At 61.2% G+C, this 55859-nt stretch carries 56 protein-coding genes (2 of these 56 running past the window's edge); 37 read left to right on the top strand and 19 right to left on the bottom strand.

Annotated features, from left to right (window positions below):
• Together K290_RS0120520 and K290_RS0120525 are read left to right on the top strand one after the other, a co-directional pair.
• On the top strand, window positions 1–206 hold the 3' portion of the coding sequence (locus tag K290_RS0120520) for a LysR family transcriptional regulator (RefSeq protein ID WP_028753612.1). 697 nt of this gene lie to the left of the window's left edge; the window shows 206 of its 903 coding nt (coding positions 698–903); its start codon lies beyond the left edge, outside the window; the stop codon is at window positions 204–206.
• Window positions 207–320: 114 nt separating this feature from the next.
• Window positions 321–1304, top strand: coding sequence for a substrate-binding domain-containing protein (locus K290_RS0120525; RefSeq protein WP_028753613.1), 984 nt, complete (start codon window positions 321–323; stop codon window positions 1302–1304).
• Window positions 1305–1374: 70 nt separating this feature from the next.
• Here K290_RS0120525 and K290_RS0120530 read toward each other — a convergent pair whose 3' ends face one another.
• The 5 genes from K290_RS0120530 to K290_RS0120550 are packed head-to-tail and all read right to left on the bottom strand — an operon-like array spanning window position 1375 to window position 6418.
• Complete coding sequence (locus K290_RS0120530) at window positions 1375–2640, bottom strand: ABC transporter substrate-binding protein (RefSeq protein ID WP_028753614.1); 1266 nt, start codon at window positions 2638–2640, stop codon at window positions 1375–1377.
• Window positions 2641–2672: 32 nt separating this feature from the next.
• Window positions 2673–3509 carry a carbohydrate ABC transporter permease gene (locus K290_RS0120535; RefSeq protein ID WP_028753615.1) on the bottom strand — a complete coding sequence of 279 codons (837 nt, stop codon included), beginning with the start codon at window positions 3507–3509 and terminating at the stop codon, window positions 2673–2675.
• Window positions 3506–4429 (bottom strand): carbohydrate ABC transporter permease, encoded by a 924-nt coding sequence (locus K290_RS0120540; RefSeq protein WP_028753616.1) that lies wholly within the window; start codon window positions 4427–4429, stop codon window positions 3506–3508. The genes K290_RS0120535 and K290_RS0120540 overlap by 4 nt, the downstream gene beginning before the upstream one ends.
• Window positions 4422–5585: an ABC transporter ATP-binding protein gene (locus K290_RS0120545; RefSeq protein ID WP_028753617.1), complete on the bottom strand. Its 1164-nt coding sequence runs from the start codon at window positions 5583–5585 to the stop codon at window positions 4422–4424. Before K290_RS0120545 ends, K290_RS0120540 begins: the two co-directional genes overlap by 8 nt.
• On the bottom strand, window positions 5582–6418 hold the full coding sequence (locus K290_RS0120550; RefSeq protein WP_028753618.1) for a metallophosphoesterase family protein: 837 nt from the start codon (window positions 6416–6418) through the stop codon (window positions 5582–5584). Before K290_RS0120550 ends, K290_RS0120545 begins: the two co-directional genes overlap by 4 nt.
• Before the next feature lie 236 nt (window positions 6419–6654).
• Between K290_RS0120550 and K290_RS0120555 the strand changes: the two genes are divergently transcribed.
• Window positions 6655–6864 carry a SlyX family protein gene (locus K290_RS0120555; RefSeq protein WP_028753619.1) on the top strand — a complete coding sequence of 70 codons (210 nt, stop codon included), beginning with the start codon at window positions 6655–6657 and terminating at the stop codon, window positions 6862–6864.
• 16 nt (window positions 6865–6880) lie between these two features.
• Here K290_RS0120555 and K290_RS0120560 read toward each other — a convergent pair whose 3' ends face one another.
• Complete coding sequence (locus tag K290_RS0120560; RefSeq protein ID WP_028753620.1) at window positions 6881–7663, bottom strand: SDR family oxidoreductase; 783 nt, start codon at window positions 7661–7663, stop codon at window positions 6881–6883.
• A 201-nt stretch (window positions 7664–7864) separates the two neighbouring features.
• Here K290_RS0120560 and msrA point away from each other — a divergent pair, with 201 nt between their 5' ends.
• Window positions 7865–8617: a peptide-methionine (S)-S-oxide reductase MsrA gene (msrA, locus tag K290_RS0120565; protein WP_028753621.1), complete on the top strand. Its 753-nt coding sequence runs from the start codon at window positions 7865–7867 to the stop codon at window positions 8615–8617.
• Here the strand turns inward: msrA and K290_RS34645 are convergent.
• Window positions 8569–9036, bottom strand: coding sequence for an NUDIX domain-containing protein (locus tag K290_RS34645; protein WP_065091583.1), 468 nt, complete (start codon window positions 9034–9036; stop codon window positions 8569–8571). The two genes, msrA and K290_RS34645, sit on opposite strands and share 49 nt — an antisense overlap.
• 153 nt (window positions 9037–9189) lie before the next feature.
• On the opposite strand from K290_RS34645, the gene K290_RS0120575 reads away from it, so the two are divergent.
• From K290_RS0120575 to K290_RS0120590, 4 genes are all read left to right on the top strand, one after another.
• Window positions 9190–10113 (top strand): bestrophin family protein, encoded by a 924-nt coding sequence (locus tag K290_RS0120575; protein WP_028753622.1) that lies wholly within the window; start codon window positions 9190–9192, stop codon window positions 10111–10113.
• Window positions 10114–10176: 63 nt separating this feature from the next.
• A complete protein-coding gene (locus K290_RS0120580) occupies window positions 10177–10716 on the top strand; it encodes a sigma-70 family RNA polymerase sigma factor (protein WP_028753623.1) in 540 nt (179 codons plus the stop codon).
• The gene (locus tag K290_RS0120585; RefSeq protein ID WP_028753624.1) at window positions 10703–11470 is read left to right on the top strand and encodes an anti-sigma factor family protein; all 768 of its coding nucleotides are present in this window, start codon (window positions 10703–10705) and stop codon (window positions 11468–11470) included. Before K290_RS0120580 ends, K290_RS0120585 begins: the two co-directional genes overlap by 14 nt.
• 23 nt (window positions 11471–11493) lie before the next feature.
• Window positions 11494–12210, top strand: a complete 717-nt coding sequence (locus K290_RS0120590) for a Bax inhibitor-1/YccA family protein (protein ID WP_028753625.1) — start codon at window positions 11494–11496, stop codon at window positions 12208–12210.
• Between the two features lie 93 nt (window positions 12211–12303).
• On the opposite strand, the gene K290_RS34650 is transcribed toward K290_RS0120590, so the two are convergent.
• The 5 genes from K290_RS34650 to K290_RS0120615 form a co-directional block, all read right to left on the bottom strand.
• Window positions 12304–13635: an NAD(P)/FAD-dependent oxidoreductase gene (locus tag K290_RS34650; RefSeq protein ID WP_051264155.1), complete on the bottom strand. Its 1332-nt coding sequence runs from the start codon at window positions 13633–13635 to the stop codon at window positions 12304–12306.
• Between the two features lie 173 nt (window positions 13636–13808).
• Window positions 13809–14795 (bottom strand): branched-chain amino acid ABC transporter permease, encoded by a 987-nt coding sequence (locus K290_RS0120600; protein WP_028753626.1) that lies wholly within the window; start codon window positions 14793–14795, stop codon window positions 13809–13811.
• Window positions 14792–15700 carry a branched-chain amino acid ABC transporter permease gene (locus K290_RS0120605; RefSeq protein ID WP_028753627.1) on the bottom strand — a complete coding sequence of 303 codons (909 nt, stop codon included), beginning with the start codon at window positions 15698–15700 and terminating at the stop codon, window positions 14792–14794. The genes K290_RS0120600 and K290_RS0120605 overlap by 4 nt, the downstream gene beginning before the upstream one ends.
• Window positions 15697–16446, bottom strand: coding sequence for an ABC transporter ATP-binding protein (locus K290_RS0120610; protein WP_028753628.1), 750 nt, complete (start codon window positions 16444–16446; stop codon window positions 15697–15699). Before K290_RS0120610 ends, K290_RS0120605 begins: the two co-directional genes overlap by 4 nt.
• Entirely contained in the window at window positions 16443–17243 is an 801-nt protein-coding gene (locus tag K290_RS0120615) for an ABC transporter ATP-binding protein (protein ID WP_028753629.1), read from the bottom strand. The genes K290_RS0120610 and K290_RS0120615 overlap by 4 nt, the downstream gene beginning before the upstream one ends.
• A 118-nt stretch (window positions 17244–17361) precedes the next feature.
• Here K290_RS0120615 and K290_RS0120620 point away from each other — a divergent pair, with 118 nt between their 5' ends.
• From K290_RS0120620 to K290_RS0120705, 18 genes are all read left to right on the top strand, one after another.
• A complete protein-coding gene (locus K290_RS0120620; protein WP_028753630.1) occupies window positions 17362–18099 on the top strand; it encodes a GntR family transcriptional regulator in 738 nt (245 codons plus the stop codon).
• Window positions 18096–18587, top strand: a complete 492-nt coding sequence (locus K290_RS0120625; RefSeq protein ID WP_028753631.1) for a DUF3830 family protein — start codon at window positions 18096–18098, stop codon at window positions 18585–18587. Before K290_RS0120620 ends, K290_RS0120625 begins: the two co-directional genes overlap by 4 nt.
• Before the next feature lies 1 nt (window position 18588).
• Window positions 18589–18942: a TIGR04076 family protein gene (locus tag K290_RS0120630; protein ID WP_028753632.1), complete on the top strand. Its 354-nt coding sequence runs from the start codon at window positions 18589–18591 to the stop codon at window positions 18940–18942.
• Window positions 18943–19998, top strand: a complete 1056-nt coding sequence (locus K290_RS0120635) for an aldo/keto reductase (RefSeq protein WP_028753633.1) — start codon at window positions 18943–18945, stop codon at window positions 19996–19998. It abuts the gene before it with no gap.
• On the top strand, window positions 19995–20441 hold the full coding sequence (locus K290_RS0120640) for a hypothetical protein (RefSeq protein ID WP_028753634.1): 447 nt from the start codon (window positions 19995–19997) through the stop codon (window positions 20439–20441). Before K290_RS0120635 ends, K290_RS0120640 begins: the two co-directional genes overlap by 4 nt.
• Before the next feature lie 34 nt (window positions 20442–20475).
• Complete coding sequence (locus K290_RS0120645) at window positions 20476–21738, top strand: ABC transporter substrate-binding protein (protein WP_028753635.1); 1263 nt, start codon at window positions 20476–20478, stop codon at window positions 21736–21738.
• Between the two features lie 296 nt (window positions 21739–22034).
• Window positions 22035–23078 (top strand): LacI family DNA-binding transcriptional regulator, encoded by a 1044-nt coding sequence (locus K290_RS0120650; RefSeq protein WP_028753636.1) that lies wholly within the window; start codon window positions 22035–22037, stop codon window positions 23076–23078.
• Window positions 23075–24085, top strand: coding sequence for a Gfo/Idh/MocA family protein (locus K290_RS0120655; protein ID WP_028753637.1), 1011 nt, complete (start codon window positions 23075–23077; stop codon window positions 24083–24085). Before K290_RS0120650 ends, K290_RS0120655 begins: the two co-directional genes overlap by 4 nt.
• Window positions 24086–24093: 8 nt before the next feature.
• A complete protein-coding gene (locus tag K290_RS0120660) occupies window positions 24094–25707 on the top strand; it encodes an acyl CoA:acetate/3-ketoacid CoA transferase (protein WP_028753638.1) in 1614 nt (537 codons plus the stop codon).
• Window positions 25700–26473 carry an enoyl-CoA hydratase/isomerase family protein gene (locus K290_RS0120665; RefSeq protein ID WP_028753639.1) on the top strand — a complete coding sequence of 258 codons (774 nt, stop codon included), beginning with the start codon at window positions 25700–25702 and terminating at the stop codon, window positions 26471–26473. The genes K290_RS0120660 and K290_RS0120665 overlap by 8 nt, the downstream gene beginning before the upstream one ends.
• A complete protein-coding gene (locus tag K290_RS0120670) occupies window positions 26473–27981 on the top strand; it encodes an aldehyde dehydrogenase family protein (RefSeq protein WP_028753640.1) in 1509 nt (502 codons plus the stop codon). Before K290_RS0120665 ends, K290_RS0120670 begins: the two co-directional genes overlap by 1 nt.
• Window positions 27982–28179: 198 nt before the next feature.
• The gene (locus K290_RS0120675) at window positions 28180–29424 is read left to right on the top strand and encodes an ABC transporter substrate-binding protein (protein ID WP_028753641.1); all 1245 of its coding nucleotides are present in this window, start codon (window positions 28180–28182) and stop codon (window positions 29422–29424) included.
• A 254-nt stretch (window positions 29425–29678) separates the two neighbouring features.
• The gene (locus K290_RS0120680) at window positions 29679–30560 is read left to right on the top strand and encodes a carbohydrate ABC transporter permease (RefSeq protein ID WP_028753642.1); all 882 of its coding nucleotides are present in this window, start codon (window positions 29679–29681) and stop codon (window positions 30558–30560) included.
• Window positions 30557–31438: a carbohydrate ABC transporter permease gene (locus K290_RS0120685; RefSeq protein ID WP_028753643.1), complete on the top strand. Its 882-nt coding sequence runs from the start codon at window positions 30557–30559 to the stop codon at window positions 31436–31438. Before K290_RS0120680 ends, K290_RS0120685 begins: the two co-directional genes overlap by 4 nt.
• Before the next feature lie 4 nt (window positions 31439–31442).
• On the top strand, window positions 31443–32561 hold the full coding sequence (locus tag K290_RS0120690) for an ABC transporter ATP-binding protein (RefSeq protein WP_028753644.1): 1119 nt from the start codon (window positions 31443–31445) through the stop codon (window positions 32559–32561).
• 8 nt (window positions 32562–32569) lie between these two features.
• Window positions 32570–34075 (top strand): FAD-dependent oxidoreductase, encoded by a 1506-nt coding sequence (locus tag K290_RS0120695; RefSeq protein ID WP_028753645.1) that lies wholly within the window; start codon window positions 32570–32572, stop codon window positions 34073–34075.
• Window positions 34072–34842, top strand: a complete 771-nt coding sequence (locus K290_RS0120700; protein ID WP_028753646.1) for a 3-ketoacyl-ACP reductase — start codon at window positions 34072–34074, stop codon at window positions 34840–34842. Before K290_RS0120695 ends, K290_RS0120700 begins: the two co-directional genes overlap by 4 nt.
• Before the next feature lie 193 nt (window positions 34843–35035).
• A complete protein-coding gene (locus K290_RS0120705; RefSeq protein ID WP_028753647.1) occupies window positions 35036–36691 on the top strand; it encodes a GMC family oxidoreductase in 1656 nt (551 codons plus the stop codon).
• Between the two features lie 151 nt (window positions 36692–36842).
• Here the strand turns inward: K290_RS0120705 and dgoD are convergent, their stop codons facing one another.
• Both dgoD and K290_RS0120715 read right to left on the bottom strand, forming a co-directional pair.
• On the bottom strand, window positions 36843–38021 hold the full coding sequence (gene dgoD / locus K290_RS0120710) for a galactonate dehydratase (protein ID WP_280750022.1): 1179 nt from the start codon (window positions 38019–38021) through the stop codon (window positions 36843–36845).
• A gap of 32 nt (window positions 38022–38053) precedes the next feature.
• Window positions 38054–38821, bottom strand: coding sequence for a FadR/GntR family transcriptional regulator (locus tag K290_RS0120715; protein ID WP_028753649.1), 768 nt, complete (start codon window positions 38819–38821; stop codon window positions 38054–38056).
• Window positions 38822–39042: 221 nt separating this feature from the next.
• Here K290_RS0120715 and K290_RS0120720 point away from each other — a divergent pair, with 221 nt between their 5' ends.
• From K290_RS0120720 to K290_RS0120735, 4 genes are all read left to right on the top strand, one after another.
• Complete coding sequence (locus tag K290_RS0120720) at window positions 39043–40026, top strand: arabinose ABC transporter substrate-binding protein (RefSeq protein WP_028753650.1); 984 nt, start codon at window positions 39043–39045, stop codon at window positions 40024–40026.
• Window positions 40027–40095: 69 nt separating this feature from the next.
• On the top strand, window positions 40096–41601 hold the full coding sequence (araG, locus tag K290_RS0120725; RefSeq protein WP_028753651.1) for an L-arabinose ABC transporter ATP-binding protein AraG: 1506 nt from the start codon (window positions 40096–40098) through the stop codon (window positions 41599–41601).
• A gap of 130 nt (window positions 41602–41731) precedes the next feature.
• On the top strand, window positions 41732–42697 hold the full coding sequence (gene araH / locus K290_RS0120730) for an L-arabinose ABC transporter permease AraH (protein ID WP_037135879.1): 966 nt from the start codon (window positions 41732–41734) through the stop codon (window positions 42695–42697).
• Between the two features lie 210 nt (window positions 42698–42907).
• Complete coding sequence (locus K290_RS0120735; RefSeq protein WP_028753653.1) at window positions 42908–43339, top strand: OsmC family protein; 432 nt, start codon at window positions 42908–42910, stop codon at window positions 43337–43339.
• 130 nt (window positions 43340–43469) lie between these two features.
• On the opposite strand, the gene K290_RS0120740 is transcribed toward K290_RS0120735, so the two are convergent.
• Both K290_RS0120740 and K290_RS0120745 read right to left on the bottom strand, forming a co-directional pair.
• Entirely contained in the window at window positions 43470–44048 is a 579-nt protein-coding gene (locus K290_RS0120740; RefSeq protein WP_028753654.1) for a flavodoxin family protein, read from the bottom strand.
• Between the two features lie 176 nt (window positions 44049–44224).
• Window positions 44225–44575: a DoxX family protein gene (locus K290_RS0120745; protein WP_037135881.1), complete on the bottom strand. Its 351-nt coding sequence runs from the start codon at window positions 44573–44575 to the stop codon at window positions 44225–44227.
• 152 nt (window positions 44576–44727) lie between these two features.
• Between K290_RS0120745 and K290_RS0120750 the strand changes: the two genes are divergently transcribed.
• The 5 genes from K290_RS0120750 to K290_RS0120770 all read left to right on the top strand — a co-directional run bounded on the left by K290_RS0120750 (window position 44728) and on the right by K290_RS0120770 (window position 51165).
• Window positions 44728–45300 carry a TetR/AcrR family transcriptional regulator gene (locus K290_RS0120750; protein ID WP_028753656.1) on the top strand — a complete coding sequence of 191 codons (573 nt, stop codon included), beginning with the start codon at window positions 44728–44730 and terminating at the stop codon, window positions 45298–45300.
• Window positions 45301–45548: 248 nt separating this feature from the next.
• Complete coding sequence (locus K290_RS0120755; protein ID WP_028753657.1) at window positions 45549–46028, top strand: hypothetical protein; 480 nt, start codon at window positions 45549–45551, stop codon at window positions 46026–46028.
• A gap of 131 nt (window positions 46029–46159) precedes the next feature.
• Window positions 46160–46768: a TetR/AcrR family transcriptional regulator gene (locus tag K290_RS0120760; protein WP_028753658.1), complete on the top strand. Its 609-nt coding sequence runs from the start codon at window positions 46160–46162 to the stop codon at window positions 46766–46768.
• A gap of 75 nt (window positions 46769–46843) precedes the next feature.
• Window positions 46844–47995 carry an efflux RND transporter periplasmic adaptor subunit gene (locus K290_RS0120765; RefSeq protein ID WP_028753659.1) on the top strand — a complete coding sequence of 384 codons (1152 nt, stop codon included), beginning with the start codon at window positions 46844–46846 and terminating at the stop codon, window positions 47993–47995.
• Window positions 47996–48015: 20 nt separating this feature from the next.
• Window positions 48016–51165, top strand: coding sequence for an efflux RND transporter permease subunit (locus K290_RS0120770; RefSeq protein WP_028753660.1), 3150 nt, complete (start codon window positions 48016–48018; stop codon window positions 51163–51165).
• A 56-nt stretch (window positions 51166–51221) separates the two neighbouring features.
• Here the strand turns inward: K290_RS0120770 and K290_RS34655 are convergent, their stop codons facing one another.
• The 3 genes from K290_RS34655 to K290_RS0120785 all read right to left on the bottom strand — a co-directional run bounded on the left by K290_RS34655 (window position 51222) and on the right by K290_RS0120785 (window position 54624).
• On the bottom strand, window positions 51222–52031 hold the full coding sequence (locus K290_RS34655) for a metallophosphoesterase family protein (RefSeq protein ID WP_081670373.1): 810 nt from the start codon (window positions 52029–52031) through the stop codon (window positions 51222–51224).
• A gap of 383 nt (window positions 52032–52414) precedes the next feature.
• Window positions 52415–53431, bottom strand: a complete 1017-nt coding sequence (gene pdxA / locus K290_RS0120780; protein ID WP_028753661.1) for a 4-hydroxythreonine-4-phosphate dehydrogenase PdxA — start codon at window positions 53429–53431, stop codon at window positions 52415–52417.
• Entirely contained in the window at window positions 53428–54624 is a 1197-nt protein-coding gene (locus tag K290_RS0120785; protein ID WP_028753662.1) for a four-carbon acid sugar kinase family protein, read from the bottom strand. Before K290_RS0120785 ends, pdxA begins: the two co-directional genes overlap by 4 nt.
• 245 nt (window positions 54625–54869) lie before the next feature.
• Here K290_RS0120785 and K290_RS0120790 point away from each other — a divergent pair, with 245 nt between their 5' ends.
• Window positions 54870–55217: a CAP-Gly domain-containing protein gene (locus K290_RS0120790; RefSeq protein ID WP_028753663.1), complete on the top strand. Its 348-nt coding sequence runs from the start codon at window positions 54870–54872 to the stop codon at window positions 55215–55217.
• A 258-nt stretch (window positions 55218–55475) separates the two neighbouring features.
• Window positions 55476–55859, top strand: partial view of a DUF2971 domain-containing protein gene (locus K290_RS0120795; RefSeq protein ID WP_028753664.1) — the 5' end (the start) only. Its footprint extends 456 nt past the window's final position; 384 of the gene's 840 nt are visible here — the first part of the coding sequence; it begins with the start codon at window positions 55476–55478; its stop codon lies off the right edge, out of view.

The raw sequence follows: 55859 nt of genomic DNA on the forward strand, positions 1-55859 counted from the left end.
GGCAGGGTGTATTCCTGGCGCCCAGCTTTCTCATCATGGACGATCTGGCTTCCGGCGCGTTGGTGCGGCTGCTGCCGGACTATAAGCCGGCGGAGTTTTCGATCAATGCCATCTATCCCAACCGTACCTATCTGCCGACGAAAACACGGATCTTCATCGATCTCGTTGCAGAGCGCTTCATCGAGCATCGAAAATGGATGAGTTGAGGCGACAAGAATCCTTCAAATAACTGTCATGGACCTCGGATAAATAGCCGGCCACTCCTGTGGCTCAATATATTTTCGCTGCTGCCGGACCTGAAGCCGGAGGTGCGTGAGATCATGTCGACGCTCCAGCAAGTCGCTTTTCGTGCCGGCTGCTCGGTTGCGACGGCCAGCCGGGTGCTGAATCGCAACGGCCCCGTCAGCGACGAGATGGTGCGCCGCGTGCGCCGCGCCGCGGCCGAGATCGGCTATCGGGCAGGCAGCCGCAGCGGTAACGGCCGGCCGGCGATCGGCGTGCTTATTCCCAGCATCACCAATCCCGTCTTTGCGGCATCGCTTTCCAGCATCCAGAACAGGGCGCTGCATGCCGGGCATAGTGTACTGATCGCCCAATCGAATTATGATCCGGCGCAAGAGGCGGATGCGGTTGCCTCGCTCCTCCAGCAGCAGCCCACCGGGCTGATCCTCACGCTTTGCGATCCCGAACGCAGTTTTGCCTTGTCATCCGCGCTGCCGCCGACCGTGCTGCTCGGTAATCCGCCGACGCCCCGCTTCACCGCCGCCGTCGCGACCGATAATTTCGGTGCGGGACGGGATCTGACTGAACATCTCCTGCACAAGGGGCATCGCCGCATTCTGTTCATATCAGGCCATTTTTCGGCATCGGATCGGGCGAAACTGCGTTATCTCGGCTATGTCAGGGCGATGGAAGCGGCGCGGCAGCAGCCTTTCGATGCTCTGGAAATTTCCTTTGTGAACAGCCTGGAACAGCTCGATCTTTCCGATGCGGTGTCGCGGTTTGGCCCGACGGCGATCATCGCCTCCAATGATCTGCTGGCGCTCGGTGTCATGGGGGCTCTTCGGCGTCAGGGTCTTTCGATCCCGCGCGACATGTCGGTCGCCGGCTTCGACGGGATATCTCTCGGCTTTCTAGGGGAGGTTTCCCTGACGACGGTCGAAATTCCGGACGCGACGATGGGAGCGGCTGCCGCCTCGCTGCTGCTCGATATGGCGGAAAACGCCGCACCGCCGCGACATCTGACGGTGCCCTATCGGCTGCGCTCGGGTGGAACAGTGCGCAATCTCACCATTCCGTCTTGATGCATTGCTGGAAATGAAAACGCCGCCTCTCCGAAGAGAAGCGGCGCGGCTTTTGCGATCAGATCAAATATCAGCTACGCGGCAGCATGCCTTCGACGTCGGAGGCGGCGTCATCAAGCGCTTCCTTCGGCTTGGCTGAGCCTTCGACGATGCGCGACAGGTTGTCGACGATGGTCTGCGTGACCTTGACGCCGTTGGCGCCCGGGAAGGCATACCAGGGGATCATGACCGACATCTGGCTGAGGCCGGCCTGGAACAGCGGGTTCTTCTTGTAGAAGTCACCGAGATATTCCGGAGACTTGGCGGCGAGTTCGTTGTTCGGAACGTAGCCGGTGCCGGGAACGACGACCGATGCGCCATAGGGGCCGGCAGCGAACTTGGCGAACTTCCAGGCAGCTTCTTCCTTGACCGGGTCATGGGTCAGGATGACGACGGCGTTGCCGCCGGTCGGCAGGCGGCCGTTGACCGGATCGATCAGCGGGATCTTGGCGGTGCGCAGGTCGAACTTGGCGCCGACATTCTTGATGGTGTTGACGAGCGCGCCGGTCGTCTGGAATTCAAAGCCGACCTTGCCGGCAGCGAAGGCCTGTTCGCCGGCAGGCTTGGTGAAGACCGGCATGCCGCCTTCCTTGACGAAGCGCGCGATCAGATCGACGGCCTTCTGGCCTTCCGGACCGTTGAAGGCGACCTTGGTTTCGTCGTCGCTCAGCATCTTGCCGCCGGCGCCGAAGAGGAGGGCGGAGAACATCCAGTCGTCGCCCTGCCAGCGGAAGTCCATGCCGTCGACGCCGTTGCCGAGCGCCTTGATCTTGCCGGCGAGCGCGATGACTTCGTCCCAGGTCTTCGGCGGGTTGTCCGGATTGCCACCGGCAGCCTTCACCAGGTCGGCGTTGTAATACATGATCGGGTTCGACGTTGCGAAGGCGAGGCCGACCTGCTTGCCCTTGACTTGGGCGAGCTTCAGGATCGTGTCCGAGAAGCCCTGGTCGGCCATGTTGCCCTCTTTCTTGACGAGGGGGCCGAGATCGACGGCGACGTTGCGCTCGTCCATCATGCGCAGGCGGTTGAGGCCGATGAAGGTGACATCGGGCATTTCGCTCGTGCCGGCCTGACGCAGGATGGTCTGGATACCTTCCTCATAGGTGGCCGAAGGCGCGGCGAACTGGATCTTGATGTCTGGATTTTCTTCCATGAACTTCTTCGAGATCGTGTCCATCACGTTCTTGAAGAAGCCGGGCATGGGGTAGTGAACCGTCAGGGTCGTTTCGGCGTAGGCCGGGACCGACACGACCATCGACATGGCCGCGGCGGCGAGAATCTGGGTGATATGCTTCATCGCTCGTTCTCCGTTTTCGAATTTCGAACCAGTCAGCCTTTGAGACCGGTCATGGTGATGCCCTCGACGAAACGCTTCTGCGCGAGAAGGAATGCCGCGACGAGGGGAAGGGTGATGATCAGGGTTGCCGCCATGAGCGCGCCGTAGTCGTCGCCGGCCTCGGCGGCGCGGAAATACATGAGGCCGAGCGGCGGGGTGGCGTATTCCTGTTTGCTGATGACGATCAGCGGCCAGTAGAGGTCGTTCCAGTGCGCGACGACCGAGAAGATCGCGAAGGCCGTGACCGCGGGCCAGGCATTCGGCACGATGACACGGGCAACGATGCCGAGTTCCGACATGCCGTCGAGGCGGGCGGCGTGAATCAGATCGTCAGGCATGGCGCGGAAGAACTGCAGGAACATGAAGATCGCGAAGACCGAGATCGAGAAGGGCGCGACCAGAGCGGTGTAGCTGTTCAGCAGCGACAGGCTGTTGAAGCCGACATAGAGCGGCAGTGCGGTCGCATGGATCGGGATCAGCAGGCCGAGCATGACCAGCACCATCATGGTGCGCGCCGCCGGAAATTTCAGCTTCGCCATGGCGTAGGCGCAGGGAATGGCGATCAGCACCTGGAAGAAGAAGATCAGGCCGCAGACGAGGACGCCGTTGAGCAGCAGCGTGCCCATCGGCACCTTGCGCAGCGCATGCGTGATGTTCTCGATGTAGAAGAAATGCGTCGGGATGAGCTTCAGGGCGGAGGTGAAAATATCGTCCTGCGCCTTGCCGGCGGTCGAGATCATGAAAATGTAAGGCGCCAGGAAGATCAGCGAACCGAAGATCAGAACCGAGAGGCGCAGGATGCGGCCGGGGGTGAAGCCTGTGGACGTCATGTGTAATGCACCTGCCGGTCTTGGACGCGATATTGCAGGAAGGTCAGCACCACGAGGATGGCGAGAAAGACAGTCGTCATCGCGGAGGCGTAACCGACCCGGAGATAGACGAAGCCTTCCTGGTAGATGGTGAAGAGCAGCACTTCCGAGGCATGGTTCGGGCCGCCATCGGTCAGCGTCTTGACGGTATCGAAGACCTTGACGGCGTTGATGATGCTGATCGTCGTGACGAAGAGCGTCGTCGGTCCGAGCATCGGCCAAGTTACGAGCCAGAAGCGGTCCCACGCCGCTTTTGCGCCGTCGACTTCGGCCGCTGCATAGAGTTCGCGCGGGATGGCGGTAAGGCCGGCGAGAAACAGCACCATGTTGAAGCCGACCGATTGCCAGACGCCGATGATCGACAGGCTGTAGAGCGCGGTCGCAGAAGAGCCGAGCCAGTTCGGGCCGCGCAGTCCGATCTCTGCCAAAAGCGCGTTGATCGGGCCGATGGTCGGGTGAAAGAGATATTGCCAGACGGTTGCCATCGCGACGATCAGCGAGGCGACGGGCAGGAAGTAGGCCGTGCGGAAGAAGCTGCGGCCGATGCCTTCGCTCTCGATCAGCAGCGCGACCCCGAGGCCGAGCACGATCGAGACGGGCGCGACGATGGCCGTATAGACCGTCGTATTCCAGAGCGATTTCATGAAGGCGCGATCTTTCAGCAGATGCGCATAGTTTTCGAAGGCGACGAAACGCAGGCTCTTATCGCCGAGCTGGAAATCCGTGAAGCCGAGGAAGGCGACGGCGATGATCGGCACCAGGATGAAGAGCACGATCAGGATGATGGCGGGCAGGGCGAACAGCAATGCCGTGCGGGCTTCGCTGCGTTCGCGCGCCGCTGCCGACTGTATCGGCAGAGAGGTGACGGCAACGCTAGCCATGCGCCTTCTCCCGGGCCGCGTCGACGGTCATGGGTCTCGCGCGCAGGCGGCGGCCATCTTCGGCGAATACCAGGGCCTGTTCAGCCGTCAATGTCAGCGCAACGGGCATGCCGGCGGAAAGACCGGCGACTTCGGACGGTACGAGCTTGACGACCATGGTCTCGCCGATGGCGTCGAGCTTGGCATAAAGGATGACTTCGGAGCCGAGGAACTCCATGCGCTCGATATGGGCTGCGAGCGCATCCTGGCGGCCCTGGGTGAGCCGTACGAATTCCGGGCGGATGCCGAGCGTCACGTTGTTGCCAGCAATGCTGCCGTCTTCCAGCGCGAGCCGGATGCCGCCGAAGGCGACGATGCCGTTTTCAGCCCGCGCCGGCAAAAGGTTGATGCGCGGCTGGCCGACGAAGCGGGCGACTTCCACATGGGCCGGATCGTCATAGATCGCCTGGGGAGAGGCGAGCTGCAGCAATTGTCCGCCGATCATGACGGCGACGCGATCGGCCATCGACAGCGCTTCGGCCTGATCGTGCGTGACATAGACGGTGGGAACGCCGGCGCGGCGATGCAGATCGACGATCTCGCCGCGGGCATGGACGCGCAGGTTGGCGTCGAGATTGGAAAGCGGCTCGTCCATGAGGAAGACGGCGGGACGGCGCACCATGGCGCGGGCGAGCGCCACGCGCTGACGTTGGCCGCCGGACATCTGGCCGGGCTTGCGGTCGAGCAGGTGATCGATCTTCAACGATGTCGCCATTTCGCGGACATCGCGAATAATGCCGGCGCGGGTTGCACGCTGGCCGGGGATCAGCGAACCGATAAAGGGCAGCCGCTGGATGCGCGACAGGCGGCGCATGGCGAGCGGCACGGCGATGTTCTCCGAGGCCGTCAGGTGCGGATAGAGCGCGTAGGACTGGAAGACCATGGCGATGTTGCGGTCCGCCGCGGCAACACCGGAGACGTCGCCGCCGGCAAGGATGATCTCGCCGGTATCGGCATGGTCGAGACCGGCGAGAATGCGCAGCAGCGTGCTCTTGCCGCAGCCGGAGGGGCCGACGAGGGCGATGAATTCGCCGGGCTGGACATCGAGATCGACGCCCTTGAGGATGGCGTTGCCGCCGAAGGATTTGGCGATGCCGCGAAGCGAAAGCGCACTCATTCGGTCGGCTCCTTCTGTGCCTTGGGTGCTGCCTGCGGATAGACTTCCAGGACGACGTCATCGAGGAAGTAGGCCGTCATGCCGGGCACGGCGACGAGTTCGGTCGACACACTCTCGCCAAGCTCGTGGATCGCGGCGCCGATCAGCCGTTCGCCGGGCATTTCGCGTTCCATCTTGTCGAGGATGAAGGCGCCGGGCGGTGCCCAGACCAGGTTCGTGTCGTCGAAACGGCCTTCCCAGGTCCAATGCAGGTGGCCGCTGCCGAACAGGGCGACATCATGGGCCGAGATCAGATCGTAGAGCCGGCGGCGCTGCGCCGGGCGCACGCTCCAGTAGCCGGTATCGCCCTCACCCGGCGCATCGACAAAGAGCGGCTTATGCGCGAAGAGGGCAATGCGGCGGTCGCCACGGCTTTCGAGCTTCTCTTGCAGCCAGTCGAACTGCTTCTGCTCCTCGGCGTCCTCAAAGCCCATCAACAGGCTGTTGAGGCCGATCAGCCGCCAGTTGTCGACGTCCTTCGCCCAATAATCCGGGCCGACGAGGCGACGCCAGCGCGCCAGCCGCTCGGGATTGACGGGCTGATAGGAGCCGGGCAGGTGGCCGACATCGTGATTGCCGGGCACGATGAGCATCGGCAGCGACACCTGCCGCATCATCTCCATGGAAAAGATCAGATCTTCATCCTTATCGGCGCCGTCGACACTGAGGTCGCCGGTGTGAATGACAAGATCGGCGCCAGTCGCCTCGATCCATGTCGCCAGCGGCTCCCAATTGCCGTTGAAATGCGGCTTGTTGGGACTCAAATGCGTGTCGGTGATCTGGATGATCTTCAAGGCGCGTCTCCGAGGTCTTCAGAAAGGGCGCGCCTGCAAAGGGATTGCCTTCGAACTGGCGCGTCTCTGCGCTCTCTTTAGAAGGCCCTGATGTCAGTTAGGTAACGGGTCTTTTCATCTGTTTTTCAGTTTTGTCACATCAACGTCAAATGGCGCCGGCGCCCGTCATATGCCTGATTGAGTCACTATACGTCTGCTTTCGGGGTGCTATAGATCGCAGCCGAAGGGAAACAGACATGTCAGACGAACAAAGCCGTATCACCGCACTCGAAGAATTGCTGGCCTATCAGGCAAAGACGATCGAGGAACTGTCCGATCAGATGGCTGAGCAGTGGAAAGTGATCGAGCAGACGCGCCAGAAGCTTGACCGGCTGACCGAGCGCTTCCTGACGCTGGAAGAACAGAGCCTGGACGCACCGGCCATCACCAAGCCGCCGCATTATTGAGCGGTGCCCTTGCCAGCTATGTCAACAGGCCCTGGCCGCCGTCGATAAAGATCGACGTACCAGTGATGTGACGCGAGCGTTCGGAGGCAAGGAACAATACGCTTTCGGCTATGTCGTCGGCACTGCCGGGCTGGCCATTATTCAGGGGAACGCTGCCTTTCGGCCAAACGATGGAAACGGCAGCTTCTTGCTGATTGCGCTTGACCGTGCTTTCCGAAATGTGGGTAACGACTCCGCCGGGACAGACGGCATTGACCCGGATGCGGTATTTGGCGAGCTCCAGCGCAAGATGCTGAACAACGGCGATCTGCGCGGCCTTGGTGGCGCTATAGGCGGTCGCGCCCGCATTGGTGAAGGTGCGTGTGCCGTTGATCGACGAGACGACCACGATGGAACCGGCCCCTTGCGTCTTCAGATGCGGCACGGCGTAATGCAGCGTCAGATAAGTGCCGCGTAGATTCACGGCGATCGTCCGGTCCCATTCCGCAGGCTGCAGATCGTCGATCGGCGCCCAGACGCCGTTGATGCCGGCATTGGCAAGCACGATATCGAGCCGACCGAAATGAGCGATCAGCGTATCAAGGGCGGTTTTCATGGCCGCTTCGTCCGCGACATCTGCCATAAGGCCCAGAGCTTTGCCGCCGGCTGCGATAAGGGCGGTGACGGTATCGTCGACATCATTCCTGCTGTGGCCGAGGACGCCGATGGAAGCGCCTTCCGAGGCGAGGCGAAAGGCGGACGCCCGGCCGATGCCCGACGTTGCGCCGGTGATCAGCGCGACTTTTCCCGATAGCTCCATGCCGTTCTCCTAGGCTGTTGCCGACAGCTAACTTGCGATCCTCATGATCGTTCCCGAGTTCCAATCCGTTCGGTTGCAATTCAGGCTGTGGCGCATCATCACGTTTCGGTGTTTCACGCGCCTGTGCGTAACAAAATGGCCTTTCCTACCGTATCCCCTGACGACGATAGATTTTATAATCTCTGCCGAAAGGAGATCATCATGAACGGTGCATCGATAGATACGATCCGCAGGCGCTTGCCGCGTGTTGCCCGTCCGGTGGCCTTTGCAGCCGGTGCGGCATTGCTTGCCGGAGTTGCCTTCCAATTCATCGGCAGCGCCTCTGCCGAAGACGCTCGCGTCATTCCTGCGCCAGCCGTGGATGAAAAGCCGGGTTCCGGCGGTAGCGAGACTGCCGTTCTCGCTGGCGGTTGCTTCTGGGGCGTGCAGGGTGTGTTCCAGCACGTCAACGGCGTTGTCAGCGCGACGTCGGGTTATGCCGGCGGCAACAAGGACGCGGCTCACTATGAGATGGTGAGCACCGGCGACACCGGTCACGCCGAATCCGTGCGCATCGTCTTCGACCCGCACAAGATCAGCTATGGGCATCTGCTGCAAATCTACTTCTCCGTCGCCCATGACCCGACGGAGCTCAACTACCAGGGGCCGGATAGCGGTACGCAGTATCGCTCGGCAATCTTCCCGACCAATGCCGAACAGGCCAACGTCGCCAAGGCCTATATCGACCAGCTCAATCACGCCAAGGTTTTCGATGCAACCGTTGTCACCAAGATCGAGCCGGCAAGGCAGTTCTATGCGGCCGAGGACTATCATCAGGATTTCCTGACGACGCACCCCAACTATCCCTACATCGTCATCAACGATCTGCCCAAGATCAAAAACCTGCAGCGCATTTTCCCGAAAGACTATCGCGCCGATCCGGTTTTGGTTGAGGCGAATGCGTCGGGGAAATGACTTTGGTCCATGCCGGCGGAAAGCTGCTGCCGGTGAGCGGGCAGGATCTGGTGTTCCGTGAGGGATGCCAAAGGGATATCGCCGAGATTAGCCGGAGATATCCACCTTATTTCTTCGATCTCGGCGGCGGGCTGAATGACGTCGTCGCCGATATCGAGGCGGAAAACCTCGGCAATCACTCGATGATCCGGCTCGTTGGCGGCCTCGGCTTCGAAGCGGCCGAACGGACTTAACTGCGTCGCTGTAAAGCGGAGACCGATTTCCTCATTCAGCTCGCGGATCAGTGCGGCCGCGGCGGTTTCACCGGCTTCGATCTTGCCGCCGGGTTGCATGAAGGCCGATGTTCCCCGCTTGCGGACCAGTAAGGTGTCGCCGTTGTCCCGCAGGATCAAGGCGGCTGCAATGCGGATGCTCTTCATCAAGTCGTCCTCTGTCGTTTCCGAGTCCCTGCCGATATATCCAACAATGCCGGCTGGTGACAGTTGCTATCCAAGTGCGGAAGAGTGGATTGTTTCCTGCTTGTCTGATGTATTGCTCGGCAGACCAAACCTTAGCCGAGAGTTCTTGCCACAATGATCGTCCGAGATAGGCCGAATCTTTTTCAGCTTTTTTTCATCGTCCGCGGGTCGGTCATTCGCCGAATATTGCCGCAGATCGTCGTGATTTTCCTGCTGTCGGCGCTGATTGTCTGGGGGCATGAAGAACGGCCGAATGTGTTCCTCTCCTTCAATGGATCGCCCTTTGCCCTGCTCGGCATCGCGCTTTCGATCTTTCTCGGCTTTCGCAACAATGCTTGCTACGATCGCTGGTGGGAGGGCCGGCGCGTTTGGGGTCAGCTCGTTTATGTCGGCCGCAGTCTTGCACGGCAGACGCTTATTCTGGAATCGGCAGGAGAGAATAATCGCCAGGTGCGCGGGAATCTGTTGCGGCTGACGATGGCTTTCACCCAGGCGCTGGTCTGCCATTTGCGACCGGGCGGCAACGAGAACAAAGTGTTGAGCCACCTCTCGCCCAGTGAAGCCGATTTCTATCATATTGCTCAAAATCGGCCGGATCTGTTGTTGCGCCTCATGTCGGCGGATCTTGCGCGGCTCAAGGCCGCGGGTGACATTTCGGACATAGAATATCAGATGCTCGATGCCAGCATCGGTCAGATGGGCGCGGTGCAGGCGGCTTGCGAGCGCATCCGCAACACGCCGCTGCCCTTCGGCTATACGCTGCTCTTGCACCGCACGGCCTATCTCTTTTGCTTCCTGCTGCCCTTCGGTTTCGTCGACACGCTCGGCTGGGGCTCACCCTTCGTGGCGGCCTTGGTTGCCTACACCTTCTTCGGTCTGGATGCGCTCGGCGATGAGCTTGAAGATCCTTTCAGCAATCGCCCGAATGCACTGGCGATCGGAGCACTGGCCGATACGATCGAAATCAACCTTCGCGAAGCGCTCGGCGAAGCCGATCTTCCCCCGATGCCGCAACCGAAGGATTTCGTGCTGATGTAGCCGTTCAGAAAAATATTTGCCGGTCGATGGAATAGGATCGGCTCGGCTTCCGTATATTGGGGTATGGAACGCAAAGGACGGACATTCGATGTTTTGGGGCAGCTCGGTTCGCTGAGACGCTATGCCCGTTCGCTCGTCCGCAACGCGGACGAGGCGGAAGACCTGGTGCATGATGCGCTGGTCAAGGCCTATGAGCGAAAATCCTCTTTCCGGCGCGGTGCGAACCTGCGTACCTGGCTGCTCTCGATCCTGCACAATGCCCATATCGACAGGCTACGCCAGAAGCGCTCGCTCAATCGCCGCCATGAAGAGGCTGCCGCCGAATTCGATCAGGCCCTGCCGGCCTCGCAGGATCATGCCGTGCGCCTGAAACAGGTGCGCAACGCCTTCTTCAACCTGCCGGAAGAACAGCGCGAAGCGCTGCACCTCGTGGCGATCGAGGATCTTTCCTACCAAGAGGCAGCGTCTGCGCTCGGCATCCCCGTCGGTACGCTGATGTCGCGCATTGCCCGCGCCCGCACCAGCCTGAGAAACTTCGAGAATACATCACCTGCGGTTTCGCATCTTCGGCTCATCGAAGGAGGCGGCAATGAAAACAATTGATCCCGTCATCGACGCCGATCTCGATGCCTATGTCGATGGTGAGCTGACGGTCGCGCGCCGCGTCGAGGTGGAATCCTACCTGTCGGAGCATCCCGCGATTGCCGCCAAGGTCATGGCCGATATGAGCATCCGCGGCGAGCTGCGCATGGCGCTGGCCGGCGAAGGGCTGGCGGCGAAAGCGGAAACCCGCGAAGCCGCGCGGCGGCTGGAGCGCGGGCTGGCTTATGGCCGGGTGCTGAGCTCGTTCCAGCGGGTTGCCGCCGTCGCGATGCTGATGGCGGCCGGCTGGGTCGCGCACACATCCTTCGGCGCCTTCAGCGCAAGCGAAGTCAACGCATCCGTTCCGGCGCCCGCTTTCGTCGAGGATGCGGTGCGGGCCTATCAGGCGACGGCCTTGCGCGGCGCAATGACGTCGCAGCCGCATGCCGGCTACAATCCAGACGAAATCCGCGCATCGACGGCGATCGTCTTGCCGGAATTGCCGCAAGGCTGGCGCGTCACCGATGCGCAGATCTATCCGTCCGATTTTGGCCCGAGCGTTGAAATGACGATCAATGCCGGGCAAGGCAGTCAATTGTCGCTGTTTGCCGTCCGTCCGGGCAATTTCGGTGTCCAGAAGGTCAGCCATGTCAAGCGTGACGATGTCCAGGCCGCCTATTGGCAGATCGGCGAGGTTGCTTACGCGCTGATCGGCGGCGGCAAGGCGGCCGAACTCGACGGCGAGGCCGAAAAGCTCGCCCGCAGTCTGTACTAGTTTTGAATCAAAGGAGAACGACCATGAACCCGACCAATCCGCGATACGGCTATGGAGCCGCCGCCGGCTCGCAGGCGCTCTTCGACGAAGGTCTGCGCAAGCATATGCTGCGCGTCTACAATTACATGGGCATCGGCCTTGTCGTGACCGGTATCGTCGCGCTGATCGTCGGCACGACGCCGGCGCTCTATGTGCCGATCTTCCAGACGCCGCTGAAGTGGGTCGTCATGCTGGCGCCGCTCGCCTTCGTGCTGTTCTTCTCGTTCCGCATCCAATCGATGTCGGGAAGTACGGCGCAGACGATGTTCTGGGCCTTCTGCGCCGTCATGGGCCTGTCGCTCGCTTCGATCTTCCTGGTGTTCACCGGCACCAGCATTGCGCGGACCTTCTTCATTGCCGCAACGATGTTCGGTGCGACCAGCCTTTACGGCTACACGACCAAACGTGATCTTTCCAATATCGGCTCGTTCCTGATGATGGGTCTGATCGGCGTGATCATCGCCGGTGTCGTCAATATTTTCCTGGGTTCGAGCGCGCTGCAGTTCGCGATCTCGGTAATCGGCATCGTCGTCTTCGTCGGTCTGACCGCCTGGGATACGCAGAACATCAAGGAACAGTATGCCGAAAACTACGATCAGGAGTCGTCGCAGAAGCTGGCCGTCTTCGGTGCGCTGTCGCTCTACCTGAACTTCGTCAACATCTTCCAGCTTCTCCTGAACTTCACGGGCGAGCGGGAGTAACACGGACAAAAGATTGCGTCCTGGGGGTTTAAAGGGACGCATGACGCGCCTGCGGTATCTGCGCCGATACCGCAGGCGCAACTTTTTTGGAGGTCAGGAAGCGGCGCGCTCGTCCAGCCGGTCACGCAGCATGCTCCATGGGAGCAGCATGTTCGGCGCGTGCTTGAGCAGCCCGTGAAACGGGATCGGTGCCGCCGGCGCAAAGGGGATCGGCAGATCGCGCGGGTCGGAGCCGGCAGCCCAATCGGCGAGTACTCGGCCCATGGCCGTCGTCATCGCTATGCCACGGCCATTGCAGGCAAAGCCGGCAATGAGGTCCGGGCCGAGATCCACCAGATGCGGCAGGAAATCCGGTTCCACGGCGGCGATGCCCGACCAACTATAGGCGAGCGGCGGAATGTCTCTCATATTCAGATGACGGGCGAGGCGACGGTGGATGGCGCGGGGTACCCGTTCATCCGCGCCGGGGCCGACGACATGCATGCCTCCCGTGATCAGCCGGTTTTCGGCATCGAAGCGGAAGGTGACGAGATTGCGCCGCGTATCGGACACGCATTGGCCGCCTGGCAACAGGCGCTTACGGACAGATTTCGGCAGCGGTTCTGTGGCGATCTGGAAGACTTTGAGCGGGAAATAGGTGCGCGCGAGTATCGGATCGAGATGGCCGCCATAGGCGTTTGTGGCGATCAGGACTTTGCCGGCCCGGACGTTTCCGCTTGAGGTCACGAGCACCCAGCCATCGGCCGCCGCCCGTTCGATCGCGCGAACTGGTGAATGTTCAAAGATGCGGGCGCCTGCCGCTTCGGCTGCGATCGCGAGGCCTCGGGCGTAGCCGACCGGGTTCAGCACCCCGCCGGACTTGTCCATCCAGCCGCCGAAATAGTCATCCGCGCCAGTCATATCCCCGACTGCCTGCCGATCGAGGATCACGGCCGGACGTCCGCGGCCTGCCCATTGTCCGGCACGAGATTTGACCTTCTCGAAGGCGGCGGGCGAATGGGCAGGCTGGATCCAGCCGCTCTGTTGTGCGTCGCAATCGATGCGGTGGCGCCGGATCAGATCGAAGACCAGATCGCCGCTGCCGGCGGCCATCTCGATCAGACGCTCGCCACGTTCGCGGCCGAGATGGGCAATGATGTTGTCTGGGTCCATCTTGGCGAAATTCGGCACCACGAAACCGGCATTGCGGCCACTTGCCCCCCAGGCGATGATTTCGGCTTCCAGAACGACGACTGAAAGGCCTTTTTCTGCGGCATGCAATGCGGTCGACAGGCCGGAGAAGCCGCCGCCGATAATGGCTAGGTCGGCGTCGAGTTCGTTTTCCAGCGGCGGTCTGTCTTTGCGGTTGCGGCTGGTGGCGTGCCAGAGGGAGCGTGGTTGTTTCGGATGGTCAGGCTTGTCCGCGGGTGAGGAGGCTGAGTGCATGGCCCCTCACCCCAACCCTCTCGCCGCCAGTGCGGGGAGAGGGGGTGCTGCTATTGCGGACGCGGCTATCTTGCTCCGTCGTTCCCTCTCCCCGCATTGCGGGGAGAGGGTTGGGGTGAGGGGCCATGCACAGCGGCGCGGCACAATCACACCCGCCTGACAAAAAACATACCTCATGGCGTTGCACCGCTTTCATCGGCAACGACCTTTTGCTTGCGCTTGCCGAAGCGTGGGCGGCGGGGCATGTCGCCGAGGAGACCGTTCGGCCGGACGAGCAGGATGATGCAGAGCATGACGCCGATGGCGACGATCTGCAGCGAGGCGGCGCGGGCCTGTTGTTCCGGCGTGAAGAGTACGCTTGTCAGCGCGCCGGAGCCGGCCCAGATCGCCCAGACGAGAATGCTGCCGACGACCGCGCCCTTGTTGCTGCCGGAGCCGCCGACGATCAGCATCACCCAGACCTGAAACGTCAGCGTCGGCACGTAATTGTCAGGCGCGATGAAGCCGATGAAATGCGCCTGCACGGCGCCCGCCAGCCCCATGATCGCCCCGCCGACCGCAAAGGCCTGTACGCGGTAGAAACGTGCGCTCTTGCCGAGCGAAATTGCGGCACGTTCATCCTCACGTAGCGCCTTCAGCACGCGTCCCCAGGGACTGCGCGACAGATGTTCCAGGGCGAGGAAGACGATCAGCGTCACGACGGCAACGATGGCGAGATTGGAGAGGTTGAAGAGCAGCGGCGTTTCCGCAAGGGCGGCAAAGGGGCGCGGAATGAAGCCGACGCCGAAGGGGCCGCCGGTCAGGCTCTGCGCATTCAGCGCCACGAGCTGGACGACGACGGCGACACCGAAGGTGGTGATGGCGAGATAGTCGGATTTCAGCCGCAGTGTGGCGATGCCGGTCATGGCGGCGGCGAGGCCGGCGAGGATCATCGCGCCCAGCCAGCCAATAAGGATCGGCATGTCGAAGCCGCCGAAGCGGCCGGCTGTGTCCGGCGTCGTCAGCAGCGCCGAGGTATAGGCGCCGATGGCGACGAAGCCGGCAAGGCCGACATTGAAGAGGCCGGTCAGGCCCCATTGCAGGTTCAGCCCGAGGGTGATCAGCGAAAAGATCAGCGCCGTCGTCAGGAAAAACGCGCCATAGCCGACAAGATCCATCATCGTTCCCTCACTCCGAAGAGGCCGATCGGCCGGACGAACAGCACCGCCATCAGAATGATGAAGGAGACGGCGGCACGCCATTCCGCGCCGATCAACTGTACTGCGCCAGCCTCCGCAAGGCCGATGATCAGCCCACCGAGGACGGCGCCGGGCACGCTGCCGATGCCGCCGAGAATCGCTGCCGCAAACATCGGCAGCAGCATGTCAAAGCCCATCAGCGGCCGGATCTGCACGAGAATGCCGATCATGACACCGGCGACACAGGCGAGCGCCCCGCCGACCAGCCAGGTGACGCGCACGACCCTGGCGACATCGATGCCGACGACGCGGGCAAGGGCCGGATTCTGGCTCAGCGCCTGCATCGAGCGGCCGGTCTGCGTCCGCGTCATCAGGAGATGTACGCCGAGAACCAGGATCGCGGTCACCAGCAGCAAGACGATCTGATCGGGGGTGATGCGGATGCCGAAGCCGACGGGCATGGCGATCTGAATGGCGCGGCTGAAATAGGTTGGCCGTGATGTGAAGAGGAATTCCAGCAGGCTGCGCAGCGCCATCGAGGCGCCGAAACTTGCCATGACCACGATGATCGCCTGGCCCTTGGCGCGCAGCCGCGCGAAGAGAACCATGTCGAGAACGAGGGCCAGCAGGCCGGTCAGACCCATGGCGATGATGACCGCTGCAATCAGCGGCCAACCAAAGGAAAACGGGCCGATCGGGGCTATCTTGCCGAACATGGCGCCGATGGCACTGACGACGGCGAGCGTCGCATAGGTGCCCCAGGCCATGAAGTCGCCATGGGCGAAGTTGGAGAAGCGCAGGATCGAATAGGTGAGCGTGACGCCGATAGCGCCAAGACCGATCATCGAGCCGGTCAGCAGGCCGTCGACGAGGAATTGCAGGTTCATGCCGCGCCTCCCGACTTGGTATGCGATGGGCGCTGGCCGAGATAGAGTTCGGCGACCACGGGGTCGTTCCAGAGTTCGGAGGCGACGCCCTCATGCCGGTCCTTGCCTTCGACGAGGACATAGGCGCGGTCGCCGATCGCCAGCGCCGCCTTGGCGTTCTGCTCGACCAGCAGGATGGTGACGCCCGCTTTGCGGATATCGGTCAGCATCTCGAAAACCATGGACACGAATTTCGGCGATAGGCCCGCCGACGGCTCGTCCAGCACCAGCACCTTCGGATGCACGATCAAAGCGCGGGCGACCGCCAGCATCTGCCGCTGACCGCCCGACAGATTGCCGGCGGCAATGCGGCGGTGGCGGGCGAGATCGGGGAATGTCGCATACATCTCCGCGATGCGATCGGGGATTTCGCGGGGCTTCAGGATGCCGCCGGCCACTTTCAGATTGTCCTCGACCGACATCAGCGGAAAGACATTTTCCGTCTGCGGTACGAAGGCCAGGCCGAGGCGGACCATGCTATGGGCGGGGGCGGCGGTGATGTCATTGCCGTCAAGCAGGACCGTGCCGCCGGAGATCGGCACGAGGCCGGCGATCGCCTTGATGAAGCTCGATTTGCCGGCACCGTTCGGGCCGAGGACGACGACGATCTCGCCTTGATGGACCGTGATCGATGCGCCGCGAACGATCGGCACGCCGGGCTCGTAGCCGGCAACAAGATCGCGGACGAGGAGGACGGCGTCGCTCATGCCGCGCCTCCGAGATAGGCTTCGATGACCCGGGGATCGCGGGCGACTTCATCCGCCGTGCCTTCGCAAAGCAACTGGCCGCTCGCCATGACGAGGACGCGGTGGCAGAGGCGGGTCACCATGTCGATATTGTGCTCGATCAGCAGGAAGGTGATGCCGCGCGCATTGATGTCCCGAATGCGGTCGATGATGACTTCGAGCAGCGTGGCGTTGACGCCGGCCGCCGGCTCGTCGAGCAGGATGATGGCGGGATCGGCCATCATGACGCGGGCAAGCTCCAGGAGTTTGCGCTGACCGCCTGACAGTACGCGGGCGGGTTCATGCGCCAGCCGCGTCAGGTTGACCAGTTCCAGCAGCTCCAGCGCCTTGTCGTGCGAGGCTTTCTCCTCGGCCCTGACGTGCCAGGGTTTCAGGAAGTTTGGCAGCAGTCCTTCGCCGGCCTGGGCCTGCGCCGCCAGCATCACATTGTCGACCAGCGACAGGTTGGGAAAGGGGCGGGGAATCTGAAAGGTGCGGCCGAGGCCGCGGCCGATGCGGCGGTGGGCAGCTTCGCCGGATACGGCTACGCCGTTCAGCACGATCTCGCCGCTGGTCGGGCGAATGCTGCCGGCAAGCAGATCGAACATGGTGGTCTTGCCGGCGCCGTTCGGGCCAATCAGGCCGAGGATTTCACCGCGCCGGACATCGAAGGACACGTCGTTGACCGCCGTAACGCCGCCGAAGCGCCGCATCACGTTTTTTGCCGTCAGAACGGGTGTCCGGGTATCCTCTTCCCGCCGCTCGCTCAGTGCACTCATGGATCCCTCTGGCCGAAGACGGTCGTTGCCGTCCCCTGATTTTTTGATTTGTGATCACACTTGTATTGATCACGCTAATCGGCTTTAATCGCCTCTGCAAGTCAAAAGCGGGGAGGCTATGCAAAAGACCGCCGTCGAGAAAAGCAACGATCCCATTGCCGCTCAGCTTGCGCCTGTTGGCCGCGAGACCGTGCAGGATCGCGTCTATCTGGAGCTGCGTCGGGCGCTGATCGGCGGCCTGTTCGAGCCGAGCCAGGTGCTCACCATTCGCGGTCTCGCCGATGCGCTGATGACCAGCACCATGCCGGTGCGCGAGGCGCTGGGCCGGCTGATCACCGAGAAGGCACTGGAGGCCCTGCCGAACCGTTCCGTCCGGGTGCCGCCGATCACGCTTGAGCGCATGGACGATCTCCTACGTGCCCGCATCCTGATTGAAGGCGAGGCGATTGCGCTTGCGGCGACGCGGATGAGCCCGCGCCAAGTTTCCGTGATCGAGAGCATGCTCGGCGAGTGGGACGAGATGCGGGCGTTGAAGCATAAGAAGGATGTCGACCGCGAGGTCACCCTCAATCAGCGCTTCCATTTCGAAATCTACCGTGCCTGCGGCTCGGCCGTGCTGATCCCGATGATCGAAAGCCTATGGCTGCAATCCGGCCCCTGCATCAGGGTGGCGATTTACGCGTTCTCTGACGCCGGCGAGGTCGATACCGCCCATTTCCATCGCAGCATCGTTGCCGCACTTTCGGTTCAGGATCCGACCGCTGCGCGCGAAGCGCTCATCGCCGATATCAGCCGGCCCTTCAATTTTCTCCGCAACAAGCTGCAATCCGAGGCGGCAAGCAAAGGCAAGTCATGAGCAAGCGCGCCATTCGCATCACCGAATCCCGCTCCGGGCTTTCCGTGACCGCCGTACTGCTCGACGGCAAGGCGCCCGACAATGTGGAGTTTCTTTGGGCCTATTTGGCCGAGCCGCGCATCGTGCCGGGTATCCATGCCATGTGGACTGGGCCGGAGATTTCCTGCCCGATCCCGCCGGATCATCTCATCGGCCGCGAATGGGCAAACCCCTTGCCGGCGGAAAATGCGACGCTGACGCCGCAGCCGGGCGACATCGTGCTGAGCTATGTGCCGGCGCGTGTCTGGGGCGGCAACCCCAATCCGATCTTCGATATCGGCCTGTTTTATGGGCAGGGCGCGCGGCTGCTGTTCCCGATCGGCTGGCTGCCGGGCAGCGTCGTGGCGCAGGTGCAGCCCGAAGAGCGCGAGCATTTCGCGGCCGCCTGCGGCATTATTCGCCGCAATGGCGCCTGCGACGTGACATTCGCTGGCATCACGGAGGTCTGAGATGGGGGCGGCAGACGATTTCTTCGAGCTGTTCGACCTGCGTGTCGAAGCCGTCATCCCCAACGGCAAGCCGATCTATTGCGGCGCCAAGGAGGGCGACTATTTCGAGCTTAAGGGCGAAATGCTGTCGCTGCCACCGGGGCAGGGTTTTTCCATCTATTCCATTTCCGCCGTTCTGCCGCTGCTCGCGGCCAAGCAGCGGCCCACCCACAAGAACGACTGGATGACCTCGGACGCCGAAATCGCCTGTCCGGATCCGAACTGTGCGAGCCGCCTGCGGATCGTCAGAACGGGCAAGCGGCGGTTCAGCCATGCCGAGACGACGGCGGTGCCGCTGCCTGGGGAGACCAAATAGATGAATGCCAAGACCTTCGAACTCAGCCCCGGCTATCAGATCTCCCGCGTCATCCGCGGCGGCTGGCAGTTGGCCGGCGGTCATGGCGCGATCGACCGCGAGCAGGCGGTGACGGACCTCATCGCCGCTTTCGACGCCGGCATCATCACCTATGACTGCGCCGATATCTATACCGGAGTCGAAGAGCTGATCGGTGCCGCTCGTCTGCGGCTTGCCAAAGAGCGAGGGCTCGACGTCGCCGCCAAGATGAAGGTGCACACAAAGCTCGTGCCCGATCTCGAAGTGCTGTCGCGCATCAGCCGCGATTACATCAGGGGCATTGTCGAGCAATCGTTGCGCCGGCTGAAGACCGAGCGGCTGGACCTCATGCAGTTTCACTGGTGGGACTATGACCTGCCCGGCTATCTCGATGCGCTCGGCTGGCTGGACGAGATGCGGCGGGAAGGCAAGGTCCGCAATGTCGGCACGACGAATTTCGACACGCCGCACATTGCCGAAATCCTGAAAGCCGGCATTCCCCTGGTCAGCCAACAACTGCAATATTCCGTGCTCGACCAGCGGCCGGCGAATAGCCTGGCGGCGCTCGCGGCAGGCAATGATCTCCGCTTTCTCTGCTACGGCTCTGTCGCCGGCGGTTTCCTCAGCGACAGATGGCTGGGGCAGCCGGAGCCCGAGATGCCGCTCGAGAACCGCTCTCTCATCAAATACAAGCTGATCATCGACGATTTCGGCGGTTGGGAGCTGTTCCAGTTGCTGCTTCGGACGCTGAAGACCGTCGGCGATCGCCATGGTGTCGATATCGCCACCATTGCCAGCGCCTGGGTGCTGGAGCAGGCGCAAGTGGCTGCCGTCATCGTCGGCGCCCGCAACCAAGCGCATGCGCTCGCCAATGCGAAGATCATGGATATTGCGCTCACCGCCGAGGATCGGTCCCGGGTTGCCGCGATCATCGGGCAGAGCAACGGTCCGCTCGGCGACGTCTACACACTGGAGCGCGACCGCACCGGGCGGCATGGCTCCATCATGCACTACAATTTGAACGCGGGGAAAAAATGAGCAAGAGCCCATCTCTCTTCGAGCGCGCCAAGGTCGAAATCATCGATTTGCACCGCTGCTTCAGCAATTGGTATAATTCCGACGACCCGGACCCGGCGGATTTCAGCCGGTTCGAAAAAGTCTTGGGCGAGGGCTTTCACATCGTCACGCCGGATGATGGGCGGATTATCGAGCGTGATTCCATCATCAGTCATGTCCGGGCCAACCATAGCTGCTTTCATGGTGATTTCATTATCGAGATCGAGGACATCAAGCCCGGCTGGGAGGCCGCTGGCATCATCGTCGTGACCTATATCGAGGCGCAATGTCGCGCAGGTGCCTGGAGCAGGCGGCGGGCGAGCGCGCTTTTTACCGAAAATTCATCGATGCCGAACGGCGTCGAATGGCGGCATCTGCATGAAACCTGGCTGCAGGCGCCGGAAGCGAAACAGGCCAACCACTGAAATAGAAGTCGTGTACCTAACAAGGGGAACAAAGATGAAAAAGACGATATTTCAACTCACCACCGCTCTGGCGCTCCTTGCAGCGGCCGGTGTTGCCCATGCGGCAGACTGCAAGATCACCGTCGGACTGGTGATGGAGCTGACGGGGCCTGCTGGTGAATATGGTCAGGCCGGCGCGAAATCGGTCGAAATGGCTTTCCGCGACATCAATGCCGCTGGCGGCGTGCGCGGCTGCGATCTGGTGACCGACACGCGCGATAGCCAGAGCCAGGGCAATGTCGCCGTCGACGCCGCAACGCAGCTCGTGCAGGTCAAGAAGGTACCAGTCATCATCGGCGGCATCATCTCGTCGGTGTCGATTCCCATCCTGACCTCGGTCACCGCGCCCGCCAAGATCGTGCAGGTGTCGCCGGCTTCGTCCTCGCCGACATTGACGGCACTCGGTCGCGACGGCAAGACCAACGGCATCTTCTTCCGCACCATTACCTCGGATGCGCTGCAGGGCGTGGCGGCTGCGAAATACGCGATCGACAAGGGCTTCAAGAAGCTGTCGATCATCCATGTCAACAACGACTTCGGCGTCAACATGGTGGCGGAATTCTCCCGCGCCTATAAGGCGCTTGGCGGCACCATCGTGTCCGACACGCCTTATAATGAAAAACAGTCGAGCTATGCCTCGGAAGTCACCGCCGCCATGGCCGGCAATCCGGACGGTCTCTACCTCGTCAGCACGCCCGTCGACGGTGCAACCATCGCCCGCACCTGGATTTCGCAGGGTGGCGTGCAGAAATTCCTGCTGAACGACGGCATGAACAGCCCCGATTTCATCGAGTCCGTGGGCGCAGACTATCTCAAGGATGCCTATGGCACATCCTCGGGCACCAGCCCGACCGCTTCGACCGACTATTTCATGAAGAACTATAAGGATTTCTCGGGCATCGAACCCTCTAATCCCGCCGCAGATCGTTCCTATGATGCCGGCGCTATCGTCGGCCTCGCGATAGCGATTGCCGGCTCGGATGATCCTGCCAAGATCAAGGATGCGATGTATAGGGCGGTCGATCCACAGGGCACGCCGATCCACGCCGGCAAGGAGGAGTTTGCCAAGGCGCTTGGCCTTATCAAGGATGGTAAGCCCATCCGCTACGAAGGCGTCATCGGCCCGGTCTCCTTCGATAAATATGGTGATATCACCGGCCCGTTCCGTCTGTGGAAGATCACGGACGGCAAGGTGACGACGGACGGAGAGATGTCGACCGACGACGTCAATAAACTGCAGGCGCAGTTGAATAAATAGGGCTGCGGCTCTTAGATTTTCGTTTCCATAGGACGCCCGGCAGCTTCCTCGGTTGCCGGGCGTTCTGTTGCTGCCGCCGTATTCCTAGGTTTATAATTTAGATCGTTCCAGATGAAATAAGATCCTTTCCTGGAATCTAATGTCTTTGCCCATTTTGCGGAACATGCCGTGAAAGGCGCAATTTATATGCGGTTTCCGAATATTGTCGTTGCCCTTCCCTATTTTCCCATTGACAAAATTTGGAACGTTCCAAATAATTGTCGCGACAAAAGAATTTAAGGCCCGCGGGGAGACGGATGAACAAGGGACGTGTCACGGTCATCGATATTGCGCATGCCGCCGGCGTGTCGAAGTCGACCGTGTCTCTCGTTCTGCAGGGCAGTTCGCTGGTCAATGAGGCGACGCGAGCCAAGGTCAACGCGGTGATCCGCGAGCTCGGATACGTCTACAATCGCGGAGCCGCCAATCTGCGCCAGGCGAAGTCGAAGATCGTCGGCATCGTCGTCAACGATCTCACCAACAGCTTCTTTGCCGAGCTGGCCGTCGGCGTCGATATGGTCGTGCAGTCGGCCGGCTATGTGCAGTTCCTGTCCAATACCGGCGAAAGCATAGACCGGCAGCGGGAGGTCGTCGCCTCGATGCGCGAGCACGGCATTTCCGGCCTGATCGTCTCGCCGGCGCGCGGCACGGAAGCGGCCGACTTCAAGTCGCTCACCAATGCCGGCATGCCGGTGGTGATCGTCGTTCGCAATATCCCCGGCGCAAAGGTCTCGTCGCTGGTGTCGGACAATTTTGCCGGCGCGTCGGCGGCGGTCGAGCATCTGGCCGGTCTTGGTCACCGCCGCATCGCTTTCATGGGCGGATTTGCCAATACCGCCGTTTTTGCCGAGCGGCTTGGCGGCTATCGCGATGCGCTGGCCAAGGCGGCGATTGCTTTCGACGACGACCTCGTCGTTGCCACCGCGCCTTCGCGCGCCGGCGGCGTCGAAGCGGTCGGCCGTGCCATGTTGCTCGCCCATAAGCCGACAGCGGCAGTATGTTTCAACGATGCGGTCGCCTTTGGCGTCTGCGATGGCCTGAGGGCGCGGCGGCTGGAGCCGGGCGTCGATTTTGCGGTGGTCGGTTTTGACGATGTGATCGAGGCGGAGAGTGCGGTGCCGGCGCTGACGACGGTTTCCGTCGATCCGCAGGGTATGGGGCGCCGCGCCGCGCAGTTGCTTCTGAAGCAGATCAATTCCGGCAAGGTGGAGGCGGAGGCGATCGTCAGCGCCGTGCGGTTGGTGGTGCGTCAGAGCTGCGGAGCCGGGCTGGACATAACGGCAAGGAGGGTCGTGTCATGAGCGGAGGTGTAAAATGGGGCTTGATCGGCGCAAGCACGATCGCCCGCGAATGGATGATCGGCGCAATTCGCGCAACCGGCGGTGAGGTCGTCTCGGTGATGAGTACGGACGCGGAGCGCGGCCGGGCCTATGCGGCTGAAAATGCCATTGCCAAATCGGTGACGGATGTCGCAGACCTCGTCAGTGATCCCGATGTCGATGCCGTCTATATCTCGACGACCAACGAATTGCATCGCGATCAGACCTTGGCGGCAGTCAAGGCCGGTAAGCATGTGCTTTGCGAAAAGCCGCTGGCGCTGACGCTGGAAGATGCGCGCCTCATGGTGCAGTCGGCGAATGGTGCCGGCGTGGTCATGGGCACCAATCATCATCTGCGCAATGCCGCCAGCCACCGCACGATGCGGGAGGCAATCGCCGCCGGCCGGATCGGCAAGCCGCTGAGCGCCCGCGTTTTCCATGCCGTCTACCTGCCGCCGCATTTGCAGGGCTGGCGGCTTGACAAGCCCCAGGCGGGTGGGGGCGTCATTCTCGATATCACCGTTCACGATGCGGACACGCTGCGCTTCGTGCTGAACGACGATCCAGTGGAAGCGATCGCCTTCGGCCAGAGCGGCGGCATGGGCAAGGCGGGGCTCGAGGATGCCGTCATGGGGGCTTTGCGGTTCAAATCCGGCGTCATCGCTCAGTTCCATGATGGCTTTACCACAAAATATGCGGAGACCGGCTTCGAGGTGCACGGTACGGACGGCTCCCTGATCGGCCGCAACGTCATGACGCAGCGGCCTGTCGGCCATGTCTTTCTGCGTGACCGCAATGGCGAAACCGAGCTGCCGCTCCATCATCACAATCTCTATGAGACGGCGCTTGCCGCCTTTCATGCCGCGATCGAAGGTCGGGGAAAACCGTCAGCCACCGGTGAGGACGGCGTCTGGTCGCTGGCAACGGGTCTTGCCGTCGTCAAGTCGGCCGCGACCCGCGAAGCCGTCAAGATCGATACAGGACTTTGAGCGTCGCGATGAACAAGCACATCACTCCCGCCGAGGCGGCTGCCCTGATCCCCGATGGCGCCATCGTTTCCGTCTCGTCCTCAAGCGGTCTCGGCTGCCCGGATCTGATGCTGAAGGCGATCGGCGAGCGTTTTGACGCAATAGGCCATCCGCGTGACCTGACGACACTGCATCCGATCGCGGCGGGCGATATGAGCGGCATCAAGGGTGTCGATCACATCGCCAAGAAGGGTCTGCTGAAGGCAATCATCGGCGGCTCCTATCCGTCGGGGCCGTCCAGTTCGGAACCGCCGCTGATCTGGCAGATGATCGGCAACAACGATGTGGCAGCGTATAATATTCCGTCCGGCATTCTCTTCGACATGCATCGCGAGGCCGCCGCCAAGCGTCCCGGCGTCTTAACCAAGGTCGGCCTTGATACCTTCGTCGACCCGGAGCGAGAGGGCTGCGCCATGAATGCGGCGGCCGGGGCTGAGCCGGTGGTGAAGCGAATTCGCTTTGAGGGCGAAGACTGGCTTTATTTCAAAGCGATCGCGCCGCAGGTCGCGATCATCCGGGCAACGACCGCCGATGAGCGCGGCAATCTCACTTATGAGCACGAAGGCGCCTATCTTGGCGGGCTCGATCAGGCGCTCGCCGCCCGCAACAATGGCGGCATCGTCATCGCCCAGGTCAAGCGCCTTGCCAAGGAAGGCTCACTGAAACCGCATGATGTGCGCGTTCCCGGCGTTCTCGTCGATTATATCGTCGTTGATTCGGATCAGAAACAGACGACGCAGACGCTTTACGATCCGGCGATCTCGGGCGAAATATTTCGGCCGCTCGACAGCTTCCGTGTGCCGGAATTCAATATCCAGAAGGTCATTGCCCGGCGGGTGGCGCAGGAGCTGCAATCCGGCAGCGCCGTCAATCTCGGCTTCGGCATTTCCGCCAATGTGCCGCGTATTCTGATGGAAGAGGGATTGCATGGCGCGGTGACCTGGGTGATCGAGCAGGGGGCGGTCGGCGGCGTGCCGCTGCTCGATTTCGCCTTCGGCTGCGCGTCCAACGCTGACGCCTTCATGCCCTCGCCCTATCAGTTCACCTATTTTCAGGGCGCCGGTTTCGACGCTTCGCTTCTCTCTTTCCTGGAGATCGGCCGCGACGGCTCCGTCAATGTTTCCCGGCTCAGCTTCCGGCCACATGTGACGGCGGGCGCCGGCGGCTTTGTCGATATCACGGCGCGGGCGAAGAAGATCGTCTTCTCCGGCATGTTCAATGCCGGCGCGAAGCTCGGTGTCGAGGACGGCCGGCTGATCATCGAGAAAGAAGGCAAGCTAAAGAAGCTGGTGAACGCCGTCGAACACGTCACCTTCTCCGGCCCACGCGGCGTCGCGCAGGGGCAGGACATCACCTATGTCACCGAGCGCTGCGTGATGAAACTGACGCCGGAAGGGTTGTTGCTGACGGAGATCGCGCCGGGCGTGGATTTGGAGGCGCATATTCTTAACCAGTCGGAGTTTCCGCTGCTCGTCTCCGACCGGCTGAAGGTGATGGATGCAGCCCTGTTTCATGAGGTGCCGATCGGTCTGACGCTGCCCGCCAAGGCAAACCGTGTTCTGGAAGGAGCACGCCATGGCTGAGGTCAAAGTTTCCGTTGAAGGTTTCCTCGCCACCATCACGGTCTCGCGACCGGAGAAGCTGAACGCCTTCGACATCGACATGCTGAAGGCGCTGGCCGCCGCCTGTGACGAAGTGGAAGCGAACGCTTCCGCGCGTGTCGCGATCCTGACTGGGGAAGGGAAGGCCTTTTCGGCCGGAGGCGATATCAAAGCCTGGGGCGGTATGGCGGCCAATGAGTTCGGTCATGCGTGGGTGCGCTTCGGCCATCGTGTCTTCGAGCGGCTGGCAACGCTGCGCATGCCGGTGATCGCCGCACTGAACGGTCACGCGCTCGGCGGAGGGCTGGAGCTGGCGGCGGCGGCCGACATCCGCATTGCGGAAAGCGAGATCAGGATTGGCCTGCCGGAAACCAGCCTCGGCATGGTGCCGGGCTGGTCTGGTACGCAGCGGCTTACCAAGCGGTTTGGCGCGCAGATCGTGCGGCGCATGGTGCTGGGCGGAGAGATGTTTTCCGCCGAAGAGGCACGCGGCTACGGTCTTGTGGATGCCGTCGTGGAAACGGGAACGGTGCTTTCCGCCGCCAGGGATTACGCAGCGCGCGTCGCCGCGCGTGGGCCGGCGGCGCTGGAAATTGCGAAGCTGATGATTGCCTCCGCCAATGGCGAGGATAATGGCTCGGCCGTAGAAGCGTTGGGCTCGATCCTGGTCGCCAAGACCGGCGACCTCAAGGAGGGCGTTGCGGCCTTTGCCGGCAAACGCGCTGCCGAATTCAAGGGAGAATGGTGATGACGGTCCTTGTGAAGCCGCAGGCGCTTCCCGATGTCAGAGTGCGTGACTTCAAGATGCTGATCGACGGCAAATGGGTCGAAGGCGTCGAGACCGGCACGATCGACCGTGTGGCGCCGAGCCACGGCGTCACCGTCAGCCGCTACAAATCCGCGACCAAGGATGATGTGCGCCAGGCGATCGCGGCCGCACGCAAAGCGTTCGATCATGGTCCTTGGCCGCGCATGACGGCGGCGGAACGCTCCAACACCCTATTGAAAGCCGCCGACATGATCTCGGCGCGGGCTGAAGAGCTCGCCTACCTCGATGCGATCGAAGCGGGCAAGCCGATCACCCAGGTGCGCGGCGAGATCAGCGGTTCTGCCGATATCTGGCGCTATGCGGCCGCCCTTGCCCGAAATCTGCACGGCGAGAGCTATAACACGCTTGGCGACGGCACGATGGGTGTCGTGTTGCGCGAAGCGATTGGGGTCGTCTCGATCATCACGCCCTGGAATTTCCCGTTCCTGATCGTAAGCCAGAAGCTACCATTTGCGCTTGCCGCCGGCTGTACAGCCGTGGTCAAGCCGTCCGAGTTGACGTCGGGTTCGACGCTGGTGCTCGGCGAAATCCTGATGGAAGCCGGCGTGCCGGCCGGCGTCATCAATATTCTCGTCGGTACGGGCGCTGATGCCGGCGCGCCGATGACCAGCCATCCGGATGTCGACATGATCTCCTTCACCGGTTCGACCGGTGTTGGGCGGCTGACCATGGCGAGTGCGGCGCAGACGCTGAAGAAGGTCTCGCTCGAACTTGGCGGCAAGAACCCGCAGATCGTCTTTCCGGATGCCAATCTTGATGAATTCGTCGATGCCGCGGTGTTCGGCGCCTATTTCAATGCCGGCGAATGCTGCAATGCCGGCTCGCGGCTGATCGTCCATCGCGATATCGCCGAGGAGGTCACGGCGCGCATCGCCAGCCTGTCGGAAAAAGTGAAGGTCGGCGATCCGCTCGACCCCTCGACGCAGGTGGGGGCAATCATCACGCCGCAGCACCTGCAGAAGATTCAAACCTATGTCTCCGGCGCGGCAAAGAGCGGCGCAACGGTGGCGCATGGCGGCAGCCAGATTGATTTCGGCTTCGGCCAATATATGGCGCCGACCATCCTTGCCGACGTCAAGCCGGAAATGGCGGTGGCGAAAGAGGAGGTGTTCGGGCCTGTCCTTTCCGTGCTGACGTTTGACACGACCGAGGATGCGATCTGCATCGCCAATTCCATCGATTACGGCCTTTCCGCCGGTGTCTGGAGCCGCGATTTCGATACGTGCATGACGATCGGGCGGCGGGTGCGGGCCGGCACGATATGGATGAACACCTTCATGGACGGCGCGGCCGAACTGCCCTTCGGCGGCTATCGCCAATCGGGACTCGGGCGCGAACTCGGCCGGCATGCGGTGGAGGATTATACCGAGACAAAAACGCTTAACATGCATATCGGCCGACGCACCGGCTGGTGGATGCCGAGGTGAGATGAATGCGCCCGCAGGTATAGCCAAAAGGTCAACTAGCAATGGTTGTGAATGCTGGGCGTAGTACGGAATGTGCCGTTTTTCGTGCATGCTCCACGGCTGGGAGGCCGTGGCGGAATTGTTCTTTACGGGGAGTGAAGAGCATGGGGCAGTGGGAGGAGGTCTTGCTGCTCATCTATTTAAAACCGGGAGGAGAATATGCGTAAATTGATGACATCCGTGGCTGCGGCCGCCCTTTTGATGACGGGCACCGTGGCGCATGCCACCGAAAGCGTCGAAGTCCTGCATTGGTGGACTTCCGGCGGCGAGGCAGCGGCGCTGGAGGTCCTGAAGAAGGATCTGGAATCGAAGGGCATAGGCTGGGTCGACATGCCCGTCGCCGGCGGTGGCGGCACCGAGGCGATGACCGTGCTGCGCGCCCGCGTCACCGGCGGTAACCCGCCGACCGCCGTACAGATGCTCGGCTTCGACATTCTCGACTGGGCCAAGGAAGGTTCGCTCGGCAATCTCGATGCGGTCGCGAACAAGGAAGGCTGGGACAAGGTCGTCCCTACCGCCCTGCAGCAGTTCTCCAAATATGACGGCCATTGGATCGCCGCTCCTGTGAACGTCCACTCCACCAACTGGGTGTGGATCAACAAGGAAGCGCTGGACAAGGCCGGCGGCAAGGTGCCGGAGAATTGGGACGAGCTGATCGCGCTGCTCGACAACTTCAAGAAGCAGGGCATCACGCCGATCGCCCATGGCGGCCAGGCCTGGCAGGATGCGACGATCTTCGACGCCGTCGTGCTCTCGTTTGGCAACGACTTCTACAAGAAGGCCTTCATCGATCTCGATCCCGATACGCTCGGGAGCCCGAAGATGAAGGAAGCCTTCGACCGCATGACGAAGCTGCGCTCCTATGTCGACGACAATTTCTCCGGTCGCGACTGGAATCTTGCGTCCGGCATGGTCATCGAAGGCAAAGCCGGCCTGCAGTTCATGGGCGACTGGGCCAAGGGCGAGTTCCTGAAGGCGAAGAAGGTGCCGGGCAAGGATTTCGTCTGCATCCGCTTCCCGGGAACGCAGGGCTCGGTAACCTTCAACTCCGACCAGTTCGCGATGTTCAAGGTCTCCGCCGACAAGATCCCGGCGCAGATGCAGATGGCGTCCTCGATCGAAAGCCCGACGTTCCAGTCGGCCTTCAACGTCGTCAAGGGTTCGGTTCCGGCCCGCACCGACGTTCCGGATACCGCTTTCGACGATTGCGGCAAGAAGGCGATCAAGGATCTGGCCGAAGCCAACAAGAACGGCACGCTGATGGGCTCCATGGCCCATGGCCATGCCAATCCAGCCGCCGTCAAGAACGCGATCTACGACGTCGTAACCCGCGAATTCAACGGCGATCTGTCGTCTGACGATGCGGTCAAGGAGCTCGTCTCGGCGGTTGCGGCTGCGAAGTAGGATAGTTCGGAGCAAGCCATCCCCTCATCCGTCCCCTGAGCTTGTCGAAGGGCGGGCACCTTCTCCCCGAGGGGAGAAGGGAATGGAGCGCCCTCGACGGTCCCTCGGCCTCTTTGGAATCGAGAGGATGCGGCAATCGAGGTCGTCCCCTCTCCCCTCGGGGAGAGGGCTAGGGTGAGGGGGCCGTTCCGCTCGCAGTTCGCATATTTGGAACCCGCGTCCATTCGGGACGCGTTGAAACTGGTGTTCGACCCATGAACAGTCGCAGCCGAATGCAGGAGCTGTTGCCCAAGCTGGTGCTGGCCCCGAGCTTCGTCGTCATTTTGATCTTCGTATATGGCTTCATCGCCTATACCGGCTATCTGTCGCTGACCGACAGCAAGATGCTGCCGTCCTATAACCTTATCGGCTTCACCAACTACAGTAAGCTCTGGGCGCTGCCGCATTGGTGGCGGGCGATCACCAATCTCGGCATCTTCGCCTCGTTCTATATCGTTATCTGCTCGGTGCTTGGTCTTGCTTTGGCGATCCTGCTCGACCAGAAAATCCGTGCCGAAGGGCTGTTGAGGCCGATCTATCTCTATCCGATGGCGCTGTCCTTCATCGTCACGGGAACGGCATGGAAATGGTTCCTCGATCCCGGCATAGGCCTCGAGAACACCATGCATCTCTGGGGCTGGGAGAATTTTTCCTTCACCTGGATCAAGGATTCGAAGATGGCGATCTATTGCGTCGTCATTGCCGCCGTCTGGCAGTCCTCGGGCTTCGTCATGGCAATGTTCCTCGCCGGACTTCGCGGCGTCGACAACGAGATCATCAAGGCGGCGCAGATCGACGGCGCCTCTGCGATCACCACCTACCGCCGCATCATCATTCCGCTGATGCGGCCGGTATTCCTCTCGGCTTTCGTCGTGCTCGCCCATCTCGCCATCAAGGCCTACGACCTGATCATCGCGCTGACCGGCGGCGGACCGGGGCAGGCGACCGAACTGCCGGCCACCTTCATGTATTCCTACACCTTTACCCGCAACCTGATGGGCATCGGTGCTTCGTCGGCGATCATCATGCTGGCGATGATCTTTGCCATCATCATTCCCTATCTCTATTCGGAAATCGGCGGAGGGAAACGAAGATGAGCAGCCCCAATCCGCAAAACGCCATCTCGCACGGCAAGCTGACCCGCGGGCTGATCTATGCGGCACTGATCCTATTTGCAGTCTATTACCTGCTGCCGCTCTATGTGATGCTGGTCAATTCCTTCAAGCCGCTCGAAGAAATCCGCCAGGGCGGCATGCTGAACCTGCCGCAGAGCTGGACGATCGAGCCCTGGATTTCTGCCTGGTCGACGGCGCAGATCGGCGTACAGCCGACGGGGCTCCGGCCCTTTTTCATGAACTCGATCCTGATGGTCGTGCCCGCCGTCGCGATCTCCACCATGGTCGGCGCGCTGAACGGCTATGTGCTGACGAAATGGCGCTTCCGCGGCGCGGAAATCTTCTTCGGAATGCTCTTGCTTTCCTGCTTCATCCCGTTCCAGATCGTACTGATCCCGATGGCGCGCATTCTCGGTTTCTTCGGCATTGCCGGCACCATCTGGGGGCTGATCCTCGTCCATATCGTCTACGGCCTCGGCTTCACCACGCTTTATTTCCGCAATTATTATGAGGCGTTTCCGACCGAGCTGGTGCGTGCCGCGCAGATCGACGGGGCCAGCTTCTTCCAGATTTTCCGGCGTATCCTGCTGCCGTCCTCCGGGCCGATCATCGTCGTCTCCGTCATTTGGCAGTTCACCAATATCTGGAACGACTTCCTGTTTGGAGCTTCGTTCTCCGGACCCTATTCCACGCCGATGACGGTTGCGCTCAACAACCTCGTTTCGTCGTCGACAGGCGTCAAGGAATACAATGTCCACTTCGCGGGCGCGATCCTCGCGGCCCTGCCAACCCTCATCGTCTACATCGTCTCCGGCCGGTTTTTCGTCCGCGGCCTGATGTCCGGCGCCGTCAAGGGATAAGACCATGTCCTTCCTGAAAATCACCAATCTACGCAAATCCTACGGATCGCTCGAGATCCTGAAGGACATCAATATCGAGATCGAAAAGGGCGGCTTTCTCGTGCTCGTCGGCCCGTCCGGCTGCGGCAAGTCCACCCTGCTCAACACCATTGCCGGGCTGGAGCCGATCACCTCGGGTGACATCGCCATTGCCGGACGCTCGGTCAACGGCTTGCCGCCGTCGCAGCGCGATATCGCCATGGTGTTCCAGTCCTATGCGCTCTATCCGAACATGACGGTTGCCGGCAATATCGCCTTCGGCATGGAAATCCGCAAGGTTCCGAAGGAGGAACGCGAAAAGGCAATCAAACAGGTGGCCGATATGCTGCAGATCGGCCATCTGCTCGACCGCAAGCCCAGCCAGCTTTCCGGCGGCCAGCGCCAGCGTGTCGCCATGGGCCGGGCGCTGGTACGCGATCCGCAGGTCTTTCTGTTCGACGAGCCGCTCTCCAATCTTGACGCCAAGCTGCGCGTTGATATGCGCACCGAGATCAAGCGCCTGCACCAGCGCATGAAGACGACGATCGTCTACGTCACCCACGACCAGATCGAGGCGATGACGCTGGCGACGAAGATCGCGGTGCTGAAGGACGGGGTGCTGCAGCAATTCGGAACTCCGGCGGAAATCTACAATCACCCTGCCAACATGTTCGTCGCGGACTTCATGGGCTCGCCTGCCATGAACCTGCTGACGGCGACGGTCGAGAGCGGGCCGACGGGGTTGCAGGTGTCGCTCGACCGGCCGAACGGTGCCGCTCCCCTGAAGCTGCCGGTCAACGGCAGCGGCGCTGCTCTCGGCGCCCATGCCGGCAGGGACGTGATCTTCGGCATTCGGCCGGAGGCGCTGACAGACCTCGACGGTGCGGACCGCAATGCCCATTCGCTCGCCGAGGGTGACTGCCTGATCGAAGTGGTCGAGCCGGCGGGTTCGGATACTTTCGCAATCGCGCGCCTCGGCGGCAAATCGGTCGTGGCGCGGCTGCGCGCCGATGCCCGCATTGCTCCCGGCCAGACGGCGCGGCTTGCTTTCAATCTCGACAAGGCGGTGTTCTTCGATCCGCAGAGCCAGGATCGGATAGCGTGAGCGGCAGCATGGAAGAACCGGATATCGTCATCATCGGCTCGGGAATCGGCGGTTCGACCGTCGCGTCCGGCCTTGCCGCCTCGGGTGCCAATATACTGATCCTGGAGGCCGGCGAGAGACTGGAGGACCGGCCGGAAAACCGCGACCAGCGGGCGATCTTTGTGCGCGGCCATTTTCGTCCGAAGGAGACCTGGTACGAGAAGGGCGGCAAGGGGTTTAATCCAGGCAACTATTACAATGTCGGCGGCAATTCGAAATTCTACGGCGCGGTGCTGATCCGCTACCGGCGCGAGGATTTCGAGGAGATGCGGCATCTGGACGGCGTATCACCGGCTTGGCCCTTTCCCTATGAGGAGCTGGAGCCCTGGTATAGCGAGGCGGAACAGCTCTATCAGGTCCGCGGCAGCCTTGGCGATGACCCATGGGAACCGCCGCATTCGCGGCCCTACCCGTTTCCACCAGTACCCGACGAGCCGGCGATCGCCAGTGTCCGCAAACGACTGAAGGACAACGGCATGCATCCGCATCCGCTGCCATTAGGCGTCGATATCGACAAGTGGTTGGTCAAGGGCCGTACGCCCTGGGACGCACATCCGCACAGCGCCGACGGCAAGATGGATGCCGAGACGGTAGCGCTTGCCAAGGCTCTGCAATATCCGCACGTCAAGCTCAAGACCGGCGCGCGCGTCACGCGGCTTCAGTCCGCAGGCGACGGGCGAATGATTGCCGCGGTGCATTATTCCTCCTATGGAGAGGCGCATCTTGTGCGCCCGAAACTGGTTATCCTTGCGGCCGGGGCGGTGCAGTCGGCGGTGCTGCTGCTGCGATCGGCTGACGAGGCCAATCCACGCGGACTTGCCAATCGCTCGGATCAGGTCGGCCGCAACTTCATGAACCACAATTCCTCTGCCGTGCTGGCAATTTCGCCCTGGTATCGCAACGATTCGATCTATCAGAAGACCTTCGGCTTCAACGACTTCTATCTCTCGGACGGCGAAGGCGGGCCGCCGCTCGGTAATGTCCAGCTTTTGGGGCGTGTCTCCGGCACGATCCTCAAGGCGAACATGCCGACCGTGCCGGAATGGCTGCTGAATAGGCTTTCCGCCCATGCCATCGATTTCTATGCCATGAGCGAGGATCTGCCGTCGCCGGAAAGCCGGATTATGGTCGAAGGCGACCGGATCGTGCTGCAGTGGGTGCGCACCAATTGGCAGGCCCATCTCGATCTGGTGAAGAAGCTGAAGGGCGTGCTGCACAAGGCCGGTTTCCCGATCGTACTGTCGCGCCCTTTCGACAAGCGCACGCCGTCGCATCAATGCGGTACGGTCAAGATCGGCAATGACGGTTCGAGCGCGCCGCTCGATATCTTCTGCCGGGCCTTCGATCATCCCAATCTGTTCGTGGTCGACGCCAGCTTCCTGCCGACGTCGGCGGCGGTGAATCCAGCGCTGACGGTGGCCGCTCAAGCGCTGCGCGTCGCCAACCATATCGTGCGGGAGGAGCTTCGGTCATGAAGGCAAGGCGCCCGGTTGCCGTCGTCACCGGCGGCCGCAAGGGGATCGGTTTCGGTATTGCGCGGGCGCTGGCACGGAGTGGTTTCGATCTGGCGATCACCGGTATCGAGAACGAACCGCCACTGGCGGAGCTTGCGGAACTGAAAGCAAGCGGCGGGCGGGCACTTTATTTGCGGTCTGATCTTGCCGATCTCTCGGGACACGCAGTAACCGTCGAGGCGATCCGGGCGGCTTTGGGCGAGATCGATTGCCTGGTCAACAATGCCGGTATCGGCCCTGTCGTGCGCGGCGATTTCCTGGATTTGGCGCCGGGAAATTTCGACCGGATCATCGACGTCAATCTGCGCGGTACGGTGTTTTTCACCCAGGCGGTCGTTCGTTCGATGCTGGCGGCAAAGACATCGCCGACGCCGCGTTCGGTGATCAACATCACCTCGGTCTCGGCAGCGCTGAGTTCACCGGAGCGGCTGGATTACTGCATCAGCAAGGCCGGCCTTTCGGCCTTTTCGCAAGGGCTGGCGCTGCGGCTGGCGGAGACCGGCATTGCCGTCTTCGAGGTTCGTCCCGGCATCATCCGCACCGATATGACGGCGCAGGTGTCGGAGAAATACGACGCGTTGATCGCCGAGGGGCTGGTGCCGATGAGGCGCTGGGGCGAGACGGGCGATGTCGGCAACATCGTCGCAGCACTTGCCAAAGGCGGTTTTGGCTTTGCCACGGGGTCGGTAATCCCTGCGGACGGAGGGCTGGGGATCGGGCGATTGTGAGGAACTTACCCTCGCCCCAACGGGGAGAGGGTGGCGCGTAGCGCCGGGTGAGGGGGCGTTACAGGCGAATGAGTATGCCGCGGCACCCCCTCATCCGCCCTCCTGAGCTTGTCGATGGGCGGGCACCTTCTCCCCGAGGGGAGAAGGTGGGCGCGACTTCGTGCCGGGGACCTATTCAATTTGAGGACTGGAAATGACCTACGACTACATCATCACCGGTGCCGGACCGGCGGGCTGCGTACTCGCTAACCGCCTGAGCGAGGACCCCTCGGTAAAAGTCCTGTTGCTGGAGGCCGGCGGCGGTGACTGGAATCCCTTGTTCCATATGCCGGCCGGCTTTGCCAAGATGACCAAGGGTGTGGCGAGCTGGGGCTGGGAGACGGTGCCGCAAAAGCATATGAAAGGCCGCGTGCTGCGCTATACGCAGGCGAAGGTGATTGGCGGCGGCTCTTCGATCAATGCGCAGCTTTACACGCGCGGCAACGCGGCCGATTACGATCTCTGGGCGCGCGAGGATGGTTGCGAGGGCTGGGACTATCGCAGTGTGTTGCCCTATTTCAAACGCGCCGAGGACAATCAGCGTTTTGCCGATGACTATCATTCCTATGGTGGTCCGCTCGGCGTCTCCATGCCGGTGTCGGCGCTGCCGATCTGCGATGCCTATATCCGCGCCGGCCAGGAACTCGGCATTCCCTACAATCACGATTTTAATGGCAGACAGCAGGCGGGCGTTGGCTTCTATCAGTTGACGCAGCGCAACCGTCGCCGTTCATCGGCTTCACTTGCCTATCTGTCACCGATCAAGGATCGGAAGAACCTGACGATCCGAACCGGCGCGCGGGTCGCCCGCATCGTGCTCGAAGGCCGCCGCGCTGTCGGCGTCGAGGTCGCGACGGACAAGGGCGTGGAGACCATCCTGGCGGAGCGGGAAGTGCTGGTCTCCTCCGGCGCCATCGGCTCGCCAAAACTGCTGCTGCAGTCAGGCATCGGCCCGGCCGATCATCTGACCTCGGTCGGTGTGCCTGTGGCGCATGATCTGCCCGGCGTCGGCGGCAATCTGCAGGACCATCTCGATCTTTTCGTCATTTCGGAATGCACTGGCGACCACACCTACGACAATGTCGCCAAGTTGCATCGTACGCTCTGGGCCGGTCTGCAATATCTGCTGTTTCGCTCCGGCCCCGTTGCCTCGTCGCTCTTCGAGACCGGAGGCTTCTGGTACGCCGATCCCGATGCCCGCTCGCCGGATATCCAGTTCCACCTCGGTCTCGGCTCCGGCATCGAGGCCGGTGTTGCGCGGCTGAAAAATGCCGGTGTGACATTGAATTCCGCCTATTTGCATCCGCGCTCGCGTGGCACGGTGCGGCTCTCCTCGTCCGATCCGTCCGCCGCGCCGCTGATTGATCCGAACTATTGGAGCGATCCGCATGATGTGAAGATGTCGCTCGAAGGGCTGCGGATTGCCCGCGAAATCATGAGCCAGGATGCGCTAAAGCCCTTCGTGCTGGCGGAGCGGCTGCCTGGCGGCAAGCTGCAGACGGAAGAGCAATTATTCGATTACGGCTGCGCCAATGCCAAGACCGATCATCATCCCGTCGGCACTTGCAAGATGGGTACGGATGCCATGGCGGTCGTCGACTTCGAGCTGAAGGTGCGGGGGCTGGAGGGCTTGCGCGTCTGCGACAGTTCCGTCATGCCGCGCGTGCCCTCCTGCAATACCAACGGCCCGACGATCATGGTCGGCGAGAAAGGCGCGGATATCATCCGCAATCGCGATCCGTTACCGCCGGCGATTTTCTCTTGGGAGAGGAATGATACGCGGCCGCGGGCGCGGGCAGAGGTGCGCTGAATATCTACCCTCGCCCCAGCGGGGAGAGGGTTGCGCCTTAGGCGCGGGGTGAGGGGGCGTTGCGGTGTATTCGGGAGCGCTGCCTTACGGTGCAACGCCCCCTCAACCTGCCCTTCGGGCATCCTTCTCCCCGCTGGGGAGAAGGTGGTATCTACCACTCAGCCACGCTGCCATCTTCATGACGCCAGACCGGGTTGCGCCAGCGGTGGCCTTCCTTGGCGCGTTCGATGACGTAGGCTTCGTCGACTTCGATGCCGAGGCCGGGGCCTTGCGGGATGCTGACGAAACCGTCGGCATATTTGAACACCTCCTTGTTGGAGATGTAGTCGAGAATGTCGTTGCCCTTGTTGTAGTGAATGCCGAGGCTTTGTTCCTGGATGAAGGCGTTGTAGCTGACGGCGTCGACCTGCAGGCAGGCGGCAAGTGCGATGGGGCCGAGCGGGCAATGCGGCGCCAGCGCTACGTCATAGGCTTCGGCCATCGCCGCGATCTTGCGGCACTCGGTGATGCCGCCGGCGTGCGACAGGTCGGGCTGGAGAATGTCGACATAGCCGTCCGACAGGACCGACTTGAAGTCCCAGCGCGAATAGAGGCGCTCGCCCAAAGCAATCGGCGTCGAGCAATGATTGGCGATTTCCTTCAGCGCCTCGCGATTTTCGGAGAGCACCGGCTCTTCGATGAAGAGCAGCTTGTAGGGCTCGAGTTCCTTGGCCAGAACCTTGGCCATCGGGCGATGGACACGGCCGTGGAAGTCGACGCCGATGCCGATATAGGGGCCGATCGCCTCGCGGATGGTGGCGATAGTCTCGACCGCTTTTTCCACCTTGTCATAGGTATCGACGATCTGCATTTCTTCACAGCCGTTGAGCTTGATCGCCTTGAAGCCGCGCGCAACCACATCCTTGGCGTTGTTGGCGACGTCGGAAGGGCGGTCGCCGCCGATCCAGGAATAGACCTTGATCTTGTCGCGCACCTGGCCGCCCAGCAGCGAGTGGATCGGCTGACCCAGCGCCTTGCCCTTGATATCCCACAGCGCCTGGTCGATGCCGGCGATGGCGCTCATGTGGACGGCGCCGCCGCGATAGAAGCCGGCGCGGTACATGACGTTCCAGTGATCCTCGATCAGGAACGGATCCTTGCCGATCAGATAGTCTTCCAGTTCGTGCACGGCGGCCTGGACAGTCAAGGCCCGGCCTTCGACCACTGGCTCGCCCCAGCCGACGATGCCCTCATCTGTTTCGATCTTCAGGAACATCCAACGCGGCGGCACGATATAGGTCGTCAATTTGGTGATTTTCATGGGAAGCTTCCGTTTCGGCTTTTGGATCATATCAGCGGCGGCGAGCCGCGGATTTCGGGGTTTCAGGTGTTGTTTTTCTCCGCCCGCCCGATCGCTTTTTCGGCGGCAGCAAGGTCGCGGGCGGCGAGGTCGAGCATGCGATGGGCGCAGTCGCGCGCGGCGGTGCGGTTGCGCAGGCGCAGCGCCTCCACAAGATCGCCATGGACGGCGATGGCCTCATCGCGGCTGTCGACGGCGACATTCGAGGCGTGCAACGCATATTTCAGGCCGGCATGGATGGCGCTAGACAGGCGGCGGAATACCTGGTTGTGGCTGGCGCTCAAGAGCACCGTATGGAACATCACGTCGGCTTCGGTGAAGCGTTCGGGATCGTGGCCGGAATCGCGCATCTGCCGCCAAGCCTTTTCGAGATCGGCAATCTCCTGCGCGGTGGCGCGCTCGGCGGCGTATTCGGCGGCAACCGGCTCAATGGTGCGCCGCGCCTCGAGGATGCAGCCGAGAATATCGAATTCGGCGATATAGGGGCCCATCCACTCCAGCACGTCCTGATCGAGGATATTCCAGTCGTCCTTGTCGCAGACGGTGGTGCCGATGCGCGGCTTGCCGCGCACGAGCCCTTTCGATTCCAGGATCTTGAGAGATTCACGGATGACGGTGCGGCTGACGCCGTAAATGTCGCAGAGATCGTTTTCACGCGGCAGGGGCGAGCCGGAAGGATAGCGTTCGGAACATATATCCTCGGCAATCGCCGCCGTGACGTTCTTACGCACACGCGGGCGGCGCTCCGGCGCCTCGTTCAGCCTATGCTCTTGCCGTTCAAACGAATCCAATTGCCTTCTCCGCAGTCGCTCTCCCGCGCGGCCGAGCCTCTGCTTAGCGGAATTCATTCCGCATGGCGATAAGCATCAGCGCGTTTGGCGGGCCATCCCTTCCAAAAGTCACACTATTATAATCATCATACATTGGCAATTGACTGGTATGATGATTTGTCATAATTCAAGAATACTGCCTGGGAGGGCAGGGTCTTCGTTTCGGATTTTGGGAGAGAATCATGCGCTTTTTCAAAGCAGCTATTCTGGCTGGTACGGTTGCGGTCATCGCCGCCACCTCCGCCTTCGCCGCAGATGTGAAAATCGGCTTCGTGGTCAAGCAACCGGAAGAGCCCTGGTTCCAGGACGAATGGAAGTTCGCCGACATCGCCGCGAAAGAGAAGGGCTTCACGCTCGTCAAGATCGGCGCGCAGGACGGCGAAAAAGTTCAGGCGGCGATCGACAATCTCGGCGCCCAGGGTGCCGAGGGCTTCATCATCTGCACGCCCGACGTCAAGCTCGGCCCCGGCATCGTCGCCAAGGCAGCCGCCAACCAGCTCAAGCTGATGACGGTTGACGACCGTTTGGTCAGTGCCGACGGCAAGCCGCTGGAAGACGTGCCGCATATGGGCATCTCCGCCACCAAGATCGGCGAGAGCGTCGGCCAGGCGATCGTCGATGAAATCAAGAAGCGCGGCTGGGACATGAAGAATGTCGGCGCCATCCGCGTTTCCTACGATGCGCTTCCGACTGCCGTCGATCGCGTCGAAGGCGCCATCTCGGTGCTGAAGGGCGCCGGCTTCCCGGCCGCAAACATCTATGATGCGCCGCAGGCCAAGACCGATACGGAAGCGGCGCTGAATGCCGCAACCACCGTGCTCAACAAGCATGCCGACGTGAAATATTGGGTGGCCTTCGGCCTCAACGACGAAGCCGTACTCGGCGCAGTGCGTGCCACGGAATCGGTCGGCATTCCCGCTGCCAACGTTATCGGTGTCGGCATCGGCGGCGCGGACTCGGCGATCAACGAGTTCAAGAAGCCGCAGCCGACGGGCTTCTTCGGCACGGTTATCATTTCGCCGAAGCGTCACGGCTACGAGACCGCAATCAACATGTACGACTGGATCGCTAACGGCAAAGAACCGCCGAAGCTGACGCTGACCTCCGGTTCGCTGGCGTTGCGCGACGATTATCAGAAGGTCCGCAAGGATCTTGGTATCGAATGATCATCCTCCCGGTATGATCACGGCCCGGTGGCAACCTTGCCTCCGGGTCCTTTTAGCAGCGAGAGAAACATGGCCTTTCTCGAATTCAACGGCATTTCCAAGAGCTATCCCGGCGTTCAGGCGCTGTCGAACATCACTTTCCCGGTCGTCAAGGGCGCGGTTCATGGGCTGATGGGCGAAAACGGCGCCGGCAAGTCGACGCTGATCCGCATCCTTTCCGGCGACGAGGCGGCGGATGCGGGCACGATCACCATCGACGGTGAAGAGCAGCATTATCATTCGGTGCGGGATGCCTTTCACGCCGGCGTCACCGTCATCCACCAGGAACTGCAACTGGTGCCGGAACTGACGGTCGCCGAAAACCTTTGGCTTGGCCGCTTTCCGGCCAAGGCCGGCATCATCAACGGCAAGACGCTCATCGACACCGTGGGGGCCAAGCTTCGGGAGATCGGCATCGATGTCGATCCGGCGGCAAAGGTGTCGTCGCTGTCGATCGGCGCGCGGCAGATGGTGGAAATCGCCAAGGCCGTCATGGTCGATGCCCGCGTCATCGCTTTGGACGAGCCGACCTCGTCGCTGTCGTCGCGCGAGAGCGAAATCCTGTTTTCCCTGATCGAGCGGCTGAAATCGAACGGCACCGTCATTCTTTACGTCTCGCACCGGCTCGACGAGATTTTCCGGCTCTGCGACAGCCTGACGGTTTTACGCGACGGCAAGCTCGCGGCACACCATCCAGACATCAAGCAGGTAACGCGCGAGCAGATCATTGCCGAAATGGTCGGCCGAGAGATCAGCAATATCTGGGGTTGGCGTGAGCGGCCGCTCGGGCCTGTGCGGCTGGAGGTCAAAGGGCTTTCCGGGTCGAGACTCCCGACGCCGATCAATTTCTCCGTCCGCGGGGGCGAAATTCTTGGTTTCTTCGGCCTGATCGGCGCCGGCCGCAGCGAGATGGCGCGGCTGTTGTTCGGCGCGGATCATCGTCACCAGGGCATGGTCGCCATCGATGGGGTCACGGTCGCTCCGAACAATCCCAAGGCGGCGATCCATGCCGGCATGGTGCTCTGCCCGGAAGACCGCAAGCTCGATGGCATCATTCAGGGCCGCTCGATACAGGAGAATATCGCCATTTCCTCGCGGCGGCATTTCTCGCCGTTCGGCCTATTGAACCCGCGCAAGGAAGCGGCCCTTGCCGACCAATTCATCGCCAGGCTGCGGGTGCGCACGCCGTCGCGCAAGCAGGACATCATCAATCTCTCCGGCGGCAACCAGCAGAAGGTCATTCTCGGCCGCTGGCTGTCCGAACAGGGTGTCAAGGTGCTGGTCATCGACGAGCCGACGCGCGGCATCGATGTCGGAGCAAAATCGGAAATCTATGAAATCCTCTATGAGCTGGCGGCCGGCGGCATGGCGATCGTCGTCATCTCCAGCGAGCTGCCGGAGGTCATGGGCATTTCCGACCGGATCATAGTGATGTGCGGCGGCAAGGTCGCCGCCGATGTGGCGCGGGCGAATTTCAACGAGCACCAAATTCTGACCGCCGCACTGCCGGACAAAAACGCCGCTAGAGCCGGATGATTTCAGGTCGAATCGACCTGAAATCTGAATCCGTCTCTAAATCAAAAAGTTAGAGCGGGATGTCGCCCGAAAACCGCACACACTTTTCGGCATCCCGCTCCAGCGCATTCTGAGTAGGGAAATCGCGACGATGTCTTCCTTGAAGTCTTCTTTAAAAAAAATCCTCCTCGGCGAACAGGGCCTCGTCGTCATCTTCGCGGTGGCCTTCGTCATCGTATCGCTGACGGTCCCGAATTTCCTGACCGAGCGGAACATGATCGGCCTGCTGCAATCAGTGGTCACGATTGGCATCGTTGCCTGCACCATGATGTTCTGCCTGGCTTCGCGCGATTTCGATCTTTCCGTCGGCTCGACCGTCGCCTTCTGCGGCATGATCGCGGTCATGGCCTCGAATGTCACCGGCTCCATCATTCTCGGCCTGCTGGCGGCGCTCGTCTGTGGTGCGATCGTCGGCCTGGTCAACGGTGTGCTCATCGCCAAGGTCCGCATCAATGCGCTGATTGCAACGCTTGCCACCATGCAGATCGTCCGCGGCCTGGCGCTCATCGCCTCGGACGGCCGCGCCGTCGGCATCAACGACCCGAATTTCTATCAACTGGCGCTTTCGACCTTTCTCGGCATTCCGACGCCGATCTGGATCATGGTGATCCTGTTCATCCTGTTCGGCTTCGTGCTCAATCGCACCACCTTCGGCAAGAACACGCTGGCGATCGGCGGTAATCCCGAGGCTTCGCGGCTGGCCGGCGTCAACGTCGCCACGATGCGAATCTGGATATTCACGCTGCAGGGCTTCATCTGCGCCATCGCCGGCATCCTCCTGTCGTCGCGCATCACCTCCGGTCAACCGAACGCGGCAATCGGACTGGAGCTGCTGGTCATTTCGGCCTGCGTGCTCGGCGGCGTCTCACTCGCAGGCGGTCGGGCTTCGATGAGCGGCGTCATTGTCGGCGTACTGATCATGGGCATCGCGCAGAACGTCATGAATCTCCTGAATATTCCGGCGTTTTATCAGTATCTCGTCCTCGGCTCGATCCTGCTGATCGCCGTGACGCTGGACAATATCCGCTCGGCTGCTGCAGGGCGAAGGAGGGGATAGCGAAAGAGTTGGCACGTTAATTGTTACGGTGCTGTCGTCTTCGGCGGATAGAGCATTATATTGCCGGTCGAGGCAGCTCTCGAGTATCCGGCTTTCAAGCGACTATGCGTTCAAATGGACGCAGGGCGCTCTGGCGCTGCTTCTCATCGGCCATTGCGGGAAGGGCAAGGGGCTCTCTCCCGATGTTCAATCAACGACAAGGAGGACGGCATGCAGATCAATCGTACAGGTTCGGCCCAGTGGTCCGGCGGTCTGAAGGACGGCAAGGGTCAGATCTCGACCCAAAGCGGCGCGCTCAATCACTATCCCTATGGTTTTGCCAGCCGCTTCGAAGGCGTTCCCGGCACAAATCCGGAAGAGCTGATCGGTGCGGCCCATGCCGGCTGCTTCACCATGGCTTTGTCGCTGATCCTCAATGAGGCCGGTTTTACCGCCGAAAGCATGGAAACGACAGCCAAGGTCACGCTCGAAAGCGTCGAAGGCGGTTTTGCTATTTCCGCCATCCACCTGACGCTGACCGGTAAAGTTCCCGGCGCCGACGAAGCCAAGTTCACCGAACTCGCCAATAAGGCCAAGGCCGGGTGCCCGGTCTCCAAGGCGCTCGCTTCCGTTCCGATCTCTTTGGAAGTGCGCACCGCTTAAGCGGTCTCTTTCGATGAAGAGCGCCGTGCCGATGGTGCGGCGCCCTTCATTTGCAAGTCTACAGCATTCAGTAGCAAGAGCCTCCAAACTCTTGGTCCGCTTCGCGCGGACTTCGCAAAGATACTGACGATCAGGCGGCCTGAGCCGATGCGAGCCGCTGCGCAACTCGTGCTACGCGCTCGCCGTAAGCGCGGGCAGTTTCCAGGTCGCCGATCGACATTTCGCTCGGGGCTGCGTCGGCATCGCTTTGCGCCATTGGCGCGATGTACGATCCCATCCTGTTTGCATCGTCGCGCTTGGAAGCTTTTATGTTTGCTGGCTTCACCCCCAGACTGACCCACAGACCTCCGTGCTGTCCCGCCAGAAGAACGAAGTATTTGAGGGTGTTGAGTTTGTCGCCGTTCAAACTGGCGCTGTTGGTGAAGCCGCCGAAGACCTTATCCTGCCATTTGTTGGTGAACCAAGCCTTCGAGGACGTGTCCGCGAACTTCTTAAATTGCCAGCTCGGACCACCCATGTAGGTTGGCGATCCGAAGATGATAGCGTCGGCGGCGTCCAACGCGACCCATCCGTCATCGGAGAGGTTGCCATCCGCATCGATGGTGCAAAGTACTCCGCCCGCACCCTCCGCTATGGCTTCCGCCATCCGCTGGGTGTGGCCGTAGCCGGAATGATAGACGACGACTGTGCTTGCTGTACGATTTGACATTGGGGGTTGGCCTCCTTCTGGCCATTGCTTTGCGCTGTCCGGAAGCGAGTTCGCTCCGACTGATGTCTTCTTCTAGGTGAGTTGATGACGGGGGCACCCGACGGCCTGGCGAGGGAGATCTTCCGGCCAGTTACGTGTAGGTTCTCATTTGGATGGCATTGTTTGCCGCGAGATATTCAGATTTGGCCGCTGACACTCGCCAGTACCAGCAGCAACAGGAACATGAGAGGTGGCGGGAGCTCTCGATAGTTCCGGATACGGACAATGGCAGCGATCGCGGCGAGCATAATGCAGGCGCCCAACGTGACCCCGATATATCGGGTGCCGGCTGTAACCAAAAGCACCCCAGTCACGAGCTCAAAGGCGGCCGTGACCCAGCACCACCAGAAAGGAAATCCGAGTCGCATGAAGCCCGCGCGGATTTTCGGATGTCCACTCGCGTTGACGATAGCGCCGACGAGAAACGCCCCGGCGGCGAGCCATATGAGGACGGTATCGAGTGATGCCGTGCCTGCGAAAATTTCCATTGGAAGTCTCCTTGATATCCTCGTCGATCGTGAATTTGACGCATGAAGTTTCTATAACGATGATAATTAATCTAGCATCGCTAGTTTGTCAATCGACGTTCCTTTTGCTAATTTTAACATCAGGAAAACGCGCATGAAGATTGAGGCACAGGGTGGGTATTAGCGAACGCAAGACTCGAGAACGGGGCGAACGTGAACGCAGGATCGTCGTCGCTGCGAGGACGATCGCGGAACGTGACGGCTGGGCTTCCGTCACGATCCGGCGTCTTGCCGAGGAGATAGAATACAGTCAGCCAGTTCTCTACTCGCATTTCGAAAATCGCGATCAGATCGTCGGAGCCGTCGCGCTCGAAGGCTTCGGCGAATTGGCTGCGATGCTCCGCGCCGCGATCCGGCCATCGTCCACGTCAAAGGAGCGAGTGGAAGACGTCGCAGCCGCCTATCTCGATTTCGCTTTCGCTCGCCCTGCGATGTACGAGGCGATGTTCGTCCTGCCGACTGGTCTCCGCTTCGCCAGATCCGACACGCCAGCCCAGCTTCGCGATGGTTTCGGAGCTATGGCGACGGTGATCGCGCCGTTCTCCAAGGATGTCGATACCGCTACCGAAACTTTCTGGGCGGCACTTCACGGTCTCGCTGAGCTTGAACGTCACGGCAGGATAAGGCCCGCTTTCCGGGCTCAACGTATCACGCTCATCATGCAGATGGTGTCGGGTCAACTCTGAGCGCGGGATACCGCCTAAGTGGCTGGAAAAATGCGAGATAAGGCAAGAGCTTGAGCCCTCGGAGCTTGGCCGCTTCGCGCCGAAAACAATCGTTGGTGGCATCTGCCACACTGTCGTGCAAGTCTGCGCTTTAGCGCCGCCGCACGAGCCGGCCAATTCGCGCATATTCCGCCGTAAACGTACAATCCGGCATTTACCCACTGCATTATCTTTTCCGCGAAAATGCATTGCGCAGAGGGGATTGCCGCATGTCCGGACTTACGTTGATTCACGTCATTATCAGCCTGATCGCCATCGTTGCCGGTGTCATCGTCGCAGAAGGATTGATTTCGGTGAAGCGCCATGAGCGCTCGACACTCGTCTATATGGTCACCATTCTGCTCACGAGCTTGACCGGTTTTCTCTTCCCCTTCAACGGGATCACGCCGGGCATTGTGTTCGGCATCATCACTGTCCTGCTTTTCATTCCGACGGCGATCGCGCGCTTCAAGTCGCAGATGACCGGTGTCTGGCGGCTCGTGTTCATCGTCGGCAGTCTGCTGATGCTCTACCTCAACTGTGTCGTGCTGGTCGTTCAGTCCTTCCAGAAAATTCCGTTGCTTAACGCACTGGCCCCAACAGGAAACGAACCGCCGATCCTGGCCGTCCAGACTGTATTGCTGGTTACCTTCCTGATCGTCGGCTTCCTTAGTGTCCGCCGCTTTCGGCCGTCGCTTCTGCGTATCTGATCACTGAAGACTGAACCGCTGGCAATTTTCCACCGCCTTGCTTCGCGAGGCGGTTTGTTGACATTTGCGCTTTGATGAATTACGACTGACGAAAATTGAAAATCGTCACTCGTAAATTCGGAAGCAACCCAATGCTCGATCTTTCTGCGGCCAACGCTGATCCTGCGCGTCAGGAAAACGTAACGCGGATCCTCGATTCCGCCGAGAAGTTGTTTCGCCACTACGGCTACAGCAAGACGACGGTCGCCGACGTCGCCCGCGATCTCGGCATGTCGACCGCGAATATCTACCGCTTCTTCGCGTCTAAGACGGAAATCCACCAGGCTATCTGCGGCCGCATGCTCGCGCAGAGCTACAAGCTGGCTTACGACATCCGTCATCAGCCGATCAGCGCTTCCGAGCGGCTGCGTGCTTATACCCTTGCCCAACACAAGATGACGCTCGAGACGATGCTCGACGAACAGAAGGTGCATGAGATGGTGGTCGTTGCCATCGAGCGCGATTGGCATGTCATCGAAAAACACCTCGACCGTATCCACGACCTTATGGCTGAAATCATTGCCGAAGGCATCGCCGCCGGTGAATTTGTCGAACAGGATCCAGTCGCTGCCTCTAAATGCTTCGGCGCGGCAACGGTTATTTTGTGCCATCCACAAATGGTCGCGCAATGTCTTTCCAAGACGAATCGGGCCGAGCCCGACGACCTCATTGAATTTGCTATCAGAGCGTTAAAGAAATAGCAGTACGCGCGTTGGATGATCCTGCGCGCCTTTGCATTGCCATTTGACTAAAGCCGTTTGATCAAGGAGAGCGACATGGTTTCGCTGATGACCACCACTATAAGATCCGTTACCGGCGCCGCATTCCTTGCCGCCATTGCGCTCGCGCTTTCGGGCTGCAATGAGAAGAAAGAGGAAGTTGCGGAAGTGATCCGGCCGGTGAAGGTGGTCGAGATCGCCAAGGCGGATACGACGCGCAAGCTCGACTACTCCGGCTCGGTCAGAGCGCGGACGGATATGAATCTCGGCTTCCGGGTCAATGGCAAGATCGTCGAGCGCAAAGTGGATATCGGCGAGAAGGTCAAGCCTGGCGACGTGCTCGCCCGCATCGATTCTACCGACTACGTTCTGGCCGTGCGCCGCTCGCAGGCCGATCTCGACGCGGCCGAGAAGCAGGTGCAGACCACGGAGCTTGCCCGCAATCGCGCCCAGCAGCTCTTCGACAAGAACGTCGCGCCGAAATCGCAGCTCGAACAGGCCGAGCTTTCTTATGACCAGGCCGTGTCGACGCGGGATTCCGCCGTGTCGGCGCTGGCGGAAGCGAAGAACCAGGTTGCTTATACCGATCTGACCTCGGACATGAACGGCATCGTCACGACCATCAATGCCGATGTCGGGCAGGTGGTCGGCTCCGGCACGCCTGTCATCACCGTCGCCGTCGATGGCGAGAAGGAAGTGCAGATCGCCGTTCCGGAAATGGATATTGCGCAATTCAAGGTCGGCAAGGACGTCAAGGCGCGCTTCTGGTCCGACGATGCGCTGGTGATGGATGGCAAGGTACGTGAGGTATCGGGAAGTGCCGACGCGCAGTCGCGCACCTTTGCGGTCCGCGTCAGCCTGCCGAACGATCCGCGCGTGCTGCTCGGCATGACGGCGACGGTCGAAGCCCAGGCCGACAATACCCAGCCCTACGTCGCCATTCCGCTGAGCGCGCTTGCTGAGAAGGATGGTCAGCAGATCGTCTGGCTGGTCGATCGGAGTGCCGGCACCGTGCATGCCCGCAGCGTCAAGGTTGCCGATTTTGCCGATGACGGCGTGCGCGTCGCCGATGGCCTCAAGGCTGGCGATGTCGTCGTTGCCGCCGGTACGCAGTTCATGACCGAGAATATGAAGGTGAAGGTGCCGAATGCGCAGCAGGCTTCGGCAGAGACAACTGGCAGCGCCGCGGCTGCCGATATCGTGCGCTAAACCGATCGAGGGGCGGGACAATGACTACGAACAGCACCTCCGACGAGAAGAAGCGTTTCAATCTGTCGCGATGGGCAATCGCCCATCCGAGCATCGCGCGCTTCCTATTTGCGTTGATTATCATCGCCGGCGCGTTCGGGCTCACGCATATGGGCCAGAAGGAAGATCCGGATTTCACATTCCGCGTCATGGTCGTGCAGACCATCTGGCCTGGCGCCTCGCTGCAGGACATGGAAGACCAGGTGGTCAACAAGATCGAGCGCAAGCTGCAGGAAACGCCGCATCTCGATTGGGTCAAATCCTATACCCGCGCCGGCTTTGCCATCACTACCGTTCAGATCAAGGGCGATACCAACACCGAACAGGTGAAGGATGCCTTCTATCAGGTGCGCAAGAAGGTCGGCGACATCGCCAATACGCTGCCGGCCGGCCTGCAGGGTCCCTATTTCAACGATGAGTTCGGCGATACTTTCATCACCCTGCATTCGATCAGTGGCGACGGCTATAGCTATCCTGAGTTGAAGAAATTCGCCATCCAGGCCCGCGACATGCTGCTTTCGACGCCAGGCGTCGAGAAGGCCGTGATCATCGGCGACCAGCCCGAGCAGATCTATATCGATGTTTCTTCCAAGGTGCTGGCCGAGCGCGGCCTGACGCTGACCGCCCTGCAGAACGCCATCGTCGGCCAGAACAAGGTCGATCCAGCCGGCTCCGTCGACACCAGCACGCGCTCCGTGCGGATCTCGGTCGAGGGTGACGTCAACAAGATCGAGGATATCAAGAATCTCCGGCTGACCGCCGGCGGCCAGGTAACGCGTCTCGGCGACATCGCGACGGTCAGCGCCGGGCTGCAGGATCCTTACACGGCCAAGTTCCTTTACAATGGTCACGAAAGTGTCCAGCTCGGCGTCGTCATGGCCAATGGCAACAAGGTGACCGACGTCGGCAAGGCGGTGGAAGAGACCTACAAGCGTTTCGAGGCGTCGCTGCCGGTCGGCGTGCAGGTCGATCAGATCTCCAACCAGCCGGAAGTGGTGACCGACGCGATCAGCGAGTTCATGCATGCGCTCGGCGAAGCGCTGGTGATCGTGCTGATCGTTTCCTTCCTGTCGATCGGCTGGCGCTCCGGCCTGGTGATCGCTATCGCCATTCCGCTGGTATTGGCGGCGACCTTCGCCATCATGTACGAGCTCGGCATCGACCTGCAGCGCATCTCGCTCGGCGCCCTCATCATTGCGCTCGGCCTCCTGGTCGACGATGCGATGATCGTGGTGGAGCTGATGGAGCGCAAGCTGGAGGAAGGGCTGGTCAAGCTCGATGCGGCGAGCTTCGCCTATTCCTCGACCGCCTTTCCGATGCTCACCGGCACGCTGATCACGACGGCGGGCTTCATCCCGGTCGGCTTCGCGGCATCGACGGCCGGCGAATATGTCCGCACGCTTTTCTATGTCGTCGGTATCGCGCTGGTGATTTCCTGGTTCGTGGCGGTCTACTTCACGCCTTGGCTCGGCTACATGATCCTGAAGCAGCGCCATCATGCCGGTGAGCACCACGACGTTTTCGACACGCGTTTTTACCGCCGCCTGCGGTCATCGGTGAGCTGGGCAGTTCGCCATCGCGTCATCGTGCTGCTTCTCACCCTTACGACTTTCGTCGGCAGCCTGTGGTCCTTCCAGTTCATTCCGCAGAATTTCTTCCCGCAGTCTTCGCGTCCGGAAATTCTGGTTGATCTCTGGCTGCCCGAAGGCACCAGCATCAAGGAAGTCGAACGGCAGGCGCAGACGTTGCAAGCCCGCATGGCCGATGATCCCGACAAGCGGTTTATTGCGACCTATGTCGGCCAGGGCGCCCCGCGCTTCTTCCTGCCGCTCGACCAACAGCTCACCAACCCGAACTATGCCCAGTTGCTGGTCATGGCCAAGGACGAGCCGGCGCGCGAGCGGCTGATCGTCAAGCTGCGCAGCATGCTTGCCGCCGACTTCCCCTCCGTCCGCGCCAAGGTCGACCGCCTGTTCCTGGGTCCGCCGACCGGCTGGCCGGTGCAACTGCGCGTCATGGGTCCGGACCGGCAGGAGGTTCGCCATATCGCCGATCAGGTAAAACAACGCTTCATGCAGAACCCGCTGCTCGGCGCTATCCATGACGACTGGCTGGAGCCGGTGCCCGCCATGAAGCTGGTGATCGATCAGGACCGCGCCCGCGCACTCGGCGTCACTTCGCAGCGCATCCGACAGATGCTGCAGGCCTCGATGTCCGGCGTCACCCTCGACAATTATCGCGAGGGTGAGGAGACCGTGGGCATCATCGCGCGGGAGCCGGAGGCCAGCCGTCACCTGCTGACGTCGGTCAACTCCATCTATATTCCGACCGACTCCGGCGGTTTCGTACCGCTGTCGCAGGTCGCAAAGGTCGAACCCGTGATGGAGCAGAGCATCGAGTGGCGCCGCGACCGTCTGCCGACCATCACCGTGCGGGCGACCTTGCCCGACAACGTGCAGTCGAATGACGTCACCGCCAAACTCTACAACGACATGGCCGATCTTCGGAACAGCCTGCCGGCGGGCTATAAGATCGAGATCCAGGGCGGTGCCGAAGACAGCGCCGAAAGCCAGGCCTCGATCGCTGCCAAGGCGCCGATCATGCTGGTCGTCATCGTTGTGCTGCTGATGGCGCAGCTCCAGCATTTCGGCAAGGCAATGCTGGTGCTTGCCACCGGTCCGCTCGGCATCATCGGTGCGGCCGGTGCCCTCTTGATCAGTGGCGCACCGTTCGGCTTCGTGGCTATCCTCGGCGTCATCGCGCTGCTCGGCATCATCATCCGCAACTCGATTATCCTCGTCGACCAGATCGACCAGGATATCGCGGCGGGCATGGACCGGAAGGAGGCGATCATCGGCTCGGCCGTCCGCCGTTTCCGGCCGATCATGCTGACGGCGTTGACGGCGGTGCTGGCGCTGATCCCGATCTCGCGCGGCGTTTTCTGGGGCCCGCTTGCCTACGCCATGATGGGCGGCATCCTGGTTGCCACAGTGCTGACGATCTTCGTGCTGCCGGCCGGCTACGCACTCTTCTTCGGCCGCGAGCCGAAGAAGAAGGGAGAGCCGCCAGTCGAGGAACAGCAGAACAACGACGAAATGCATCATTTGCCACCGGCTATGGCAGCGGAATAAAAAGCGCGGGCAAAGCGTGAAAGGGGTCTCGGCCTGTGCCGAGGCCCTTTTTGTTTTCAGCGGTGTCGTTCGTAGGTCTGCGTCAGGATCGTGTACTCGCCCCCCGCGATCTTGAGAACTGTCAGGCTTCCACCCATGGCGGCGGCGGTGTCGATACCGATGCGACGATTGCCAAAGACGGGCTGCGAAACCGGCGTATGGCCATGGACCACCAGCATCGGCAGTTGCGGGCCTTCGGAGAGGAAGGGGTCGCGGATCCAGATCAGGTCCTCGTCGGTCTGCTGGTCGAGCGGTATGGCAGGCCGGATGCCGGCATGGACGAAGAGGAGGGGGCCGAAGGTGATGGCAATCGGCAGGGAGCGCAGCAGTTCAATATGCGCCGGCGGGATGGCCTTCAGCACGGTTTCGCAGAGTTCTTCGATGCTCCTGCCTTCTTCGAGCAGCAGATATTCCGCGTCGACGCCATAGGAGGCGAGCGTCTGCAGGGCGCCGAACTCGAGCCAATGGCTGTTGGCGCGCGGATCCTCCAGGAATTTCAGGAAGACATCATCGTGATTGCCGCAAAGGATGTAGCGGTCAAAGCCCGCAGGCGGCGGCTCGCATAGATGTTGCAGCACCTCGTTCGATCGCGGACCACGATCGACATAGTCGCCGAGGAACATCAGGAGTTTGCGGCCGGGACTCGTGCCGGCATCCGCGACGACGCACCTTTCCGCTTCCATCAAAGCGTCGTAGCAGCCATGGATGTCGCTCAGCGCATAGATGGCCGTGTAGCCTTCCGCTGTCAGATCGATGCGGGCTCGCGGCTCCGTGGGTTTCGCCGCTCTCCTGCCGAAAAGTTGATCGATGAGTCCGGTCATGGACATCCGCATACCGCCTGTACAACGGCATAATCTTTTGAAAATATTTCAAGAAACCCGCTTTTGGCGAGCCTATATCGGACGGTATTCCAAGCATCGACTTGTCGCAAGTCTTAGGGGCACCGGCATTGGTCTGAACCGATGAAATTACAGGGAATTTCAGCATCGTCTTCGGGAGATTGCTTGCTTGGCGCAGCCTCCCGAATGGTTAAGATGTTCAGCCGCGATAGACGGCTTCGAGGCCGGCGATATCGAATTTGATCAACGCCGGCGCGTTACGGAAATTTTCTCGAACTCATGCCGGCTGCTATACCAGGCGGCCGCCACCATCGATGTGCAATACCTCTCCCGTGACTCTTTGGCGAGACACCGGTGGTGCCTTGAGAGTTCTAGCGCCCGGCCGCGAGTCTTTCGGCGAACTCGATCGCCTCGATCAGGCTGCGCTCATTGGCGATGCCCTTGCCGGCGATGTCGAAGGCGGTGCCATGGTCGACGGAGGTGCGGACGATTGGGAGGCCGAGGGTGATGTTGACGCCGGAGAGGTCCATCCACTTGCCCGTTGCCGGATCGATTTCGAAGCCGAGCAGCTTGACGGGGATATGCCCTTGATCGTGATACATGGCGACGACGGCGTCATATTGGCCGGCGCGCAGCTTGACGAAGACGGTGTCGCCGGGGACAGGGCCGATGATATCGAGACCGTCTTCGACCGCCTTGGCGATCGTTGGTGCGGAAATGTCGATATCCTGCCGGCCGAAGAGGCCGCCTTCACCGGCATGCGGATTGAGCGCTGCGACCGCAATCTTCGGTCTGGCGATGCCGAGGCGCTGGAGCGCCTTGTCGGTCAAGTCGATGACGAGGCGCAGCCGCTCCGGCGTCAGGCGCTTCGGCACATCCTCCAGCGCGACATGGGTGGTGACGTGGCTGACGCGCATGTTGCCATGAGCGAGCATCATGACCGAGCCGCGGGCGCCTGTGAGTTCGGCGAGCAGTTCGGTATGGCCGGCATAGTGGAAGCCGGCCTTGTTCAGCGCTTCCTTGTTGAGCGGCGCAGTGACGATGCCGCCGACCTTTCCGGTCATGGCGAGCTGAACGCCCTTCTCGATCGCCTTGAAAGCCATGCGGCCGCCATCGGCGGAAAGCCGGCCAGGCTGGATCGGCTCTCCCTCCGCATCGGCCTGAATGAAGCAGAGGTTCGGCCAGTCGCCGTCCATCCGCGCCTCAGGGATTTCGATGTCGAGGCCGAGCTGCCGTTCGGCGAGCCGCAGGGCCGGGCCGCTGCCGATGATTGTAAGTTTAAGCTTACCTTCGGCAAGCCTGTCCTTCAAGCGGGCGGCGGCCTTGACGATGATTTCCGGGCCGATGCCGGCGGGATCGCCCATGGTGATCGCCAGGTGCCGCGTCATGGTTCTTCTCCTCCGGCAATCAGTGCGTTTTCACTTAGGAGATCGCGCCACAGGGTAGGGCCTCCAAATGCGCCGGACTTGGAGATCACCGTCGTGCCTTGCCAGGGGCCGCCGACCATGGTGGAGCGGGGCAGGCCGGGTGCAGCCTGGCCGGTGAGGCTGAGGGCTGCGACATCGAGTGCCGCGCAAAGATTTCGCAACGTTTCGCCGCCGGCGACAATCAATGTGGCCGGCGCCGGCAGAGCCTTGGCGATGCGGCCGAAGCTCGCCGCAATGCGCTTTGCCGCATCGTCGCGTTCGAGCCCTGCCGGCAGATCGAGGCTGACCATGGCAACGCCGCTTTGCTGGATTTGTCTGTCGACGGCTTCGGCGTCCGCGCCTTCCGAAAGCTTCAGCCAATTGGGGCCGCAGGCCTGGAGCTGCGCCAGCGTGATCGGCTGATCCGAGCCGAACAGGCCAAGCACCGGCCTTTGCAGCCTGCGCGAGACGGGAACCACGGGCCGCAACGGCCGCCCTTCGCCCGCATCTTTTGCGGGATGAGAGCCATGATGCGTCGCCAAATCGATATTGCGCGCCAGGGCTCGCGCCAGTCCGCCGGTGCCGCTCCAAAGGACCGGTCCCTGTAGCTCAGAGGAGACCCATGCGATGACGGCGTCGAGATCCTCATCCGAATGGGCATCGAAAACATGGATGCCATCCGGAATGGGTGTTCCGGCATCGACATGGTGGTGACTGAGGACCGTGTTGAAGGCCGGCAGGCCCTCCGCTCTCAGTTGAGCGACGAGATCGCCGCTGATATCGCGCCACGCGTCCTTACCGGCAAACAGCACCTGCCGGCCGCCCCGCGTGTGCCGGCCGTGATGCGGAAAGGCCGGCGCCAGGATGCAATGCCGCCAGTGGCCGAGCCGAAAGCAAGCCGCAAGCTCCGCCGCCCAAGGCCCGCGAAACAGGCTATCCACCTTCTTGAAGGCAAGATCGGCCCCCTCCAACACCGGCGCGATGCTGCCGACGATGTCAGCCGCTTCGGCTGCCGATTTTTCGCGGGTGCCGCTATCGATGGCAAGGCAATCCGGCAGGCTTGCCGGAAGCGCATCTTCCCGCTGCACCTCGATCGGCCCATAGACGCCGACGAATTCAACCGCCGTGTCGAGCGCGCCGGTCAGATCATCAGCGATGAGGCGGAGGGTGGGCATGAACTTAAGAAGCCTTCAGAGGGCCTTGCGGGTATCGGATATGGACATGGAAGCCAGGCCTTACGGCTGTTCGGACAGCACGCAGTCTTCAGCCTTCCACCAGGGCTTGTCAACGGGTTGCTTTGTCACCGTATCATTGATCCGGGCCGCGACATCGGCCGCGTTTACTTGGTTGCGCATGTGCGGCTATGCTTGTGCATCGACGATGGGGCCTGAGTTGTTCCCATCGCCTCAAGGAGAACAGAGTGAGCTACGATTTCCATGTGGGCCAGAAGGTCGTCTGCATCAATGACACGTTCAAGCATGTCAGCATCGACCAATTGATCCGCAAGGGAACGATCTACACGATCCGCTGGGTCGGCGAATACACGCATTATGTCGACGGCACCTTCATCGGCGTGAAGCTTGAAGAGATCCACCGCGGCAACGACGACGGCCCCGAAGGCTACGGCGCCGCCGACATGCCCTACCGCGCCACCCGCTTCCGCCCGCTGGTGGAGGACAAGATTGCGTCGCTCAGAAAGCTGCTGGCGCCGACGCCGGATGCTCCGGTGGAGAAGGGGAAGAAGGTTAGGAAGACGGAGAAGGTTTGAGGGGGTAGGCGACGGCAGACAGCGCTATAGTCCCGATACCTGGCGACTCGCGTCTGAGTGTCGCTACCGCTTCGTTGTGACGAATAATCCGACAAAGCAGTGTCGAAGGCAGAATAGGCCTTCACGTCAGCAGTTCTAAGTAGCATCAAATTGACGTAGACCGCCCTTAGCACAAATTGCCGTTGAGGGAAAAAGGCATATTCACTTTCAATTAAACCGAGCATAAGTTTTGCGAGAGTTCTATTTGACGCGTGACCTATGGCCTATTACGAATATCGACCATCATCTACCTTGTTTCATTATTGTTCGGCAGCTGGGTTTGAAGGCATTACTGCCAACGGATCAATCTGGTTATCCGACCTTCAGTTCGCAAACGATCCGAGAGAGCTACAACTCGTCCAGATTGTGGATCGAGTGATGATGGAGCTTATCCGAGAGGAAAAGTCGAGCGAGGTTCGCACAGCGTATGCGCGCATGAAAGTGCAGCTCAAGACTCTAAGAGAGCGGTTATGGATGTATTCATTCAGTTTATCATTAAAAGACGATCGACTGCCCATGTGGCAGGAATACACCGACCGGGGCAGAGGCTTTTGTATAGGGTTCAGGCCCACCGCATTTGATGACATGTCATTGCGAGTGCAA

The sequence above is a fragment of the Rhizobium leucaenae USDA 9039 genome (assembly GCF_000426285.1).
GTDB lineage: Bacteria > Pseudomonadota > Alphaproteobacteria > Rhizobiales > Rhizobiaceae > Rhizobium > Rhizobium leucaenae.

What these genes read in the sequence shown, in the direction of transcription:
- K290_RS0120525 (WP_028753613.1), top strand. Translation starts at nt 321, where the DNA reads ATGTCGACGCTCCAGCAAGTCGCTTTTCGTGCCGGCTGCTCGGTTGCG.
- K290_RS0120530 (WP_028753614.1), bottom strand. Translation starts at nt 2,640, where the DNA reads ATGAAGCATATCACCCAGATTCTCGCCGCCGCGGCCATGTCGATGGTC.
- K290_RS0120535 (WP_028753615.1), bottom strand. Translation starts at nt 3,509, where the DNA reads ATGACGTCCACAGGCTTCACCCCCGGCCGCATCCTGCGCCTCTCGGTT.
- K290_RS0120540 (WP_028753616.1), bottom strand. Translation starts at nt 4,429, where the DNA reads ATGGCTAGCGTTGCCGTCACCTCTCTGCCGATACAGTCGGCAGCGGCG.
- K290_RS0120545 (WP_028753617.1), bottom strand. Translation starts at nt 5,585, where the DNA reads ATGAGTGCGCTTTCGCTTCGCGGCATCGCCAAATCCTTCGGCGGCAAC.
- K290_RS0120555 (WP_028753619.1), top strand. Translation starts at nt 6,655, where the DNA reads ATGTCAGACGAACAAAGCCGTATCACCGCACTCGAAGAATTGCTGGCC.
- K290_RS0120560 (WP_028753620.1), bottom strand. Translation starts at nt 7,663, where the DNA reads ATGGAGCTATCGGGAAAAGTCGCGCTGATCACCGGCGCAACGTCGGGC.
- msrA (WP_028753621.1), top strand. Translation starts at nt 7,865, where the DNA reads ATGAACGGTGCATCGATAGATACGATCCGCAGGCGCTTGCCGCGTGTT.
- K290_RS34645 (WP_065091583.1), bottom strand. Translation starts at nt 9,036, where the DNA reads ATGAAGAGCATCCGCATTGCAGCCGCCTTGATCCTGCGGGACAACGGC.
- K290_RS0120575 (WP_028753622.1), top strand. Translation starts at nt 9,190, where the DNA reads ATGATCGTCCGAGATAGGCCGAATCTTTTTCAGCTTTTTTTCATCGTC.
- K290_RS0120580 (WP_028753623.1), top strand. Translation starts at nt 10,177, where the DNA reads ATGGAACGCAAAGGACGGACATTCGATGTTTTGGGGCAGCTCGGTTCG.
- K290_RS0120585 (WP_028753624.1), top strand. Translation starts at nt 10,703, where the DNA reads ATGAAAACAATTGATCCCGTCATCGACGCCGATCTCGATGCCTATGTC.
- K290_RS0120590 (WP_028753625.1), top strand. Translation starts at nt 11,494, where the DNA reads ATGAACCCGACCAATCCGCGATACGGCTATGGAGCCGCCGCCGGCTCG.
- K290_RS34650 (WP_051264155.1), bottom strand. Translation starts at nt 13,635, where the DNA reads ATGCACTCAGCCTCCTCACCCGCGGACAAGCCTGACCATCCGAAACAA.
- K290_RS0120600 (WP_028753626.1), bottom strand. Translation starts at nt 14,795, where the DNA reads ATGATGGATCTTGTCGGCTATGGCGCGTTTTTCCTGACGACGGCGCTG.
- K290_RS0120605 (WP_028753627.1), bottom strand. Translation starts at nt 15,700, where the DNA reads ATGAACCTGCAATTCCTCGTCGACGGCCTGCTGACCGGCTCGATGATC.
- K290_RS0120610 (WP_028753628.1), bottom strand. Translation starts at nt 16,446, where the DNA reads ATGAGCGACGCCGTCCTCCTCGTCCGCGATCTTGTTGCCGGCTACGAG.
- K290_RS0120615 (WP_028753629.1), bottom strand. Translation starts at nt 17,243, where the DNA reads ATGAGTGCACTGAGCGAGCGGCGGGAAGAGGATACCCGGACACCCGTT.
- K290_RS0120620 (WP_028753630.1), top strand. Translation starts at nt 17,362, where the DNA reads ATGCAAAAGACCGCCGTCGAGAAAAGCAACGATCCCATTGCCGCTCAG.
- K290_RS0120625 (WP_028753631.1), top strand. Translation starts at nt 18,096, where the DNA reads ATGAGCAAGCGCGCCATTCGCATCACCGAATCCCGCTCCGGGCTTTCC.
- K290_RS0120630 (WP_028753632.1), top strand. Translation starts at nt 18,589, where the DNA reads ATGGGGGCGGCAGACGATTTCTTCGAGCTGTTCGACCTGCGTGTCGAA.
- K290_RS0120635 (WP_028753633.1), top strand. Translation starts at nt 18,943, where the DNA reads ATGAATGCCAAGACCTTCGAACTCAGCCCCGGCTATCAGATCTCCCGC.
- K290_RS0120640 (WP_028753634.1), top strand. Translation starts at nt 19,995, where the DNA reads ATGAGCAAGAGCCCATCTCTCTTCGAGCGCGCCAAGGTCGAAATCATC.
- K290_RS0120645 (WP_028753635.1), top strand. Translation starts at nt 20,476, where the DNA reads ATGAAAAAGACGATATTTCAACTCACCACCGCTCTGGCGCTCCTTGCA.
- K290_RS0120650 (WP_028753636.1), top strand. Translation starts at nt 22,035, where the DNA reads ATGAACAAGGGACGTGTCACGGTCATCGATATTGCGCATGCCGCCGGC.
- K290_RS0120655 (WP_028753637.1), top strand. Translation starts at nt 23,075, where the DNA reads ATGAGCGGAGGTGTAAAATGGGGCTTGATCGGCGCAAGCACGATCGCC.
- K290_RS0120660 (WP_028753638.1), top strand. Translation starts at nt 24,094, where the DNA reads ATGAACAAGCACATCACTCCCGCCGAGGCGGCTGCCCTGATCCCCGAT.
- K290_RS0120665 (WP_028753639.1), top strand. Translation starts at nt 25,700, where the DNA reads ATGGCTGAGGTCAAAGTTTCCGTTGAAGGTTTCCTCGCCACCATCACG.
- K290_RS0120670 (WP_028753640.1), top strand. Translation starts at nt 26,473, where the DNA reads ATGACGGTCCTTGTGAAGCCGCAGGCGCTTCCCGATGTCAGAGTGCGT.
- K290_RS0120675 (WP_028753641.1), top strand. Translation starts at nt 28,180, where the DNA reads ATGCGTAAATTGATGACATCCGTGGCTGCGGCCGCCCTTTTGATGACG.
- K290_RS0120680 (WP_028753642.1), top strand. Translation starts at nt 29,679, where the DNA reads ATGAACAGTCGCAGCCGAATGCAGGAGCTGTTGCCCAAGCTGGTGCTG.
- K290_RS0120685 (WP_028753643.1), top strand. Translation starts at nt 30,557, where the DNA reads ATGAGCAGCCCCAATCCGCAAAACGCCATCTCGCACGGCAAGCTGACC.
- K290_RS0120690 (WP_028753644.1), top strand. Translation starts at nt 31,443, where the DNA reads ATGTCCTTCCTGAAAATCACCAATCTACGCAAATCCTACGGATCGCTC.
- K290_RS0120695 (WP_028753645.1), top strand. Translation starts at nt 32,570, where the DNA reads ATGGAAGAACCGGATATCGTCATCATCGGCTCGGGAATCGGCGGTTCG.
- K290_RS0120700 (WP_028753646.1), top strand. Translation starts at nt 34,072, where the DNA reads ATGAAGGCAAGGCGCCCGGTTGCCGTCGTCACCGGCGGCCGCAAGGGG.
- K290_RS0120705 (WP_028753647.1), top strand. Translation starts at nt 35,036, where the DNA reads ATGACCTACGACTACATCATCACCGGTGCCGGACCGGCGGGCTGCGTA.
- dgoD (WP_280750022.1), bottom strand. Translation starts at nt 38,021, where the DNA reads ATGATCCAAAAGCCGAAACGGAAGCTTCCCATGAAAATCACCAAATTG.
- K290_RS0120720 (WP_028753650.1), top strand. Translation starts at nt 39,043, where the DNA reads ATGCGCTTTTTCAAAGCAGCTATTCTGGCTGGTACGGTTGCGGTCATC.
- araG (WP_028753651.1), top strand. Translation starts at nt 40,096, where the DNA reads ATGGCCTTTCTCGAATTCAACGGCATTTCCAAGAGCTATCCCGGCGTT.
- araH (WP_037135879.1), top strand. Translation starts at nt 41,732, where the DNA reads ATGTCTTCCTTGAAGTCTTCTTTAAAAAAAATCCTCCTCGGCGAACAG.
- K290_RS0120735 (WP_028753653.1), top strand. Translation starts at nt 42,908, where the DNA reads ATGCAGATCAATCGTACAGGTTCGGCCCAGTGGTCCGGCGGTCTGAAG.
- K290_RS0120740 (WP_028753654.1), bottom strand. Translation starts at nt 44,048, where the DNA reads ATGTCAAATCGTACAGCAAGCACAGTCGTCGTCTATCATTCCGGCTAC.
- K290_RS0120745 (WP_037135881.1), bottom strand. Translation starts at nt 44,575, where the DNA reads ATGGAAATTTTCGCAGGCACGGCATCACTCGATACCGTCCTCATATGG.
- K290_RS0120755 (WP_028753657.1), top strand. Translation starts at nt 45,549, where the DNA reads ATGTCCGGACTTACGTTGATTCACGTCATTATCAGCCTGATCGCCATC.
- K290_RS0120760 (WP_028753658.1), top strand. Translation starts at nt 46,160, where the DNA reads ATGCTCGATCTTTCTGCGGCCAACGCTGATCCTGCGCGTCAGGAAAAC.
- K290_RS0120765 (WP_028753659.1), top strand. Translation starts at nt 46,844, where the DNA reads ATGGTTTCGCTGATGACCACCACTATAAGATCCGTTACCGGCGCCGCA.
- K290_RS0120770 (WP_028753660.1), top strand. Translation starts at nt 48,016, where the DNA reads ATGACTACGAACAGCACCTCCGACGAGAAGAAGCGTTTCAATCTGTCG.
- K290_RS34655 (WP_081670373.1), bottom strand. Translation starts at nt 52,031, where the DNA reads ATGTCCATGACCGGACTCATCGATCAACTTTTCGGCAGGAGAGCGGCG.
- pdxA (WP_028753661.1), bottom strand. Translation starts at nt 53,431, where the DNA reads ATGACGCGGCACCTGGCGATCACCATGGGCGATCCCGCCGGCATCGGC.
- K290_RS0120785 (WP_028753662.1), bottom strand. Translation starts at nt 54,624, where the DNA reads ATGCCCACCCTCCGCCTCATCGCTGATGATCTGACCGGCGCGCTCGAC.